At 72.8% G+C, this 57,130-nt stretch carries 46 protein-coding genes and 2 pseudogenes (1 of these 48 only partly in view); 9 read left to right on the top strand and 39 right to left on the bottom strand.

The annotated features are described in order from the left end of the window. Positions 1-29: 29 nt before the first annotated feature. The 4 genes from PS271_RS22445 to PS271_RS22430 all read right to left on the bottom strand — a co-directional run bounded on the left by PS271_RS22445 (position 30) and on the right by PS271_RS22430 (position 6,564). Positions 30-1,853 carry an ABC transporter ATP-binding protein gene (locus PS271_RS22445; RefSeq protein ID WP_398384084.1) on the bottom strand — a complete coding sequence of 608 codons (1,824 nt, stop codon included), beginning with the start codon at positions 1,851-1,853 and terminating at the stop codon, positions 30-32. A 267-nt stretch (positions 1,854-2,120) separates the two neighbouring features. After that, complete coding sequence (locus PS271_RS22440) at positions 2,121-2,882, bottom strand: NUDIX hydrolase (RefSeq protein WP_356274282.1); 762 nt, start codon at positions 2,880-2,882, stop codon at positions 2,121-2,123. 89 nt (positions 2,883-2,971) lie between these two features. Further along, the gene (locus tag PS271_RS22435) at positions 2,972-5,014 is read right to left on the bottom strand and encodes a glycogen debranching N-terminal domain-containing protein (RefSeq protein ID WP_398384082.1); all 2,043 of its coding nucleotides are present in this window, start codon (positions 5,012-5,014) and stop codon (positions 2,972-2,974) included. Positions 5,015-5,139: 125 nt separating this feature from the next. Continuing rightward, positions 5,140-6,564: a DUF4192 domain-containing protein gene (locus tag PS271_RS22430; protein WP_398384080.1), complete on the bottom strand. Its 1,425-nt coding sequence runs from the start codon at positions 6,562-6,564 to the stop codon at positions 5,140-5,142. Between the two features lie 146 nt (positions 6,565-6,710). Between PS271_RS22430 and PS271_RS22425 the strand changes: the two genes are divergently transcribed. Together PS271_RS22425 and PS271_RS22420 are read left to right on the top strand one after the other, a co-directional pair. Continuing rightward, positions 6,711-8,876, top strand: coding sequence for a RecQ family ATP-dependent DNA helicase (locus PS271_RS22425; protein WP_398384078.1), 2,166 nt, complete (start codon positions 6,711-6,713; stop codon positions 8,874-8,876). 217 nt (positions 8,877-9,093) lie between these two features. Continuing rightward, positions 9,094-9,675, top strand: a complete 582-nt coding sequence (locus PS271_RS22420) for a hypothetical protein (protein ID WP_398384076.1) — start codon at positions 9,094-9,096, stop codon at positions 9,673-9,675. A 164-nt stretch (positions 9,676-9,839) separates the two neighbouring features. Here PS271_RS22420 and PS271_RS22415 read toward each other — a convergent pair whose 3' ends face one another. From PS271_RS22415 to PS271_RS22385, 7 genes are all read right to left on the bottom strand, one after another. After that, positions 9,840-10,433 carry a hypothetical protein gene (locus PS271_RS22415; RefSeq protein ID WP_398384074.1) on the bottom strand — a complete coding sequence of 198 codons (594 nt, stop codon included), beginning with the start codon at positions 10,431-10,433 and terminating at the stop codon, positions 9,840-9,842. A 59-nt stretch (positions 10,434-10,492) separates the two neighbouring features. Then, a complete protein-coding gene (rnhB, locus tag PS271_RS22410; protein WP_398384072.1) occupies positions 10,493-11,194 on the bottom strand; it encodes a ribonuclease HII in 702 nt (233 codons plus the stop codon). 196 nt (positions 11,195-11,390) lie between these two features. Further along, a complete protein-coding gene (locus PS271_RS22405; protein WP_398384071.1) occupies positions 11,391-12,290 on the bottom strand; it encodes an ADP-ribosylglycohydrolase family protein in 900 nt (299 codons plus the stop codon). 101 nt (positions 12,291-12,391) lie between these two features. Next, complete coding sequence (locus PS271_RS22400) at positions 12,392-13,051, bottom strand: histidine phosphatase family protein (RefSeq protein WP_398384070.1); 660 nt, start codon at positions 13,049-13,051, stop codon at positions 12,392-12,394. A gap of 234 nt (positions 13,052-13,285) precedes the next feature. Beyond that, positions 13,286-13,891, bottom strand: coding sequence for a YdbC family protein (locus PS271_RS22395; RefSeq protein ID WP_398384068.1), 606 nt, complete (start codon positions 13,889-13,891; stop codon positions 13,286-13,288). A 34-nt stretch (positions 13,892-13,925) separates the two neighbouring features. Then, a complete protein-coding gene (locus tag PS271_RS22390; RefSeq protein WP_398384066.1) occupies positions 13,926-14,777 on the bottom strand; it encodes an arylamine N-acetyltransferase family protein in 852 nt (283 codons plus the stop codon). Positions 14,778-14,866: 89 nt separating this feature from the next. Then, positions 14,867-15,439 (bottom strand): TetR/AcrR family transcriptional regulator, encoded by a 573-nt coding sequence (locus PS271_RS22385; protein WP_398384065.1) that lies wholly within the window; start codon positions 15,437-15,439, stop codon positions 14,867-14,869. A gap of 100 nt (positions 15,440-15,539) precedes the next feature. Between PS271_RS22385 and PS271_RS22380 the strand changes: the two genes are divergently transcribed. After that, on the top strand, positions 15,540-15,956 hold the full coding sequence (locus tag PS271_RS22380; protein WP_398384063.1) for a nuclear transport factor 2 family protein: 417 nt from the start codon (positions 15,540-15,542) through the stop codon (positions 15,954-15,956). Between the two features lie 100 nt (positions 15,957-16,056). Here PS271_RS22380 and PS271_RS22375 read toward each other — a convergent pair whose 3' ends face one another. Beyond that, complete coding sequence (locus tag PS271_RS22375) at positions 16,057-18,927, bottom strand: vitamin B12-dependent ribonucleotide reductase (RefSeq protein WP_398384062.1); 2,871 nt, start codon at positions 18,925-18,927, stop codon at positions 16,057-16,059. Between the two features lie 113 nt (positions 18,928-19,040). Then, positions 19,041-19,565, bottom strand: coding sequence for a transcriptional regulator NrdR (gene nrdR, locus PS271_RS22370; protein WP_398384060.1), 525 nt, complete (start codon positions 19,563-19,565; stop codon positions 19,041-19,043). Positions 19,566-20,102: 537 nt separating this feature from the next. Here nrdR and lexA point away from each other — a divergent pair. Continuing rightward, entirely contained in the window at positions 20,103-20,888 is a 786-nt protein-coding gene (lexA, locus tag PS271_RS22365; protein ID WP_030368667.1) for a transcriptional repressor LexA, read from the top strand. A gap of 82 nt (positions 20,889-20,970) precedes the next feature. Here the strand turns inward: lexA and PS271_RS22360 are convergent, their stop codons facing one another. The 5 genes from PS271_RS22360 to PS271_RS22340 all read right to left on the bottom strand — a co-directional run bounded on the left by PS271_RS22360 (position 20,971) and on the right by PS271_RS22340 (position 29,678). Further along, entirely contained in the window at positions 20,971-22,950 is a 1,980-nt protein-coding gene (locus PS271_RS22360) for an ATP-dependent DNA helicase (protein WP_398384058.1), read from the bottom strand. 43 nt (positions 22,951-22,993) lie between these two features. Further along, on the bottom strand, positions 22,994-24,787 hold the full coding sequence (locus PS271_RS22355; RefSeq protein WP_398386988.1) for an IucA/IucC family protein: 1,794 nt from the start codon (positions 24,785-24,787) through the stop codon (positions 22,994-22,996). A gap of 286 nt (positions 24,788-25,073) precedes the next feature. Continuing rightward, positions 25,074-25,931, bottom strand: a complete 858-nt coding sequence (locus PS271_RS22350) for a GNAT family N-acetyltransferase (RefSeq protein ID WP_398384056.1) — start codon at positions 25,929-25,931, stop codon at positions 25,074-25,076. 108 nt (positions 25,932-26,039) lie between these two features. After that, complete coding sequence (locus PS271_RS22345; protein WP_398384054.1) at positions 26,040-28,151, bottom strand: IucA/IucC family protein; 2,112 nt, start codon at positions 28,149-28,151, stop codon at positions 26,040-26,042. 9 nt (positions 28,152-28,160) lie between these two features. Beyond that, positions 28,161-29,678 (bottom strand): diaminobutyrate--2-oxoglutarate transaminase family protein, encoded by a 1,518-nt coding sequence (locus PS271_RS22340; protein ID WP_398384053.1) that lies wholly within the window; start codon positions 29,676-29,678, stop codon positions 28,161-28,163. Between the two features lie 265 nt (positions 29,679-29,943). Between PS271_RS22340 and PS271_RS22335 the strand changes: the two genes are divergently transcribed. Further along, a complete protein-coding gene (locus tag PS271_RS22335; protein ID WP_398384052.1) occupies positions 29,944-31,131 on the top strand; it encodes a trypsin-like serine peptidase in 1,188 nt (395 codons plus the stop codon). A 107-nt stretch (positions 31,132-31,238) separates the two neighbouring features. Here the strand turns inward: PS271_RS22335 and hflX are convergent, their stop codons facing one another. The 6 genes from hflX to miaA form a co-directional block, all read right to left on the bottom strand. Beyond that, positions 31,239-32,726, bottom strand: a complete 1,488-nt coding sequence (gene hflX, locus PS271_RS22330) for a GTPase HflX (protein WP_398384050.1) — start codon at positions 32,724-32,726, stop codon at positions 31,239-31,241. A 136-nt stretch (positions 32,727-32,862) separates the two neighbouring features. Then, positions 32,863-34,383, bottom strand: a complete 1,521-nt coding sequence (locus PS271_RS22325; RefSeq protein ID WP_398384047.1) for a M1 family metallopeptidase — start codon at positions 34,381-34,383, stop codon at positions 32,863-32,865. Between the two features lie 167 nt (positions 34,384-34,550). Further along, positions 34,551-36,677 carry a RelA/SpoT family protein gene (locus tag PS271_RS22320; RefSeq protein ID WP_398384046.1) on the bottom strand — a complete coding sequence of 709 codons (2,127 nt, stop codon included), beginning with the start codon at positions 36,675-36,677 and terminating at the stop codon, positions 34,551-34,553. Between the two features lie 181 nt (positions 36,678-36,858). Continuing rightward, on the bottom strand, positions 36,859-37,749 hold the full coding sequence (dapF, locus tag PS271_RS22315; RefSeq protein WP_398384044.1) for a diaminopimelate epimerase: 891 nt from the start codon (positions 37,747-37,749) through the stop codon (positions 36,859-36,861). Positions 37,750-37,852: 103 nt separating this feature from the next. Beyond that, a complete protein-coding gene (locus PS271_RS22310) occupies positions 37,853-38,338 on the bottom strand; it encodes a hypothetical protein (protein ID WP_398386987.1) in 486 nt (161 codons plus the stop codon). A 106-nt stretch (positions 38,339-38,444) separates the two neighbouring features. Then, entirely contained in the window at positions 38,445-39,383 is a 939-nt protein-coding gene (miaA, locus tag PS271_RS22305) for a tRNA (adenosine(37)-N6)-dimethylallyltransferase MiaA (RefSeq protein WP_398384042.1), read from the bottom strand. A 205-nt stretch (positions 39,384-39,588) separates the two neighbouring features. Here miaA and PS271_RS22300 point away from each other — a divergent pair, with 205 nt between their 5' ends. Continuing rightward, on the top strand, positions 39,589-39,828 hold the full coding sequence (locus PS271_RS22300; protein ID WP_398384040.1) for a hypothetical protein: 240 nt from the start codon (positions 39,589-39,591) through the stop codon (positions 39,826-39,828). Positions 39,829-39,859: 31 nt separating this feature from the next. Beyond that, positions 39,860-40,111 (top strand): antitoxin, encoded by a 252-nt coding sequence (locus PS271_RS22295; RefSeq protein WP_398384039.1) that lies wholly within the window; start codon positions 39,860-39,862, stop codon positions 40,109-40,111. Between the two features lie 220 nt (positions 40,112-40,331). On the opposite strand, the gene PS271_RS22290 is transcribed toward PS271_RS22295, so the two are convergent. The 14 genes and pseudogenes from PS271_RS22290 to PS271_RS22225 all read right to left on the bottom strand — a co-directional run. Then, the gene (locus PS271_RS22290) at positions 40,332-41,045 is read right to left on the bottom strand and encodes a class III extradiol dioxygenase subunit B-like domain-containing protein (RefSeq protein ID WP_398384037.1); all 714 of its coding nucleotides are present in this window, start codon (positions 41,043-41,045) and stop codon (positions 40,332-40,334) included. 156 nt (positions 41,046-41,201) lie between these two features. Next, positions 41,202-42,743: a tRNA (N6-isopentenyl adenosine(37)-C2)-methylthiotransferase MiaB gene (gene miaB, locus PS271_RS22285; protein ID WP_398384036.1), complete on the bottom strand. Its 1,542-nt coding sequence runs from the start codon at positions 42,741-42,743 to the stop codon at positions 41,202-41,204. Between the two features lie 99 nt (positions 42,744-42,842). Then, positions 42,843-43,856 (bottom strand): helix-turn-helix transcriptional regulator, encoded by a 1,014-nt coding sequence (locus PS271_RS22280; protein WP_398384034.1) that lies wholly within the window; start codon positions 43,854-43,856, stop codon positions 42,843-42,845. Positions 43,857-43,954: 98 nt separating this feature from the next. Further along, positions 43,955-45,250, bottom strand: coding sequence for an MFS transporter (locus tag PS271_RS22275; RefSeq protein WP_398384032.1), 1,296 nt, complete (start codon positions 45,248-45,250; stop codon positions 43,955-43,957). After that, complete coding sequence (locus PS271_RS22270; RefSeq protein ID WP_398384031.1) at positions 45,247-47,088, bottom strand: phenylacetate--CoA ligase family protein; 1,842 nt, start codon at positions 47,086-47,088, stop codon at positions 45,247-45,249. Before PS271_RS22270 ends, PS271_RS22275 begins: the two co-directional genes overlap by 4 nt. A gap of 149 nt (positions 47,089-47,237) precedes the next feature. Next, complete coding sequence (locus tag PS271_RS22265; protein ID WP_398384030.1) at positions 47,238-48,395, bottom strand: aminotransferase-like domain-containing protein; 1,158 nt, start codon at positions 48,393-48,395, stop codon at positions 47,238-47,240. A 93-nt stretch (positions 48,396-48,488) separates the two neighbouring features. After that, positions 48,489-49,085, bottom strand: coding sequence for a hypothetical protein (locus PS271_RS22260; RefSeq protein ID WP_398384029.1), 597 nt, complete (start codon positions 49,083-49,085; stop codon positions 48,489-48,491). After that, positions 49,004-50,131 (bottom strand): NADP-dependent oxidoreductase, encoded by a 1,128-nt coding sequence (locus PS271_RS22255; protein ID WP_398384028.1) that lies wholly within the window; start codon positions 50,129-50,131, stop codon positions 49,004-49,006. Before PS271_RS22255 ends, PS271_RS22260 begins: the two co-directional genes overlap by 82 nt. Continuing rightward, complete coding sequence (locus tag PS271_RS22250; protein ID WP_398384026.1) at positions 50,128-51,351, bottom strand: ATP-grasp domain-containing protein; 1,224 nt, start codon at positions 51,349-51,351, stop codon at positions 50,128-50,130. The genes PS271_RS22255 and PS271_RS22250 overlap by 4 nt, the downstream gene beginning before the upstream one ends. Beyond that, complete coding sequence (locus PS271_RS22245) at positions 51,348-52,352, bottom strand: 3-oxoacyl-ACP synthase III family protein (RefSeq protein ID WP_398384024.1); 1,005 nt, start codon at positions 52,350-52,352, stop codon at positions 51,348-51,350. Before PS271_RS22245 ends, PS271_RS22250 begins: the two co-directional genes overlap by 4 nt. Beyond that, the gene (locus PS271_RS22240; RefSeq protein WP_398384023.1) at positions 52,340-53,194 is read right to left on the bottom strand and encodes a TauD/TfdA dioxygenase family protein; all 855 of its coding nucleotides are present in this window, start codon (positions 53,192-53,194) and stop codon (positions 52,340-52,342) included. The genes PS271_RS22245 and PS271_RS22240 overlap by 13 nt, the downstream gene beginning before the upstream one ends. Before the next feature lie 97 nt (positions 53,195-53,291). After that, positions 53,292-54,506: a 5-aminolevulinate synthase gene (gene hemA / locus PS271_RS22235; RefSeq protein WP_398384021.1), complete on the bottom strand. Its 1,215-nt coding sequence runs from the start codon at positions 54,504-54,506 to the stop codon at positions 53,292-53,294. Positions 54,507-54,565: 59 nt separating this feature from the next. Beyond that, a complete protein-coding gene (locus PS271_RS22230) occupies positions 54,566-54,733 on the bottom strand; it encodes a hypothetical protein (protein WP_398384019.1) in 168 nt (55 codons plus the stop codon). A gap of 440 nt (positions 54,734-55,173) precedes the next feature. After that, a pseudogene (locus PS271_RS22225) lies at positions 55,174-55,380 on the bottom strand (MerR family transcriptional regulator); the annotation flags it as partial. 186 nt (positions 55,381-55,566) lie between these two features. On the opposite strand from PS271_RS22225, the pseudogene PS271_RS22220 reads away from it, so the two are divergent. After that, positions 55,567-55,716, top strand: a pseudogene (locus tag PS271_RS22220) (ATP-binding protein); the annotation flags it as partial. Between the two features lie 190 nt (positions 55,717-55,906). Here PS271_RS22220 and PS271_RS22215 read toward each other — a convergent pair. Then, the gene (locus tag PS271_RS22215; RefSeq protein WP_398384018.1) at positions 55,907-56,464 is read right to left on the bottom strand and encodes a TetR/AcrR family transcriptional regulator; all 558 of its coding nucleotides are present in this window, start codon (positions 56,462-56,464) and stop codon (positions 55,907-55,909) included. Between the two features lie 73 nt (positions 56,465-56,537). On the opposite strand from PS271_RS22215, the gene PS271_RS22210 reads away from it, so the two are divergent. Continuing rightward, positions 56,538-57,130: the 5' portion of an FAD-dependent monooxygenase gene (locus PS271_RS22210; protein WP_398384016.1), read on the top strand. It continues 565 nt past the right edge of the window; the window shows 593 of its 1,158 coding nt (coding positions 1-593); its start codon is at positions 56,538-56,540; its stop codon lies beyond the right edge, outside the window.

The following is a 57,130-nucleotide window of genomic DNA, read 5'->3' as shown; positions in this document are numbered from 1 at the left end:
GGGGCCCCCGGCCGCCGCGGCGACGGCCCTCACCGCGGCCTCCCGCGGAACACGGCGAGGACGTAGGCCCCGAGGAGCGTCCCGAGCGACAACGCGAGCGCCCAGCCGACCGGCTGGGAGACCAGCCGCAGCGCCGTCGAGACACCGCGGTCCATGCCGGAGGGCCACTGCACGATCGCGGCGGAGCGCAGGCGCTCCGGCAGCCCGACGAGCGAGCGGGCCGCGGGCTCGGCGAGCACGCTGCCGAGGACGGGCACGACGAGCGTCGGCACGGCCAGGACCGCGACCACCCCCAGCGCCGTCGACCGGAACAGCCCGGCGGCCAGCAGCCCCGCCCAGGCGCAGCCCAGGGTCAGCGCCGTCCAGCCCGCCAGCAGCACGGCCCAGTCGCGCGGGAGGGAGACGACGTCGTTGCCGAAGAGCAGCCCCAGGGCGCCGGCGTCGAGGAAGAGGGAGGCGAGGGCCAGCAGCACCGCCGCCACGGCGGTGACGGTGAGCTTGGCGAAGAGCAGGCCGAGGCGGCGCGGGACGGTGCCCTGGTCCGGGGCGAGGGCGGGGTAGCGGAACTCCTGGCCGAAGGCGAGCGCGCCGATGAGGCCGGCCCCGAAGACGGCGGGGGGCAGCGGCAGCAGGTCCGGCCAGCCGGTGATCACGCGCGGCCCGGGGGTGTTCCCGGACCTGGCGAGGAGGACGGCGACGAGCAAGGAGGCGGCGAGGGAAACGGCCGTCACGATCCAGCCGGTCCGCACTCCCGTGGCGCGGCGCAGCTCGTACCGCAGCGGCCAGGCCGGGTCGGGCGCCGGGAGCCGGGGCTGGAGGCGCGGGAGCTGAACGGGGCCGGCGGCCGCGGCGTCCGGCGTGTCCGCGCGGCCGCCTTCGGGCGCCTCCGCCGGGGGCGGCGCGGAGGGAGAGGGGGCGGACGGGGCGGGCCTGCGGCCGTCGGCCCGCAGCAGCGGGGGTACGGGGCCGGTGTCGCCGATCTCCTCGGTCAGCCGGTGGAGGAGGATGCCGTGCCGGTAGGCGGTCTCGCCGACGACGGCGCAGGTGCTGCCGTAGACGGACAGCTTGCTGCCGCCTTCCTGTACGACCTCCACGGCCTGCGCGCCCTCGGTGGCTTCCGCCTCGTCGGCCTCGGTACTGAGGGCGTGGGCGAGGCGGCTCGCCAGCGGCGAGTGGACGGCGACGCGCGGCCGCAGGCGGGTGCGGGAGAACTCGGCGGCCTCCTGGTCGGCGATCAGGCGGCCCTCGTCGATGGTGACGACCCGGTCGGCGATGCGGGCCGCTTCCTTGGGGTCGTGCGAGGTGACGAGGACGGCGCCGCCGTGGTCCGCGTAGGCCCGCAGCATGCCGTGCAGCCAGGCCGTCTCGCGGGGCGAGAGCTCGTGGCTGGGCTCGTCCAGGACGAGGGTGTGGGGGTCGCCGAGGAGGGCGGCGGCGAGACCGAGGCGGCGGTCCATGCCCAGCGAGAAGTCGCCGAGGCGCTGGCCTGCCAGGCCGCTCAGGCCGACGACCTCCAGGACGTCGTCGGCGCGCTCGGCGGGGACGCCCGCGGCGGCGCTGAGCATGCGGAGGTGACCCCGGGCAGTACGGGCCGGGTGGCCGGGGACGTCCCCGAGGACGACACCGATCTCGCGGGTGGGGTGCGGGACGCGGTCCAGGGGGCGGCCGTGGAAGAGCGCGACGCCGCGCCCGGGGTCGAGGCGCAGCAGGAGGCGCAGGGCGCTGGTCTTGCCCGCACCGGGGGCGCCGAGCAGGACGGTGACCCGGCCGGAGCGGGCCTCGAAGGTGAGGTCGTCGACGGCGGGGAACCGGTTTCGCTGGGGGGCGCTGGTGAGTCCGATGGCCTGGATCATGGCTTCTCTCGCGGGGCGTGAGACGGCTCGGCGGCACCCCTCGGCCCGCTCGGTGACCGAGGCGGCCGAGGGCGCAGGGGATCGCTGGGACGTACGGCAGCACCGTAACCCGGTATGTCCGAATTGCCATGCAATGTAGGCAGTTGTAAGCGTGTCCCCTCATGGGCATGCGCTCCTGCGCATGCGCATGCGCATGCCCGGCCGGCGGGCGCCGCCGCGGCCTGCGACCCTCCGGCGTGGCGGCCGGGCGGCGCGGGCCGGTGGGGGCTAGGCCTCGGGGCGCAGCATGGGCGGGTTGAGGAGCGTGGCCCCGCCGGCCCGGAAGAGCTGGGCCGGACGGCCGCCCTGACGCGTCGTCGTCCCGCCGGTGGGCACCAGGAAGCCGGGGGTGCCCGTCACCTTCCGGTGGAAGTTGCGGGGGTCGAGGGCGACGCCCCACACCGCCTCGTAGACCCGGCGCAGCTCGCCGACGGTGAACTCCTGGGGGCAGAACGCCGTGGCCAGCGAGGAGTATTCGATCTTGGACCGGGCGCGCTCGACGCCGTCGGCGAGGATCTGCGCGTGGTCGAAGGCCAGGGGCGTCACCTGCTCGCCGTCGCGGCCGTAGCCGGCCTCCTGGTCCAGCAGTTCCTCCACCGGCGCCCAGCGCACGCTGCGCGCGTCTCCCCCGGGGCGCGGAGCGGGCAGGTCCGGCGCGAGCGCCAGATGCGCGACGCTCACCACCCGCATGCGCGGGTCGCGCTTCGGATCGCCGTACGTGGCGAGCTGCTCCAGGTGGGCGGCGTTGGGCAGTACGGGGCCCGCGGGGTCGTGGGCGTTGAGCCCGGTCTCCTCGGCCAGCTCCCGCGCGGCGGCGGTCGTCAGGTCCTCATCGCCCCGCACGAACCCGCCCGGCAGCGCCCAGCGACCCTGGTACGGCGCCTCACCGCGGCGCACGGCCAGCGCGCACAGCGCGTGCCTTCGCACGGTGAGCACGACCAGGTCGACGGTGACAGCGAAGGGCGGAAAGGCCGACGGGTCGTAGGGCATGACGCGATCATAGTCGTCTTCCTGACGATAAACAGGGTCTTGCGAAGGGCCGGGGAACGCCCCCTCCGCGAGCCTCGGCAGCACCCCGCTCACACCCCCAGTTGCAGGCCGTCGGCGGCTTCCTCGACCATGCCGAGGCCGAGCCTGCTGATCCGCATCGAGAAGGGCTGCTCGGCGATGCGCAGCCCGGTGAACCTGAGCGCCCCGAGCGGCGCGGTGTGCAGCGGCCGCACCGCGACGCAGCCCGCCGGCGCGTCGGGCCGCAGACCGGCGAGCGCGGTCAGCAAGTGCACCGCGCCCGCGGCGGCGACGGCAGCGGGACGGCAGGCGGCCGGGTGCGGCAGCGGCGCGCTCCCGGCCGTGCGCTGCTCCCCCGCGTACATCTCCGGCAGCCGGTGCCCGAAGGCGGCCGCCGCGTCCAGGGTGCCGCGCAGCAGCGCGCCGGCCTCCTTCTCGTATCCGGCGGAGGCCAGGCCCGCCACGGCCACGGCCGTCTCGTGGACCCGGACCGCGCCGCTGCGGTGACCGAAGGGGTTGTGCCCCGGCTCCTTCGCCCCGAGGCTGCGCAGGCCCCAGCCGGAGTCGAGCGCCGGGCCGCCGAGCAGCCGGGCGAGCTGTTCGGTCTGCACCTTGTCGAGCAGGCCCGGCGCAAGCATCCCTCCGCCCAGCAGGCCCGTGTCGAGGAGGTGCGCGGCGGAACCGCCCAGGTGCGGTATCCGGCGCCCTTCGGGTGTGCGGGCGGCCGCGGGGCGCCCGCCGCCCGGATCCTCCACCCAGAAGTCCTCGCGGAACCGTCCGCGCAGGCCGGCCGCCCAGCTCCGCCACTGCTCGGCCCCGGGGCGGCCGCAGGCGTCGAGGAGGTCGGCCCCGAGCAGCGCCGCGCGGTGGGCGTGCGCCTGCGTCTCGCACCGGTACGGCCCGCCGGGCACCGGGTCCGCGAGGTAGCCGTCCTCGCCCGCCGCGGCCCGCAGCCACGCGAGGCAGCGCTCGGCGGCGGGCAGCAGCACCTCCGTCTCCCGCTCCGGAAGCCCCCACCGGCGGGCCTCCGCCAGGACGACGGGGAACAGCAACGTGGCCTCGATGCCGGTGCAGCCGGGCGGCAGGTGCGCCCCGGCGTGGCGCAGGGCTCCGGGGATCCGCCCGCTGTCGGGGCCCTGTCCCGCCAGCTGCGTACGGGCCAGGGTGCGCAGTGTGCCGGCGGCCAGCCGGACGCCGAGGGGCAGCGTCATCCGCGCCGCCCAGAGGGCCTCGGCGGGGGCGAGGCCGCAGCGCCAGGGGACGCCGGCCGCCAGATGGACGTCACCGGGGCTGCCGGGGTCGCGCACGAGCAGCGCACGGAGATCGTCGAGGGCCGCGGCGAGCAGGGCACCCGCCCGCGGGTCGTCCCCCTCCGCCTGCGGGTCGCCCCAGGGCACGCTCGCCGGGCGCCCAGGAGGGACGGCCGCCTCGGGCTGCCGGACCCTGCCGGGCTGCTCGGGCAGGACGCGCAGCTCGATGCTCCGCGTGCCTCCCGGCGGCAGCTCGATCTCCCAGCACAGCAGCCCGGCCGACGCCAGGGCGTCCCCCGGCGGAGGATCGGCGGTGACCGCAGCCTGTGCTTCCGCCGTGGACCACCGCAGGCCGGAGGCGTGCACCCCGGCGGGGACCTCGGGCCCGGCCGCCCCCGCCGCGACCGCGCTCAGCTCCGCGAGGTCGGTGCCCAGGGAGACCTCGACGGGCAGCCGCAGCGCACGGGCCGCGGTACTGCGCAGGGCGATCCGCTCGACGCCCTCGGCCGAACGCAGCCGCTCGACCGTGACGGCGGGGTCGGGCCCCGAATCCGCGGCCGTCCTCACGGCGCCGACGAAGCGGGCGCGGTCGGCGCCGAGCATCCGCCCCTGCACGGGCAGCGGCTCGGCGCCGCCGACCCTCAGCCGGCAGCGGGCCAGGAGCCGGCGCCCGCCGCGGTAGAAGCCGTCGAGCCCCTGCCCGGTCATCTGCCCGTGCTCCCCGGAGATCGCCAGGGCCGGCAGGGCGACGCAGATCATGGCCGTGTGGACGGGCTGCGGAGCGGGCGGGCGCCCCGGGGCGGGGCGCTGGGGCGGACCATGCCGGGGCCGGGGCGGCTGGCCATGGGGGACGATGCCTTGCACTTGACTGCGCTCCCCTGTGGGTGTCACGGACCGGGACGGCGGACGACGATTGCGGGCCACACGGATGAACGGCGCCGGGCCCGCCGAGGTCACGGTGTGGGGGGCCGCCTGTGTGGGCCATGGGTTCACTGCGGCCGCTCCTCCCGGCTGCGGTCCCCCTTGCGGGGGCTCCTGCGCCGCGTGCGGGGCTTGCCGGCGGGCCCGGCCGGGCCCCCGGGGCCGGTGCTGCCCGCGGGACCGCCGGGCCGCGTCCGCCGGCGGGCACCCCGCGTGCTGCCGGTGCCTTGCGGCGCCGAAATCGCCGAGCCCGTCGAGGCTGCCGCGGCTTCCAGGCGCTCCACCTCGGCCCGGACGGCGTCCTGAAGCGCCCGGTCGGCCTGTTCCTGCCGCAGGCACTGGCGGAGCGGCTCGGGATCCAGCCCTTCGTTGCACGCGCGGTAGAGCAGCTGAGCGAAGACGTACTCGGGATCGGCGGTGAGCGCCCGGCTCAGCGCGACCCGGGCCTCCGGCTGGTCGTCCGCGGCCCAGGCCACCCAGCCGGCGAGGGTGACGGGAGCCGCCGCGTACTCCGCGTACGGATACACGCAGCGGCGGGCCAGGGCGCGCCACAGCCTCAGCACGGCGGCGGCTCGCGGGCCCTCCATCCACTCCGCGGCCCGGTCGCGCGCGACGCGGTCCTGCAGACCCACGATGACCGTGGCGGCTTCTTCGTCGGTGAGGAGGGAGTCGTCGCGCGCGTCGGCCGCGGGCCTGGCGGGGAGCGGCGGCGTCCCGTCGAAGCGGTCGGCCAGGGTCCGCGCGAGGGCGAGCGCCTCCTGCCGCACGGGCTCGCAGCCGGCGCCGCCGAGGATGCGGGGCACCATCGCAAAGGCCGCGGCGTCAAGCGCCTTGCGCTGTTGCTCCGCCCTCTCCCCCGTGAGGGGTTCGTACCGCTCCTCCATCTCGCGCAGGGTGCCGCGCACCTCGATGCCGGCGTAGGTGGCGGCGGCCGCCATGACCGACGTGCCGGGCAGGGAGAGGGGGGTGCCGTCAGGCGGGCAGCAGCGGGGGTCGGGGCAGCAGTACGACCAGAACCGGCCGCCGGAGATGCACAGGGCCTCGTGCACGGGCATGTCCAGGCGGCCGCAGGCGCGGCGCAGGCTCTGGGCGAGCGGGCGCAGCCGCTCCATCACCTGCTGCGCCGTCTGCCCGCCGGCGGCGTCGGGGTCCTGGCAGAAGAAGATGACCACGCCGTCGGGGCGGCTGCCGCGCCTGCTGCTGCCGGTCAGGAGGGTCTCGGCGAGCTGGTCGCAGACCTCCGGCCACTCTTCGCCGCTGCGCGGGATGCCGAGCCGGAGCCGGCCCCCGAAGCGGCCCCGGTCGCCGTGCAGCGCGACGAGGACCACGCTGTCGGTCGGGTGGAAGCCGAGGAGATACGGAAGGGCGTCGGCCAGCTCGGCCGGGGAGCGGAGGGTGACCTGCTGCTCGGGGTCCGGGCCCGGTGCGCCGGGCTCGCCGGCGGACGGGGAGGAGGGGACGGAGGGACGGGAGGATTCGTTGTGCTGCGTCATGGCCCGAGAGTCCCGCGGCCCCGCCGGAGCCCGCCAGGCCTGTGGATAACTCCGGAATATGGTCCTACTAATGCTGTGGACTGGGGTTTTCCACAGCCGGCCGGGCCCGTTCGCGCATTGTCAGTGCACTCGTGTTGCATGGGGGCATGACGAACGAAGACCTCCGCGCCTCGGCCGACGCCGTCCTGGCCCGCCTCGTCGGCGACACCACGGGCACGGCGAGACTGCGCGAGGACCAGTGGGTGGCGATCGAGGCGCTGGTCGCCCACCACCGCCGCGCCCTGGTCGTGCAGCGGACGGGCTGGGGCAAGTCGGCGGTGTACTTCGTCGCGACCGCCCTGCTGCGGGCCCGCGGCAGCGGCCCCACGGTGATCGTCTCGCCGCTGCTGGCCCTGATGCGCAACCAGGTGGACGCCGCGGCGCGGGCGGGCATCCGCGCCCGCACGATCAACTCCGCCAACGTCGAGGAGTGGGACACCGTCCAGGCCGAGGTGGCGGCCGGCGAGGTCGACGTGCTCCTCGTGTCGCCGGAGCGGCTGAACAACCCCGACTTCCGCGATCAGGTCCTGCCCAAGCTCGCCGCGGCGACCGGTCTTCTCGTCGTCGACGAGGCCCACTGCATCTCCGACTGGGGCCACGACTTCCGGCCCGACTACCGCCGGCTGCGCACCATGCTGGCCGACCTGCCGCCCGGCGTGCCCGTCCTCGCCACGACCGCCACCGCCAACGCCCGCGTCACCGCCGACGTCGCCGAGCAGCTGGGCACGGGCGAGGAGTCGACCCGGGCGCTGGTGCTGCGCGGCCCGCTGGACCGCGAGAGCCTGAGCCTCGGGGTGCTGCAGCTGCCCGACGCCGCGCACCGGCTGGCCTGGCTCGCCGACCACCTCGGCGAGCTCCCCGGCTCGGGCATCATCTACACCCTCACCGTCGCGGCCGCCGAGGAGGTCACCGCGTTCCTGCGCCGGTGCGGCCACACCGTCACCGCGTACACGGGCAAGACGGAGAACGCGGACCGCCAGCAGGCCGAGGAGGATCTGCTCGCCAACCGCGTCAAGGCGCTCGTCGCCACCTCAGCGCTGGGCATGGGCTTCGACAAGCCCGACCTGGGCTTCGTGGTCCACCTGGGCTCCCCCTCCTCCCCCATCGCCTACTACCAGCAGGTCGGCCGCGCCGGCCGCGGCGTCGAGCACGCCGAGGTCCTCCTGCTCCCGGGCAAGGAGGACGAGGCGATCTGGAAGTACTTCGCGTCCCTCGCCTTCCCTCCGGAGGACCAGGTCCGCCGCACGCTGGAGGTGCTCGCCGCCTCGGACCGGCCCGTCTCCCTGCCGGCCCTCGAGCCCCGGGTCGAGCTGCGGCGCTCCCGCCTGGAGACCATGCTCAAGGTCCTCGACGTCGACGGCGCCGTGCACCGGGTGCGGGGCGGCTGGACGGCGACGGGACGCCCGTGGACGTACGACGCCGAGCGCTACGCCTGGGTCGAGCGGCAGCGCGGCGCGGAGCAGCAGGCGATGCGCGACTACGCCACCACGACGCAGTGCCGGATGGAGTTCCTGCGCCGCCAGCTGGACGACGAGCAGGCGGCCCCGTGCGGGCGCTGTGACAACTGCGCGGGTCCGCGCTTCTCCGCGGATGTCTCGGCCGGGGCCCTCGACGCCTCGCGGGGCGAGCTGGGCCGCCCGGGCGTGGAGGTCGAGCCGCGCCGGATGTGGCCGACGGGGATGCCCGCGGTCGGTGTCGACCTCAAGGGCCGCATCCCGGCGGGCGAGCAGGCCGCGACCGGCCGTGCCCTCGGGCGGCTGTCCGACATCGGCTGGGGCAACCGGCTGCGCCCCTTGCTCGCACCGCAAACGCCGGACGGGCCTGTTCCGGATGATGCGGCGGCCGCGGTGGTGACCGTGCTGGCCGACTGGGCCCGCGGTCCCGGCGGTTGGGCCTCCGGTGCCGCGGACGCCCCCGCACGCCCCGTGGGTGTCGTCGCGCTCGCCTCGCGGACGCGGCCGCAGCTGATCCGCTCGCTCGCCGAGCGCATCGCCTCCGTCGGCCGGATGCCCCTGCTCGGCACCGTCGAGTACGGCGGCGCGGACAGCGACACCCGGGTGCCGCGCACCAACAGCGCCCAGCGGCTGCGGGCGCTGGACGGCGCGCTGACCGTCCCGCCGGAGCTCGCGGCGGCGCTGGCCTCCGCCGGCGGGCCCGTCCTGCTGGTCGACGACTTCACCGACACCGGGTGGACGCTGGCCGTGGCCGCCCGGCTGCTGCGGCGGGCCGGAGCGGCCGAGGTGTTCCCGATGGTGCTGGCGGTGCAGGGCTAGCCGCGCCCGGCCTGAGGGGCCGGCGGGGGCGGCCGGGGCGCCATGAGCCGCGCGCCGCCGGCCATTGGCGCCAATTGATCGTTGCCGCAGGCCCGCGGCACGGCGAGAATTGGACCGATCCCGCTCTCGTCCGTCCACGGCCCGCCGGGACGGCCGTCGTGGCACGCACTCCTGCCCGCCGCCGCCCGGCCCGTGGCATGCAGCCGAAGGGAGGGTCATGGCCTTCGACTTCGCACCGCCCCCGCCTGCCGAGCCCGGACACCGGCTCAGCCGGATGCTCGAGCCCTCCGAGTGGGCCGCGGCCGGAATTCCCCTGCTGCGCAATCCGCGCGAGGTGATCACCGGTCTGCACGCCCGCCATCTGCCGGCGCCGTCGACAGCCGTCGTCGCCGTCCTCGACCACGACGAACGGCTCACGGCGAGCGCTTCGTTCGTCCGCCGGCCCACCCCGCCCGACGGCTGGGAGCTGCGCAACGCACTCCTCGCCCAATTGCGCAGGGTGACCCCGCACGACCTGCGGCGGCGCACCCCGGTCCGGACGGCCGTGCTGCTCTACTGCCGTGCGGGCGAGGCCCATTGGACCGAAGAGGACGGGGCGTGGATGTGGGGCCTGCGTGACGCCTGCACGCTGCACGGGCTGCGCTGCGGGGCGTACATCACGCTGACCGCGGGCGGCTGGCAGATTCTCGGCGAAGGCCGCAGCGGACGCCGGCCGCGCTCACCGGAGCACCCTCCGGCGCCCATATCGTCGGGCGGCGGCGGTGCGCCCCAAGCACACCGCCACACAGCAGCCCGCTGACGGCCGCCGGGGGGCGGGCATCGCACGCCGGGGCACCACACACCTGCGTACAGGTCTGGGGCACCACACACCCGCGTACAGGACCGGGGCACCACACACCCGCATACAGAAACGGATCCCTACGGCCACCCCGCCGGGGGGGGGGTGACCGCAAGGATCCGTCCTCAGACGCCCGCGGAGATCAGGGCGTTGACGCGCTGGGGGTCGCCACAGACGATCATCAGCGCGCCGGCGCGGGACATTGCCACGGGCAGCGCGCGGGCGATCGCATCGTCCGCGCCGCCGTTGACGGCGACGACCACGACGGGCCGGGAGCCGGCCCGGTCCGCGTCGGCGGCCGCGTAGAAGACGTCGTCACGGGCATCGTGCTGCGCCCAGTAGGACGCCTCACCGAAGGACAGCTCGTGCGCGGCCCAGGGGTGCGGGTCGCCGGTCGTGAGCACCAGGATCTCGCCGGGCGCGCGGCCGGTGTCGAGCAGCAGGTCGACGGCCTCGTCCGCGGCGTCCAGGGCACCCTGCACGGAGGCGGGGATCAGCTGGACCTGCGGACCGGCGGCGGCCGCGGCCGGCCGCGCCGCGGCGGGCCGGGACGGAGCCGGGGCCGGCACCGGGCCGCGCTGGGCGGCGGGGCCGGGCCGCGGGGCCGGACGGGGGCCAGGAACAGGGCGGGGGGTCGGCGTCGTACGGCCGGGGGCCGGCACGGCGCTGGGACCCGGGACACTCTCGTGAATCTGAGGCTCCTCGGGGATGAGAGGCATGAGTTGATGTTTATCAAACGCCGGTGCGAGTCGCGTCGGCGGGTGGCGGTCAGGGCCGCTCAGAATTCGAAACCGAGCTGGCCACCGGCCTCCAGTGAAGCTGTGTCGGGGACGCTGCGAACCCGCTTGAGGTGCTGCCACCTGGGCAGCGCGTCCAGATAGGACCAGGACAGCCGGTGATGCGGGGTGGGGCCCAGCGCCTCCAGGGCGGCGCGGTGCACCGGCGAGGGGTATCCGGCGTTGTCACAGAAGCCGAAGTCTTCGTAGCCGGCGCCCAGTTCCGCCATCATGGCGTCGCGCCGGACCTTGGCGAGCACGGACGCCGCCGCGACGACCACGCAGGACTGGTCGCCCTTGATGACCGTGCGGACCCGCCAGGGATCGCCGAGGTAGTCGTGCTTGCCGTCGAGGATCACCATCTCCGGCCGGACGGGCAGTGCCTCCAGGGCACGGTTCGCCGCCAGCCGCAGGGCCGCCGTCATGCCCAGCTCGTCGATCTCCTGTGGGGAGGAGTGGCCGAGCGCGTGGGCGGTGACCCAGCTCTCCAGCTGCCCGGCGAGGGCCGTCCGCCGCTTGGGCGTCAGCAGCTTGGAGTCGGTGAGGCCCTCGGGAGGGCGGCGCAGCCCTGTGACGGCCGCGCACACGGTGACCGGGCCGGCCCAGGCGCCCCGGCCGACCTCGTCGAGCCCGGCGACGACCTTGGCTCCGGTCGTTGCGCGCAAGGAGCGCTCGACGGTGTGGGTAGGCGGTTCGTACGGCATGGCGCCAGCAAGCGTACGCCCCTGCGGGTGGCCCGAGTAGCCCCGCCCCCTCCCCTTTCTTCCGGCCGGTTCCATTCCGGTTTCCCGCGGGTACGCAGGCGCCTCTCCTGCTGGTACTCCCGCACCCTTCCCGCGGGTACGCCGGCACCCGCGGGCCCGGTCGCCCGGGCCGCCGCTCAGCCCCGGCCGGCGGCGCCTACCTGCGGCCCGCGCCCGTGGGAAGCCAGCCCGGGAGCTGCTCGGTGCGCCGCAGCCAGTCGCCGGGCGGCGTGCCCCGCTCGCCCGCGGCGACCACTCCGCCGACGATGGCGCAGTTGGTGTCCACGTCACCACCGACCTGCGCCGTGGTCCAGAAGGCGGACTCGTACGACGTGAGGTTGCGCGCGGCGGACCACAGGGCGAACGGCACGGTGTCGTGCGCGCTGGTGCGCCGTCCGCAGCCGAGGACGGCGGCGACGGTGGTCGGGTCGCCGTAGTCGAGCATGTCCCGCGCACGGCGCAGCCCCGCCTGGACGGCGCTGCGCGGCACGAGGGCGATGACGCCGTCCAGGAGCGCCTCGGGGGCGGGAGGCCCGGCCTGCCCCGCGGCGAGGGCCGCCGCGGCGGCCACGGCCATGGTCCCGGCGACCGCCTCGCGGTGCTGGTGCGTGGTGTACGCGGAGATCTCGGCCTGGTGCGTGGCCTGTTCCGGGTCGTCCGCGTACCAGGCGCCGAGCGGGGCGATGCGCATGGCCGCGCCGTTGCCCCAGGAGCCCTGCCCGTTGAAGAGGGCCGAGGCCAGCTCGCGCCAGTCGCCGCCCTCCCTGACCAGGCGCAGCATGCGGCCCACGGCCGGCCCGTATCCCCGGTCGAAATCGTGGTGCTCCGCGAAGGAGCGGGCGAGCGCGTCCTGGTCGATGCGCCCGTGCCCGGCGAGGACGGCCAGCACGGAGCAGGCCATCTCGGTGTCGTCGGTCCACTGCCAGGGGGAGGGGGGCAGCTCGCGGCGCTTGAGGGACGGGTAGTTGCCGGGGACGAAGAACTGGGAGCCGAGGGCATCGCCGAGGGCCAGCCCGCGCAGGCTCGCCAGTGCGCGGTGGAATCGGTCAGCGGTCATCGCAGCGAACTCTAATTCCTTTCCGGCGGCCACGGTGATGTCTGAGCGGCTTCGGCGAGGTCCAAGCCGCTTCGGCGAGGTCCAAGCCGCTTCGGCGAGGCCTAGCCGGTGAAGCCGTACGGTTCGGGGGTGCACCACCGCTCGAAGGGCCGGTCGAGGTGGTACCGGCCGTCCGGCCCGAGGATCAGCGCGCGGCTCTCGGCGTTGCCCGGGTTCGACAGGGACTCGAACTCGGCGACCGTCCAGTGGAACCAGCGCATGCAGAAGAGCCGCATGGTCAGGCCGTGGGTGACCAGCAGGACGTTCGGCGGGTGGCCGGGGTCCTCGAAGCTGCGCCACAGGCTCTCCAGGAAGGCTCCGACGCGGTCGTAGACGTCGGCTCCGGACTCGCCCTGGGCGAAGCGGTAGAAGAAGTGGCCGTAGGTGTCCCGGTACGCCTTCTGCTTGCGCACGTCGACCGGGTCCTGCCAGTTCCCCCAGTCCTGCTCGCGCAGCCGCGGCTCCTCGCGGACGCGCACGCGGCCCGGGTCGAGCCCCAGGGCGTGGAAGGTCTGGTGGGCGCGCCGGTACGGCGAGACGTACGCCGAGACCCGCTCGTCCCCGAAGAGCTCGCGGAGCGGCCCCCCGGCCTCCCTGGCCTGCTTGCGGCCCCGCTCGGTCAGGCTCAGGGCGTGGTCGGGCTCCCGTTCGTAGACGGTGTCGTCGACGTTGCCCGCCGACTCGCCGTGCCGGATGAGAACGATGCGTCGGGGCCTTGCCATGCCGCCACCCTAGATCGAGCGCCGGCAGCCCGCCCGGCCGGCCTGTGATCAGTTCCCGGCCGGCGGCCCCGCGGACCAGCAGCCGCTCCCCCGCACGGATCCTTGTACGGGCGGACGCCGGCGCGTACTCCGTCCAGGGCACGGGAGCGGCCGGCGCCGGCCCGGCGGCGGCCCGCGCGGGGCCTTCCTGCTATCCGCCGGCCGTCGGGAGGACTCCGCAGCGCCTCACGAGGCTCATACGGTCCAGGACGGCTCCAAGGCGACGATGTCGCCGCCGATCGACGCCACATCGGCTTCGAGCTGCGTCCGCAGGGCGAGCCGCTCGACCCGCTCCGCGCGGTACTTCCCGTGCTCGGCCTCGGAGTTCCACACGGAGAGGACGAGGAACTCCTGGCCGGGGGCCTCCCCGAAGATGCCGCGCAGCATGCCGGGAGACCCGGCCATGGCCGGGTTCCACACCTTCTCCTGCATCAGGGTGAAGTGCTCCACGCGGTCCTCCCGGACCCGGCAGTGGGCGATGCGCACCACGTCCGCATCGGCGAACTGCGGGCTGAAGCCCACCTTCACGTCAAACCGGTGCTCGAACAGCCGCACTTGGACGTTCTTGCACGTCCCCGCCTGGGCGGCCGCCAGCCTGTCGTGGGACCGCGCCATGAAGGAGTCGTAGAACGCCCGGCTCTCCCAGAAGCCGAACAGGTGCACCACCTGCGGGCGCCCTCTGCTCCAGCCCCCGCCCTGCCCCCGGAAACCGGGCTCGCCGAGCAGTCCCGCCCATTTGCGTTGCCCGCGTTCGAAGCCGCGGCGGTCGACCACGGTGCAGCGAGTCCACTTGACCAGCACCGCGCCATCGTACGGCCCGGGCAGCGGCCCGCAGTCACGTACCGGAGGACTGCACCCGTCCGAGGGCCGCCGCGTCCGCCTCGCCGAGCTCGATCCGGAACTCTCGCGCCAGCAACCGCACCAACTCCGCCGCGCGCACCTCCCGTTGCTCCTCCACTCCGTCCGGCCCGGCGGTAACGAGCATGGAGCCCACCAGACTCCGTCGTATACCGGGCTCCGTCTGCTGTACCACCACGCGCGAGACGAACGGTGAGTGCGGATGCGTGGAGATGTAGTGGTTCATGACGGCGTAGTCGACCGGAACGCGCTCCTCCGGGCCGAAGGCGTACAGGTCGAACCAGCCCTCCGGATGGAGCGAACGGAGCACCTGCACATCCCCCCGCTCCCGCTCGATGCCGAACGTCCAGCCGCCCTGCCGCACCTGCGTCCGCGTCTGCCCCTGCGCCCCGTCCCGGAACGGCAAGGGCTCCAGCAGCCCCTCTCCGCCGAAGCCGACGTCGCACAGCCACTGCTCGCCGCCGGCCTCAACCTTCAGTGCCATATGGGTGACCGGGCGCACCTTTTCGCTGCCCATTCTGATCCGCGCGCCGATTCCCGTGAAGGAGAACCCGATGCGCTCCAGAACCGCGGCGAAGAGCAGGTTCTGCTCGTAGCAATAGCCTCCGCGGCGCTGCGCCACCATCTTGTCCTGAAGCGACTTGACGTCCAGGAGGATCGGTCGGCCCAGCAGGATTTCCAGGTTCTCGAAGGGGAAGGCGGCCACGTGGCCGCGGTGCACTGCCCTGAGCGTCTCCACGTCGGGCCGCACCGGTCCCTCCACGCCGATGCGCGCCAGATACGCGTCCAGGTCCAGATCCGCGCCGCCCCATGTGAAATCGCCCGTCATTACTGCTGCCCTCTCCCCTTCACTGCTGCCCTCTCCCCTTCGGCCGGTCACCCGACAGTATTCCCTCCGGGCGCTGGCCCGCCCGCCGGCTACCGCTGCGCAACACCGGCCGCCTTCAGCACTGCCGAGGCGGCTTCCCGTGCGCTGCGCGCGGGGGCCGGAGTGCCGGTGATCGCCGCCGTGGTGATCGCGCCGTCGGCCAGGACGGCCAGTTGTTCCGCTACGGGCCCGGGGTCCGCGGCTCCCGCGTCGCGTACGAGTCCGTGCAGATAGCGCAGCACTTCGGCTTTGTGGTCCCTTACGGCCTCAGCCACGGCCGGGGAGGCCGTACCGAGTTCACCGTAGGCATTGATGAACGCGCAGCCGTGGAAGTCCGGTTCGGCGAACCATTCCTCCAGCCAGTCGAATACGGCGAGGGGGCGTTCCGCCGCCGTCGGGCGCGTGGCGACGTACGCGGCGAGCGCGCCCCGCCAGCGCCCGTCGCGGCGCCGCAGATAGGCCTCCACCAGCACTTCCTTCGACGGGAAGCGCTGATAGAGACGCTTGAGCGAGACCCCGGACGCCGTACGGATCCGGTCCATCCCGACCGACTGGACGCCGTGCTCGTAGAAGAGGGTCTCCGCGGCGTCGAGCAGGCGTCCGTCGGCTTCGGTGATGTCCATGGCCCCTCCCGGGCTGGCGCGGAGAACGATCGTTCTCTAGGCTACACACGAAACGAGAGAACGACCGTTCTCCACCTTTTCCCGTGCGGAAGGGCATGCCATGACCCAGCGCCCACCCCTGCCCCCCTTCGACGAATCCTCCGCCCGCGCCAAAGTGCAGGCTGCCGAGGACGCCTGGAACAGCCGCGATCCCGAACGGGTCGCCCTCGCCTACACCGAGGACAGCGTCTGGCGGAACCGGGACGAATTCCTCACCGGCCGCGACGCGATACGGGCCTTCCTGCGACGCAAATGGGAGAGGGAGCTGGACTACCGCCTGCGCAAGGAGCTCTGGTCGTGGTCCGGCAACCGGATCTCGGTGTGCTTCCGGTACGAGTGGCACGACGCCGGCGGGCAGTGGTGGCGCAGCTACGGCAACGAGCAGTGGGAATTCGCCCCGGACGGCCTGATGCGGCGTCGCGAGGCCAGCATCAATGACGTGCCGATCACCGAGGCGGAAAGGGAGTTGACCCCCTGAACGTAAGGGACAGGAAAGCCCGGGCAGAGAAACCCGGGCACGAAAAAGGGCGGCGCCCCGGAGGAATGCATCCTCCGGGGCGCCGCCCTCGTCACATCGATCAGCTGCAACCGCTGGTCGAGCCGCAGCCCTCGCACAGGTAGCAGCTGCCCGCGCGGCGCATCTTCGTGCCGCAGGAGAAGCACAGCGGTGCGTCGGCGTTCAGCCCCAGCTGCATCTCCACCAGCTCGGTGGAGTTGTGGGCCTGCTTCGGGGCCGGGACCGCGGCGGGCTGGGCCGGGGCCTCGGGCTTCGAGGGCTGGACGTGACGGGGCGCGGACTGGGCGAGGCCCTCCACGTCGACGTCCTCGTCGGTCGGCTCGTACGAGCCGGTGTCCAGGTGGCGCTGGCGCTCCTCGGCGGAGTGGATGCCGAGGGCCGAGCGGGTCTCGAAGGGCAGGAAGTCCAGCGCCAGGCGGCGGAAGATGTAGTCGACGATCGACTGCGCCATCCGCACGTCCGGGTCGTCCGTCATGCCGGCCGGCTCGAAGCGCATGTTGGTGAACTTCGAGACGTACGTCTCCAGGGGCACGCCGTACTGGAGACCCACCGAGACGGCGATGGAGAAGGCGTCCATCATGCCCGCGAGGGTCGAGCCCTGCTTGGACATCTTCAGGAAGACCTCGCCGAGACCGTCGTCCGGGTAGGAGTTGGCGGTCATGTAGCCCTCGGCGCCGCCCACCGTGAAGGAGGTGGTGATGCCCGGGCGGCCCTTGGGAAGGCGCTTGCGGACGGGGCGGTACTCGACGACCTTCTCCGCGGCGGGGGCGGCGGCCTCGGGGGCCTTGGCCTCCTCCTTCTTCTTGGCGGAGAGCGGCTGGCCGACCTTGCAGTTGTCGCGGTAGATCGCGAGGGCCTTCAGGCCGAGCTTCCAGCCCTCGTAGTAGACCTCCTCGACCTCCTCGACGGTGGCCGACTCGGGCAGGTTGACCGTCTTGGAGATGGCGCCGGAGAGGAACGGCTGGGCGGCGGCCATCATGCGCACGTGGCCCATGGCGGAGATCGCGCGCTCGCCCATGGCGCAGTCGAAGACCTCGTAGTGCTCGGGCTTGAGGCCCGGGGCGTCGATCACGTTGCCGTGCTCGGCGATGTGGGCGACGACCGCCTCGATCTGCTCCGGCTGGTAGCCCAGGCGCTTGAGCGCCTTCGGCACCGTGTTGTTGACGATCTGCATCGAGCCGCCGCCGACGAGCTTCTTGAACTTGACCAGGGCCAGGTCCGGCTCGACGCCCGTGGTGTCGCAGTCCATCATCAGGCCGATGGTGCCGGTGGGCGCCAGCACGGAGGCCTGGGCGTTGCGGAAGCCGTCCTTCTCACCGAGGCGGAGCACGTCCTGCCAGGCCTCGGTCGCGGCGGCCCAGACCGGGGTGTCCAGGTCGTCCACGCGCTTGGCGGTGGCGTTGGCGTCGGAGTGCTGCTTCATGACGCGCTTGTGGGCGTCGGCGTTGCGGGCGTAGCCGTCGTACGGGCCGACGACGGCGGCCAGCTCGGCGGAGCGCTTGTACGAGGTGCCGGTCATCAGGGAGGTGATGGCACCGGCGAGGGCACGGCCGCCGTCGCTGTCGTACGCGTGGCCGGTGGCCATCAGCAGGGCGCCGAGGTTGGCGTAGCCGATGCCCAGCTGGCGGAAGGCGCGGGTGGTCTCGCCGATCTTCTCGGTCGGGAAGTCGGCGAAGCAGATGGAGATGTCCATCGCCGTGATGACCAGCTCGACGACCTTGGCGAAGCGCTCGGCGTCGAACGACTGGTTGCCCTGGTCGTCGTCGCGGAGGAACTTCATGAGGTTGAGGGAGGCGAGGTTGCACGAGGAGTTGTCCAGGTGCATGTACTCGCTGCACGGGTTGGACGCGGTGATCCGGCCCGACTCCGGCGAGGTGTGCCAGTGGTTGATCGTGTCGTCGTACTGGATGCCCGGGTCGGCGCAGGCCCACGCGGCCTCGGCCATCTTGCGGAAGAGGCCCTTGGCGTCGATCTCCTCGATGACCTCACCGGTCATCCGGCCGCGCAGCCCGAACTTCGAGCCGGTCTCGACGGCCTTCATGAACTCGTCGTTGACGCGGACGGAGTTGTTCGCGTTCTGGTACTGGACGGAGGTGATGTCATCGCCGCCCAGGTCCATGTCGAAGCCGGCGTCGCGCAGGGCGCGGACCTTCTCCTCCTCCTTCACCTTGGTCTCGATGAAGGCCTCGACGTCGGGGTGGTCGACGTCGAGGACGACCATCTTGGCCGCACGGCGCGTGGCGCCGCCGGACTTGATCGTTCCTGCGGAGGCGTCGGCGCCGCGCATGAAGGAGACCGGGCCGGAGGCGTTGCCGCCGGAGGAGAGCAGCTCCTTGGAGGAGCGGATGCGGGAGAGGTTCAGGCCGGCGCCGGAGCCGCCCTTGAAGATCATCCCCTCTTCCTTGTACCAGTCGAGGATCGACTCCATGGAGTCGTCGACGGAGAGGATGAAGCAGGCGGAGACCTGCTGCGGCTGCTTGGTGCCGACGTTGAACCAGACCGGGGAGTTGAAGCTGAAGACCTGGTGCAGCAGGGCGTAGGTCAGCTCGTGCTCGAAGATCTCGGCGTCCGCCGGGGAGGCGAAGTAGCCGTGCTGCTCGCCCGCCTTGCGGTAGGTCAGCACGACGCGGTCGATGAGCTGGCGGAGGCTGGACTCGCGCTCGGGCGAACCCGTGGCGCCGCGGAAGTACTTGCTCGTGACGATGTTGACCGCGTTCACCGACCAGAAGTCGGGGAACTCCACGCCGCGCTGCTCGAAGTTGATCGAGCCGTCGCGCCAGTTGGTCATGACGACGTCACGGCGTTCCCAGACGACCTCGTCGTACGGGTGGACACCGGGGGTGGTGTGGATGCGTTCGATGCGCAGACCCTTGCCGCCCTTGTTCCCCTTGGAACGGGAACCTCGTGCCGGGCCGCTCGTCGTCTCGGTCATGCCGCCTCCCTCTACGGGCAAAACGCCCTAATGCGCCTATTTCTTCCGTGGCGCGCTATGTCTGTTCTTCGCCCGGGCGCGCGGCGCACCGGGCAGGTCTGTGGTGGCCGCGGCTACTCGGCGGCCGTGGCGGGCGCGGGAACCCGGAGGTCCTCGTCGCCTTCGCCGTCGTCATCGCCGGCGGTCGCGGCGGAGCGGTGCTCGCGGAGCTCCGCGACGGCGGCCTCGAAGTCCTCGAGCGAGTCGAACGCCTGGTACACGGACGCGAACCGCAGATACGCGACGAGGTCGAGATCCCGGAGGGGGCCGAGTATGGCGAGACCGACGTCATGGGTGGAGAGCTCGGCGCTGCCGGTGGCGCGCACCGCCTCCTCGACCCGCTGGCCGAGCTGGGCCAGCGCGTCCTCGGTGACCGGGCGGCCCTGGCACGCCTTGCGCACGCCGGAGATGACCTTGGTGCGGCTGAAGGGCTCGGTGACCCCGCTCCGCTTGATCACCATCAGCGACGCGGTCTCCACGGTCGTGAAACGACGGGAGCAGTCGGGGCACTGGCGCCGGCGCCGGATCGAGCAGCCGTCATCGGTGGTCCGGCTGTCGACGACGCGGCTGTCGGGGTGCCTGCAGAAGGGGCAGTGCATGGCTCTCCACCCTCCTCACCCTCGTAGGACTGTGCACGATCTTCAGCCTCGGCGGACCCTCGATCGGGGCCCTTGCGAAGCAGCCCCCAGCATAGGCGATGGCGGCACCCGCAAATGACCGGCAACGCCTCTCGACCACAACCTGTGGGCGGCTGCCGCCAATCAAACCACTAGATCTGGTGCCGTGCGGTGAACCGTGCCGGACGCGTGTCGCGGCCGCGAAGACCGCTCACGAGCCTACGCGAGCCGCCCCGGCCGCAGGGGCACGGGGGCTTTGATGACACACTGGAGCCGTCCCGCGGAGGGCTCCGGTCCGGTCCGGCCGGGCCCGAGCGGGGCCCGCGGGGTCCCGGCACCCGCCCGGTGCACTACGCACCAAAGGGTACCGTAATAGGCCGAATTGATCTTCAGCCGTACACCCTCAAGCTTGATCACGTCAGGCAAACTTCGATATTTCACTCGAACGTGTGTTTGGCGCAACCTTTCGAAAGCAACTACCGTTGTCCAGCTAGGGAGAACATCTCGAGAGGGGCCGACGTGACCACCACCGCAGACAGCGCCACAATCACCGCCCAGGACCGCTCCCAGAACCGACTCGACCAGGCACACCCGATGAATGACGCAGCCATGAGCTCCGAGGGGCAGAAGCCCGCTCGGGCCCTCCCGGGGCGACCTCCGGGCATCCGGGCCGACAGCTCGGGCCTCACCGACCGCCAGCGGCGGGTCATCGAAGTGATCCGGGATTCCGTCCAGCGCCGGGGCTACCCACCCTCCATGCGGGAGATCGGCCAGGCGGTCGGGCTGTCGAGCACGTCCTCGGTGGCGCACCAGCTCATGGCGCTGGAGCGCAAGGGCTTCCTGCGCCGGGATCCGCACCGCCCCCGCGCCTACGAGGTCCGCGGCTCGGACCAGCCCAGCTCGCAGCCCACGGACACCACCGGCAAGCCCGCCGCGTCCTATGTGCCGCTGGTCGGCCGGATCGCCGCGGGCGGTCCGATCCTGGCCGAGGAGTCCGTCGAGGACGTCTTCCCGCTCCCCCGCCAACTGGTGGGTGACGGCGAGCTGTTCGTCCTGAAGGTCGTCGGCGACTCCATGATCGAGGCCGCCATCTGCGACGGCGACTGGGTGACGGTCCGCCGCCAGCCCGTTGCGGAGAACGGCGACATCGTGGCCGCGATGCTCGACGGAGAGGCCACGGTCAAGCGCTTCAAGCGCGAGGACGGCCATGTGTGGCTGCTGCCGCACAATGCCGCCTACCAGCCGATCCCGGGCGATGAGGCCACCATCCTCGGCAAGGTCGTGGCGGTGCTGCGCCGCGTCTGAAGGTGCGGGCCGCAAGGCCGGGCCCCGGAACCACCTGCGCCGGTTCCGGGGCTCTTTTACGTCCAGCTTTACGTCTCTACGTCTAGCGGCCGTCCGCCTTCGCCGCCTCGTCGATCGCGGCCAGCGAGCGCCGCACCTGGTTACGGTCCGTGGTGTACCAGAAGTCCGGCAGTGACGAGCGCAGGAAGCCGCCGTAGCGGGCCGTCGCCAGCCGGGGGTCGAGCACGGCGACCACGCCGCGGTCCCCCGAGGCCCGGACGAGCCGACCGGCGCCCTGGGCCATCAGCAGCGCGGCATGCGTCGCCGCCACGGCCATGAAGCCATTGCCGCCCGCCTCCTCCACGGCCTTCTGCCGGGCGCTCATCAGCGGATCGTCCGGGCGCGGGAACGGCACCCGGTCCATGATCACGAGCTGGCAGCTCGGCCCCGGCACATCGACGCCCTGCCACAGCGACAGCGTGCCGAACAGGCACGTGCGGGCGTCGGCCGCGAAGTTCCGGATCAGCTCGCCCAGCGTCTCCTCGCCCTGGAGGAGGATCGGCACGTCGAGCCTGCCGCGCAGCGCCTCGGCCGCGGCCTGGGCGGCGCGCATCGAGGAGAACAGGCCCAGGGTCCGGCCGCCGGCGGCCTCCACCAGCTCGGCCAGCTCGTCGAGCATGTCCGTACGGCTGCCCTCCCGGCCGGGCTGGGACAGATGCCGGGCGACGTAGAGGATGCCCTGCTTGGGATAGTCGAACGGCGAGCCGACGTCGACGCCCTTCCACTCCGGGCTGTCCGCGCCGCCGGTGCCCTCGGGGGCCAGGCCCAGGGACGCGGCGACGCCGTTGAAGTCCCCGCCGAGCTTGAGCGTGGCCGAGGTGAGCACCACGGACCGCTCGCTGAAGAGCTTCTCGCGCAGCAGCCCGGAGACCGAGAGCGGGGCCACCCGGAGCGAGGCCCCGAAGCGGTCGTGCCGCTCGTACCAGACGACGTCGTACTCGGAGCCCTCCACGATGCGCTCGGCGACCCCGTGGATGTTCTCCACGGCGGCCAGGGCCTGCTTGCGGACGGCGTCCTCGTCCTGGACGGACTTGTCGCGGGTGTTGCCGATGGAGGAGATGACCGTACGGGCGGCGTCGCGCAGCGCCATCAGGGCGTACTCGAGATCGTCGGGAATCTCCTCCAGGCGGCCCGGGAGCGCGAGCTCCATCAGGCGCTCGAAGCTCTCCGCGGCGGTCTGGAGGGAATCCGCGGCCTTCTCGTCGACCAGCTTGGCGGCGCGCCGCACGGCGCGGTTGACCTGGCCGGGGGTGAGCTCGCCCGTGGCGACGCCGGTGACCCGGGAGACCAGCTCATGGGCCTCGTCGACGATCAGGACCTCGTGGCCCGGCAGGACCGGGGCGCCCTCGATGGCGTCGATGGCCAGCAGGGCGTGATTGGTGACCACCACGTCGGCGAGCTTGGCCCGCTCCCGGGCCGCCTCGGCGAAGCACTCCGCGCCGTACGCGCACTTCGAGGCGCCGAGGCACTCGCGGGACGTGACCGACACCTGGGACCAGGCGCGATCGGAGACGCCGGGCGTGAGGTCGTCGCGATCACCGGTCTCCGTCTCGTCGGACCAGTCGCGCAGGCGGAGCAGGTCCTTGCCGAGCTTGCTGGAGGGCGCCGCCGCCTCGAAGGGGTCGAAGAGCCCCTCCTCCTCGTCCTGGGGCACCCCCTCGTGCAGCCGGTGCAGGCACAGGTAATTGGACCGGCCCTTGAGCATGGCGAACTGGGGGCGGCGGCGCAGCAGCGGCTGCAGGGCGTCCACCGTCCGCGGAAGATCACGCTCCACGAGCTGGCGCTGGAGCGCCAGCGTCGCGGTGGCCACCACCACGCGCTCGCCGTGGGCCAGGGCCGGCACCAGATAGCCGAGGGACTTGCCGGTGCCGGTGCCGGCCTGGACGAGCAGGTGGGAATTGCCGTCGACGGCTTCGGCGACGGATTCGGCCATGGTGACCTGGCCGGGCCGCTCGGTGCCGCCGACGGCGGTGACGGCGGCGTGCAGCAGGTCGGCGAGGGAGGGCGAGGAGGAGGCAGTCATAGCTCTTCCAGCCTAAAGGGCGGCACTGACATCGTCGGCGGCGTCACGGAATGTGCAGCGGATTGGGCACGGTGCCGTGGACGGCCGCGTGGGGGCGCTCCGGGCGGTCGCGGTAGCCGTCGAGGTGCAGCCGGTTGCGGTTGAGGCAGAGGCGCTCGATCCGCGGGGTGAGCAGGTCGAAGGCCTCGTAGCGGTCCTTCATCCGCGGGAAGCGCTCGTGGTGCCGGACGATCTCCGCCCGGACGAGCGACCAGAAGACCGCCTCGGGCACGCCGAGTTGTTCCTCGCACAGCGGCGCGAGGTAGCGGAAGACACCGACGAAGAGGCCGGAGTGGATGAACTGGGTGAGGAATCCGGGCGGTTCGGTGAGCAGCACGTCCCGTACGTCGCCGGGCATGGAGGCGTGCTCGGGCAGCGGCACGGCGCTGACGTTGATGTCGTCGACGAAGTCCTTGACGGCGAGCCGGGTGGGGACGTCGTTGTCGTCGAAGACGACGATGGCGTTCTCGCCGTGCGGGGAGAAGACGGTGCCGTAGCGGTAGAGGAAGCGCAGCAGCGGCGGGAGCAGCGCGGCGAAGAGCCGGCGCAGCCAGTCGGCCGGGGCCAGGCCGGAGCGGTGGACGAGCTCGGCGGTGAACGAGCGGCCGGCGGGGTCGGTGTGCAGGAGGGCCGCGAGGGTGCGGGCGCGCTCGCCGGGGGCGAGGGCGGGGCCGAGGGGTTCGCGCCAGATGCAGCCGAGGAGTTCCTTGTACTGGTACGGGACGCCGGGCAGCCGGTCGTAGAGGGGGTGCTCGACGGTGATCGAGGCGGTCTCGCCGAGGAGGATCACCCGGGTCTCGTCCCGGAGGAAGTCGTCCTCGTCCCGGAGGGCCTGGAGCCAGGCGGTGACGGCGGGGGCGGCGAGGGTGCGCTCGGTGGGCAGGCCGCGCCAGACGAGGGTGTTGAGGACCGACAGCGGGAGCTTCACGGTGCGGGCGTCCGGCCGGCTGGTGTTGAGGAAGGTGCGGACGGACTGCTGCGGGAGCCGGAGGTCGTTGTCAGTGGGCAGGAGGATGATGGATCCGTCGGCGAGGCAGGGCGCGAAGAGGGGGGCCACGGTCTCGTCCCACTGCCAGGGGTGGACGGGGAGCCAGAGGTATCCGGCGGGGTCGCGTCCGTGGTCGGCGACGGTGCGGGCGAAGGCGGCCCGGGTGCCGGGGGCGAGCTCTTCGGCGTAGAGGCGATCGGGGGTGGCCAGTGCGGGGACGGCCCGGTAGTGCGCGAGGTCGCGGTGGACGGCGATCCAGGGCAGGCGGCGCGGGATGCGGGCCTCCGGGGCCCACAGGGCGGCGTCGGAGGCGGAGAAGCCGAGCCGGCCCTTGTTGGCGATGAGCCAGGGGTGGCCGGTCTGGTGGCCTTCGAGCGCGGCGTAGTCGAGGTCGGCGAGGTCGGCCGCGCTGAGGGCGCTCGCCCGCAGGCGGGTGTCGGCGGCGAGGGTGGCGAGGAGTTCTCTGGCCAGGTGGCCGGTGGTGTCGCCGGACAGACCGAGCACGGTGTCGTGGGCGAGGGCGAGGAAGCGGAGGGGGTCCTGGATGGGGGTGACGGATCCGGGGTCGACGCGCCAGTGACCGTAGGCGCTCCGGCGGGCCCGGAAGCGGCAGGTCACGTCATCCGTTAAGGGCAGGCGGTAGGCAGCGGGGGGCTCCGGGGTGACCGTCCCGGTGCCGTCAGGCCGGGGCGGCGTGCCGGACGGCTCGGGCAGCGTGCCGGACGGCTCAGGCGGCATGCCGGACTGTTCGGGCTGCGTGTCGTCCGGCTCGGGGGAGAGCACGCCCTCGTAGCTGAGCTCGCCGAGCATCTTGGCGAGCAGGCGGGCGCCCGCTTGCTCCCAGTCCGAGCCGTCGGGGCCGGCGGGGTGGGAGGGGCGCGTGGGGCGGTCGGTGGAGTCCGCGGGGCGGGAGTGGCCGGGGTTGTCCGCGCTGCCGGCGCGGGCGGAGCTGTCCTGTGCGGGGAGGCTGCCGGGGTGTTCGGGCCGGGATGAACCGGATCGGGGCGAAGGAGACATGGGGCTCCTCGAATAGGCCGGTGGGATCGGATGGGCTGGGCTGAGGGGGAGATGGGGGTGCATGAGGGGGGAACAGGCGTCAGAGGAGCGTGCGCAGAGCGCGGTCACGGACCATGAGTGCCGCCCGCTTGTCCGGAAGGTCGACTTCCGCCATCAGCCGGAAGCCCGCGCTCAGGAAGGCGGACACGCACGGGGTGTTGCGCAGGTCGGGTTCGGCGACGACGCGGCCGCAGGAGGGCCGGTGCTCCAGGACGAGGTCGGCGACGGTGCGCAGCAGGCGGGTGCCGAGGCCGCGGCCCCGGTCGGCGACCTTGCCGATCAGGAGGTGGATGCCGGTGTCGTGCGGCCGGGCCGGATAGTGGCGGGCGAGGGGGTCGAGGTCGGCGCGGTAGACCTCCCAGTAGCTCATCGGCACGCCTTCGAGCACTCCGAGGCAGGGGATGCTGCGCCCGTCGCCGCCGGTCTGGGCACGCAGGTGGGCTTCGGTGACGCTCTCGGGCCCGCCCAGCTTCCAGAAGGCGGCGACGGCCGGGTCGTTCATCCAGCGGGTGATGAGCCGCAGGTCGCGCTCCACCCGGACCGGGACGAGCTGGAAGGTGCCGGCGCCGGTGTCGGCGGGGCCCCAGTCGGGGAGCGAGTCGAGGAGGTCGGAGCCGGGGCCGATGGCCGCGGCGGGCCCGCGGCCCGCGGTGATCGCGGCGGGCTCCGGCGGGCCGTGGTCGAGGAGTTCGATGAACTCTTCGGACAGCTTCAGTTCGAGGGTGGTCTCGTTGTCGGTCGGGGGGCCGGCGCCGTCGCCGGCGCTCGTGCAGGCTCTGTCGCCGAGCCTGCCGCCGGTGCCCGGTCCGGCGAGGCTGTCGGAGCTCGGGCCGGGGGCCGGGACGGCGCCGAGCTCGGGGCCGGCGCCCGGGCTGGTGCTGGGGTCGGTGGGCGGCACGGAGACGCACTCCTCTCGGAGGATCCCCTCGGTGTCAGGGATCCCGTGGGCCCTGCCGGGCCCGTGTCCTCAAGGGCCCCGTTCGCCCGGGGCCGGGGCTCGCGCCGGTCATCGGGCCGGCGTGACCAGGGGGTTGGCGATGGTGACGTAGACGGACTGGGTGTCGACCGGGCCGACGAGCTCGTCGAGCCCCCGCAGCCTGGTCAGCATGTTGGCCTTGCAGCGCAGGGCGGGCGCTTCGAGGAGGCGGGCGGGCAGGGACGAGCGGGTGGCGGCCGGGCCGGCGGCGGCTTCGCCGAGGAAGCGGCGCAGTGCTGCCAGCAGGAGCTGTTCGTCGGCCAGGCGCTGCGCGCCGAACGCCCCGATCAGGCCGAGGATGTTGTTGATGCCGAGGTAATAGGTGAACCTCTCGTCGGTGACTTCGTCGGAGACGAAGGTGTCGCTCCCGGCGCCGATCCCGGGCAGCCGCCGGTCGAGGGCGTCCCGGTGGGAGGCGCGGAAGTAGTAGCCCTGGTTGTCGCGGTAGCGGCCGCCGACGGGCCAGCCGTCCCGGTCGAGGAGGACGAGGGTGTTCTGCTGGTGCGCCTCCAGGGCGATGCCGGCCTCCCCGTCCAGCCAGAGCACGGGGCGGACGACGGCTTCCAGATAGCGCAGGAACCACTCCGCGGAGACGGCGCCCGCGGGGCGGCCGGTCAGGTGGGCGAGGCGGGCCACGATGTGCGCGAGGCGGGAGCGCATGGGGAGGGCCTCGGCGGGCTCGCCAGGGTGTTCGTGCGCGGCGGGCCAGGGACGGGGGGAGACGAGCCCCGCCAGGCAGACGGCGTCGTCACCAGGGCCGAAGGGGTTGTGCCGGATGACGGTGTCGAGGCCGCTGAGCGGCGTGCCGTCGGGGGCGTCAGCCGCGATCCAGGCGGGGTCGCGGACGACGTCGAAGCCGAGGCCGCCGGGGCAGGCCGCGCGCCACTGCTCGGCGAGGCCGCTGCGGAGCAGGCGGTGCACTTCGACGCCGCGGTGCAGTTCCTTGCGGAGGTTCTCCCGGCGGGAGTTGGTGATGCGCAGGCCGAGGGAGAGCTTGAGCATCGCGGGCGATCCGGGGCGGTGCACGGTCCGTACGGAGGAGGTGGCGTACCAGGGCGTGCCGAGGGGGCCCAGGTCGTGGAGCAGGCCGGCGTCCAGGAGCGCCCGGACGTCGGGGCGGCTGTGGACGTCGTGGGCCTGCCAGGGGTGCAGCGGCAGCGCCACGGTGTCCTGGGGCAGGCGCAGCTCCGGGCCGGCGAGCCGGGCGGCGAGGGTGGGGGCGTCGACGGGCCGGCCCCGTTCGGTCCACGCCGAGTCCGTGGCGAGGAGGGAGCGGTGGACGGCCAGCCAGTGGAGCGGGAAGGCGCCACGTAGCTCCGGGGAGTAGGCGCGGGCCTCGGTGTCGGTGAGGCCTTCGCGGCTCTTGGGGGTGGGGTGGAGGGGGTGGCCGAGGAGCAGGGACTGCTCGGCGTAGAGGAAGAGCTCTCCTGCGCCGGGGTCGGCGGGGCGGGCGCGCCGGTCGGTGAGGAAGACCGTGGTGCGGCGTACGGAGTCCGCCACGCGGGAGACGAGGTCGGCGGTCTCGCCCATGGCGGAGCAGCCGCCGCGGGCGGCGCGGTGGGCCGCTTCCCGGCCGAGGAGTGCGGCCAGGGTGACGGCGTCGACGGCGGGGGCGTCTTCGGGGCCGTCGGCGAGGGCGGGGCGGCCGAGACGGTGCCAGCCGGTGGCCGACCAGTAGGTCACGGGCACGCGCAGGGCCGTTCCGCTCGCGGTGAGCGGCAGGTGCAGCGTGGGCCCGGCCGGGCGCGGGACGCCGGTCTCACGGATCCAGCAGCGCAGCAGGTTCTCCGCGGCGGCGGCGTCCGCGGCGAGGCCCGGGTCGGGGTGCTCCAGCGGGTCGGCGGCGCACGGGGGGCCGGGGTCGGGGATCTCTCCGCGCGGGGCGCCGCCCTGACGGGGGACGGCGGAGACCACCGCGGGCGCGTGGGGTGAGGGTGCACGCCCTTGAGGGGCCTCATGCGCCTGGGCGGACTCACGCGCCCGGGCGGGCTGGCGCTCCTGGGCCGGCTCATGGCCCTGGGGGGACGGTGGGCGCTCCTGGGACGCGGACGGGGCGAAGCCCGGAGCGGATGGTTCGCGTTCCTGGCCGGCGGTGGAGGCACCGGTTCCGGTGGATGCGTTCATACGGTGTACGGCGTGCATGTCACGGCGTCAGGCCGGGGCTGCGGCGCCTGCCTCCTTCGGCGTGCTCGGGGCGGGGATTCCGGCGGTACCAGGGATGCGCGAGCCGGGGCGGCAGGCCGCGGCGACGGCGTCGGAGAGCCGGTCGAGGACCGCCTCGGCCTGCTCGTCGGTGATGGTCAGCGGGGGCAGGAGGCGGACGACGCAGGAGTGGCGGCCGCCCAGTTCGACGATGAGGCCGCGGTGGAGGCACTCCTGCTGGACGGCCACGGCCCGCGCGGGCGAGGCGGGCAGCGGGCCTTCAGCGCCGGGCCCGTGCCCCGTACCGGGCTGTGGGCCGGCCGGCGGGCCGATCTGCGTACCGTAAGCCGGTCCGCCGTGCTCCTCCGGGCCGGCCGCTTCCCCTGCTCCCCGCTCCGGGTCGACGAACTCGATGCCGATCATCAGACCGGCCCCGCGCACCTCACCGATGCAGTCGTACTCCCCCGCCAGCCGCCTCAGCCGGTCCAGCATGCGCTCCCCGAGCGTGGCGGCCCGCGCGGCCAGGCCGTTCTCCCTCACGAACCGCAGCGTCGCCGCGCCGGCGGCCATCGCGAGCTGATTGCCGCGGAACGTGCCCGCGTGGTCGCCGGGCTGCCAGACGTCGAGCTCCTCGCGATAGACGATGACGGCGAGCGGGAGGCTGCCGCCGATCGCCTTGGACAGGACCATCACGTCGGGCTCGATGCCGCTGTGCCCGACGGCCCAGAACGCCCCCGTGCGGCCCACTCCGGTCTGCACTTCGTCGGCGATGAGGGGGATGGAGCGGGCCTCGGTCAGCTCGCGCATCCGGCGCAGCCAGCCGTCCGGCGCGGGGAGCACGCCGCCTTCGCCCTGCACGGGCTCGACGATCATCCCGGCCGGCCGGCGCACACCGCTCTTGGGGTCGTCCAGGAGGCTCTCGGTCCAGCGGGCGGCCAGCCGCGCGCCGTTCTCCCCGCCGATGCCGTACGGGCAGCGGTAGTCCTGCGGGTAGGGCAGCCGGGTCACCCGGACGCCGGACGCCCCGCCCGAGGCGGCGAGCGCCCCTTCCGTCATGCCGTGGTAGGCGCCGGTGAAGGCCAGCAGGCCGTCACGGCCCGTGGCGGTGCGGACGAGCTTGAAGGCGGCCTCCACGGCGTCGGTGCCGGCCGGGCTGCAGAACTGGATCCGGCCCGACGCGGCCAGCCCCCGGGGCAGCGTGGCGAACAGCTCGTCCGTGAAGGCGTCCTTGACCGGCGTGGCCAGGTCGAGCACGTGGAGGGGGGCGCCGGAGTCAAGGACGGAACGGATGGCCTCCAGCACGACCGGGTGGTTGTGGCCCAGGGCCAGCGAGCCGGCCCCCGAGAGGCAGTCGAGATAGCGGCGGCCGTCGGCGCCCTCAATCGTCAGCCCCCGGGCGCGCACCGGCACGATGGGCAGCGACCGGGCGTACGTGCGCGCGGCGGATTCGCGGGACGACTGCCGCCGCAGAATGCCTTCGTACGCTGCGGCCGGCGACGCCGCCGGCGGTAGCTGGGTCAGGGCCACGGGCTCCGGCTCCTCCTGCTGCTGAACTCCGGGTGAACGCTGGTCGGCACTCCCCCGTACGTACCAACGACGCCGCGGGCCACGGATCACGGCCCACCGTCAAGATCCTTACGGCGCGGAACCGAGGACCCGCCCGAACCCGTCTCCCACCTCACCGGCATAGTGGGGCCCTGCCTCCCCCGCTGGGGCGGTGCATGACAACTTCACAGCGTGGTTCGCACATTGCGGACACGTCCGAACAGATCGATCAGGGGGAACCCACTCCATGCCATCCATCCGCAGGCCGGCGCTGGCCGCGGCCGCTCTGACGGCCGCGCTGGCGCTGACCGCCACCGCGTGCGGCCCGTCCGACGACGAGGCGGCGGGGAACAAGCCCGGTGCGACCGCCTCGCAGAAGGGCGACGAGGGCCTCGAGCTGCCCAAGAACCTTCCCAGTTCCCTGAAGGACCTGGAGAAGTGGAAGAACGGCGCCTGGAAGAACTGGGACAAGGAGCAGTGGCTGCGCGAGGCCCGCGACTTCGTCAACCCGATCATCAAGGACCACTGGAAGCCGGACTCCATGAAGGAGGCCAAGCCCAGCGACAAGACGCTCGCCACGCAGGGCGCTCCGGGCACGGCGCCGGGCGCCTCCGGTGACCAGGGCGTGACCGACCCCGAGCCGCGGCCGGTGCAGGCGAAGTCGGTCAACGTGCCGTACCACAACAACGCGGCCCCGGTCGGCAAGGTGTTCTTCGACAGCCCCGAGGGCCACATGGTCTGCTCGGCGACGGTCGTCAAGGACCCGGCGCACCCGGGCAAGTCCAACATGGTGTGGACCGCGGGCCACTGCGTGCACGCCGGCAAGAAGGGCGGCTGGTACCGCAACATCGCCTTCGTGCCGTCGTACAACGACAAGGGCCTCCCGGGCGCCCAGGTCAACAGCGCGCCGGTGCAGGACGTCGCCCCGTACGGCGTGTGGTGGGCGGACTGGGCGCAGACCTCCGCCCAGTGGATCCAGCAGGGTGCCGAGACCGGTGGCGCGGGCGCCCCGTACGACTTCTCCGTGCTGCACGTGAAGCCCGAGGCGGGCTCCGGCAAGTCACTGGAGGAGACGGTCGGCAACGCCCTCACGGTCGACTTCAACGCCCCGCAGGTGAAGTCCATCCCGTCCATGGGCGCCTGGGGCTACCCGGCGGCCGCGCCCTTCGACGGCCAGAAGATGTACGACTGCGTCGACCGGCCGAGCCGGCTGACGATCGAGCCGTCGCAGCCGACGATGTACCGCATCGGCTGCACGATGACCGGCGGTTCGTCCGGTGGCGGCTGGTTCGCCAAGGGCGCCGACGGCAAGGTGGTGCTGGTCTCCAACACCTCGATCGGCCCGGCCAACAGCACCTGGCTGGCCGGACCGCACCTGGGCCCGGAGGCGCAGGGCGTCTACAACGCCATCAGCCAGAAGTTCGCCAAGCGGTGACGTCGCCGTAGCGACACCGGTGGTGTCCGACGGCCGAAGGCCCCGTTCCCGGAATTCCGGGAACGGGGCCTTCGCACTGCACACGTACGTGCGCGCTGCCCCCGGCTTCAGGCCGCGGGCACGTACCGCTGGAGCTCCGCGGCGAGCTCCTCGTGCACCCGCGCCTTCAGCAGCGTGCCCTCCGGGGTGTGCTCCTCGGAGATCACCTCGCCGTCGGCGTGCGCCCGCGCGACGAGCGAGCCGTGGGTGTACGGCACGAGCGCCTCGATCTCCACGGCGGGGCGCGGCAGCTCGCGGTCGATCAGGGCCAGGAGCTCGTCGATGCCCTCGCCGCTGCGCGCCGACACCGCGATCGCGTGCTTCTCGATCCGCAGCAGCCGCTGGAGGACCAGGGGGTCCGCGGCGTCCGCCTTGTTGATCACGACGATCTCGGGCACGTCCGTGGCGCCGACGTCGCGGATCACCTCGCGCACGGCGGCCAGCTGCTCCTCCGGCGTCGGGTGCGCGCCGTCCACCACGTGCAGGATGAGGTCGGAGTCGCCGACCTCCTCCATGGTGGAGCGGAAGGCCTCGACGAGGTGGTGCGGCAGGTGCCGGACGAAGCCGACGGTGTCGGCGAGGGTGTAGACGCGGCCGGAGGGCGTCTCGGCCCGGCGGACGGTCGGGTCCAGGGTGGCGAACAGGGCGTTCTCCACCAGGACGCCCGCGCCGGTGAGCCGGTTGAGCAGGGAGGACTTGCCGGCGTTGGTGTAGCCCGCGATGGCGACCGACGGGACCTTGTTCCGCCGGCGCTCCTGGCGCTTGATGTCGCGGCCGGTCTTCATCTCCGCGATCTCCCGGCGCATCTTCGCCATCTTCTCGCGGATCCGCCGGCGGTCGGTCTCGATCTTGGTCTCACCGGGGCCGCGGGTGGCCATGCCGCCTCCGGACGAGCCGGAGCCACCGCCACCCATCTGCCGGGACAGCGACTGGCCCCAGCCGCGCAGCCGCGGCAGCATGTACTGCATCTGGGCGAGCGAGACCTGCGCCTTGCCCTCCCGGGACTTGGCGTGCTGGGCGAAGATGTCGAGGATCAGGGCGGTGCGGTCGACCACCTTGACCTTGACGACGTCCTCCAGCTGGATGAGCTGGCCGGGGCTGAGCTCACCGTCGCAGACGACGGTGTCGGCGCCGGACTCCAGGACGATGTCCCGCAGCTCCTGGGCCTTGCCGGAGCCGATGTACGTGGCCGGGTCCGGCTTGTCGCGGCGCTGGATGACGCCGTCGAGCACCAGGGCGCCCGCGGTCTCGGCGAGGGCGGCGAGCTCCGCGAGGGAGTTGTCCGCGTCCTGCACCGTGCCGGACGTCCAGACGCCGACCAGCACCACGCGCTCCAGGCGCAGCTGCCGGTACTCGACCTCGGTGACGTCCTCCAGCTCGGTGGAGAGGCCGGCGACGCGCCGCAGGGCGGCCCGCTCGGAGCGGTCGTACTGCTCGCCGTCGCGCTCCCCGTCGATCTCGTGGCTCCAGGCGACGTCCTCTTCCATCAGGGCGTCGGCCCGAAGGCTCTCCGGGAGGCTCTGCCGGTCCTGGGGAAGGGAAGAAGAGGAGGTCATTTGATCCTTTGCATCGTTGGGAGGTGGCGGCCCCCGTGCAGCGGCCGCACCGTCGACAACGCGCGAGCGGCCCCGGGGATTCCCACGGCCGGCGGCCCCGCCGACCCGTCGATGGTCCCACGGCGCCGCCGGAGCGTCACGCGGGTTTCGGCGCGGTCTTCGGCCCCGCCTTCGGTGTGGTCTTCGGCGCCGCCTTCGCCGCGGCCTTCCAGTCGGGGTGGCCGGGCATCGGCGGGGTCTTCGGGCCGTACAGCCAGTCCTGGAGGAATTCCCGCAGGTCCTGGCCGGAGACCTGGGAGGCGAGGGCGGTGAAGTCGGCCGTCGTGGCGCTCTCGTCCCGGTGGAGGTTGACCCACTCGCGCTGGAGGCGGTCGAAGGCCGCTGTCCCGATCTTCTGCCGCAGCGCGTAGAGGACGAGCGCGCCGCCGTCGTAGACACCGGGCCGGAAGATGCTGATCCGCCGGCCGGGCTCGGGCGGCTTCGGCTGGGCGGGCGGCCCGCCGTCGGTGCGCCAGGCGCCGGACTGCTCGTAGGCGGTGCGCATCCGGGCGTCGAGCGTGCGGCCGCCCTTCTCTTCGGCGTACAGGGCCTCGTACCAGGTGGCGTGCCCCTCGTTGAGCCAGAGGTCGGACCAGCTGGCCGGGCTGACGCTGTCGCCGAACCACTGGTGGGCGAGCTCGTGGACCATGATCGACTCCAGGTACCAGGCGGGGATGTCGTCCCGGATGAACAGGCCGCGCTCGAAGAGGGACAGGGTCTGCGTCTCCAGCTCGAAGCCGGTGGACGCGTCGGCGATCAGCACCCCGTAGTTCTCGAAGGGGTAGGCGCCGGTCTTCTTTTCCATCCAGGCGATCTGCTCGGGCGTCTTGGACGTCCACTTCTCCACGCGCTGCCGGTCGGCCGCCGGCACGACGTCCCGTACCGCCAGGCCGTGCGGCCCCGTGCGGCGCACGACGGCGGAGCGGCCGATGGAGACCTGGGCGAGCTCGGTGGCCATGGGGTGTTCGCTGCGGTACGTCCAGGCGGTGTTCGCGCCCCGCACCGTGCGTCCCTCCGGGCGGCCGTTGGCGACGACCGTCAGGTCGCTGGGTGCGGTGACGTGGAAGGTGAAGCGGGCCTTGTCGGAGGGGTGGTCGTTGCAGGGGAAGACCCGGTGCCCCGCGTCGGCCTGGTTGGCCATGACCAGCCCGTCCTTCGTACGGATCCAGCCGCCGTCCTTGGGGTCGCGCGGCTCGCTGCTGTGCCGGACGACGACGGTGAAGAGGCCTTCGGCCGGCAGGGCGACGGACGGGGTGACGACGAGGTCCTCCTTGGCGGAGGCGAACTGGGCGGGCAGGCCGTTGACGGTCACCGAGCGGACCGTGCCGCCGGAGAAGTCGAGGTTGAAGTGGTCCAGTCCGGTGGTGGCCCGGGCCGCGATGGTGGTGACGGCGTCGAGCGGCTTGCTGTTGCCGTGGTAGTCAAACTTGATGTCGTAAGCGGCCACGTCGTAGCCGGGGTTGCCGAGGTCCGGGAAGAGCTGGTCGCCGACACCCTGGGGGTTCGCGGCGGGCGGGGCGGCCGCGCCGACGAGGAGGGCCGTGGCGGCGGCGAGGGCGGCGCGGCGGCGCACGGAACGCCAGGGGATCAGGGCGGGTTTCCCGGGTGAGTGCGGCATGCGTCCATCGCTATCAGCGCGGGGGGCCCGGGGAGCGGCGGCACGCGCCGCCCCACCCGTACGAGCGTGCCCGGAAGGCTGTACGAGCAGCTCCCCGCTCGGGGGAGGAAAAACTCGTCACTCCTGCCCGGACGGCCTCCGCTGCGGGCACCGGAAGGCCCGCCGGGCTAGAGGCGCGCCGTGGCCACCGGCCGCCCGGCCCGTGCCACGTCATAGACGCCCGGCACGCGCCGCATGGCGCGCATCAGCTCCGGCAGCCGGTCGGCGTCCGGCAGCTGGAGGGTGTAGGTGTGGCGCACGCGCTGCTCGTGGGGCGGCTCGACGGCCGCCGAGATGACCGCCGCTCCTTCGGCCGCGATGGCCTCCGTGAGGTCGGCCAGGAGGTGCGGCCTGCTGAAGGATTCGGCGCGCAGGGTGACGCGGTAGTCGCAGGGGCCGCCCTCTTCGGGGCTGCTCCACCGGACGCTGACGGGCGCGCGGCCGGAGGTGACCATGCGGTGCACCGCCGGGCACTGCGCCCGGTGCACCGTGACGGCGCCGCCCCGTACGGCGAAGCCGGTGACTTCGTCGGGCGGCACGGGCGTACAGCAGCCCGCCAGCCGGACGCTCGCGGCCGCCAGGTCCGCCCCGTCGGCCGTAACGGCGACGGGCCACCGCGCGGCAGGAGCGGTGGCCCGGGGCGGCGGGCAGGGACGGCCCGCGGCGAGCGGGACGGGCGGGGCGGCCTCGGCTGCCGGGTGGGTCGCCAGCCATCGCTCGATGGCGATCCGTGCGGCGGGCGTACGGGCGTGCTCCAGCCAGTCCGGGGAGGGGCCTGAGGCGCTGTCGCGGGACATCAGCAGCTGCAGGGTGTCGCCGTCGCGCAGCACGGTGCTGAGGGTGGCGAGGCGGCCGTTGACGCGGGCGCCGATGCAGCTGTGCCCGCCGTCCCCGTGCTGGGCATAGGCAGCGTCGACGCAGCTCGACCCGGCGGGCAGGCCGATGGTGCCGCCGTCGGCGCGGAAGACGGTGATCTCGCGGTCCAGGGCGAGCTCGTCGCGGAGCGAGGTCCAGAAGGTGTCGGGGTCGGGCGTGGCCTGCTGCCATTGCAGGAGCCGGGAGAGCCATCCGGGCCGGGTGGGGTCGACGCGCTCGCCGTCCGCGGCGTCGGGCGTCTCCGGGGCCGCGTACGGGTTGCCCAGGGCGACGACGCCGGCCTCGGCGACCCTGTGCATCTGATGGGTGCGGATGAGGACTTGCGCGGCTTCCCCGCCGGGGCACGCCACCGCCGTGTGGAGCGACTGGTAGAGGTTGAACTTCGGGGTGGCGATGAAGTCCTTGAACTCGGAGATGAACGGCGTGAAGCAGGTGTGCAGCTCGCCGAGGACGCCGTAGCAGTCGGCGTCCTCGGCGACCAGGACGAGCAGTCTGCCGAGGTCCGAGCCCGTCATCTCGGCGCGCTTGAGGCGCACCCGGTGCACGGAGACGAAGTGGCGCTGTTTGACGAGGACCTCGGCCGCGATGTCCGCCTCGCGCAGGACCGCCCGCACGCGCTCCGCCGTGGCCTCCAGGGTCGCGAGGCCCTCGGCGTGCCCGCGGACGAACTCGCGGGTGCGGGCGTACTCCTCGGGGTGGAGGATCGCGAAGACGAGGTCCTCCAGCTCCGTCTTGAGCGCCTGGACGCCGAGCCGTTCGGCGAGCGGGATCAGGACGTCACGGGTGACCTTGGCGATGCGGACCTGTTTGTCGGGGCGCATCACGCCGAGCGTGCGCATGTTGTGCAGGCGGTCGGCGAGCTTGATGGACATGACGCGGACGTCGTTGCCGGTGGCCACGAGCATCTTGCGGAAGGTCTCCGGCTCGGCGGCGGCGCCGTAGTCGACCTTCTCCAGCTTGGTGACGCCGTCGACGAGGAAGCGGACCTCCTCGCCGAACTGCCCGCGGACCTGATCCAGGGTCACCTCGGTGTCCTCGACGGTGTCGTGGAGGAGGGAGGCGGTCAGGGTGGTCGTCTCGGCGCCCAGCTCGGCCAGGATGAGCGTGACGGCGAGCGGGTGGGTGATGTACGGCTCGCCGCTCTTGCGGGTCTGGCCGCGGTGGGAGGACTCCGCGAGCAGATAGGCGCGCCGCAGGATGTCGAGGTCCGCGCCCGGGTGGTGGGCGCGGTGCACCTTGGCGACGTGGTCGATGGCGTCCGGCAGCCTGCCGCGCGAGCCCGATCCGCCGAGGGCCGCCCGCCCCAGCCGTCTCAGGTCGAGGCGGGCGCGGCCGCGCCAGCGACCGGGAACGCCTGCGGGCGTGGCGTCTGTGCTCATGGGGGCACCTCCGGCAGCGTCGACCGGCGGTCGGCTGCGCGCCTCCGTACCGGTGCTTGATGCTACCGAGCCCATCACGCGCTGCTCACCCGCTCTCGCCCAGAGTGAAACGGATCACCCATTCGAGCGAGCCACGCCGCAGGGAGTCCTGCGGACGGGGCGGAAAGGAGGTAGTGGCGCCTCAGGCGAGCGCTGCGGCCAGCCAGGACGGGTCGAAGACGCCCTCGGCGACGATCACGGCGGGGCCGGTCATCTCGACCGTGCCGTCGGGCGCCTCGCTGATCACCAGGCGCCCGCCGGGGACGTCCACGGTGTAGGCGACGGGGAGGCCGGTGACGGCGGGGTCGAGGCCGTCCCGGCGGGCGGTCGCCACCATCACGGCGCAGGCGCCCGTGCCGCAGGAGCGGGTCTCGCCGGAGCCGCGCTCGTGGACGCGCATGGCGACGTGCCGCGGGCCGCGGTCGGCCACGAACTCGACGTTGGTGCCGTGGGGGTAGGCCTCGGCGGGGGCGACGCCGGGGGCGGTGTACAGGGTTCCGGCGTCGTCGAGGTGGTCGACGAAGGTGACGGCGTGCGGGTTGCCCATGTTCACGTTGCGGGCGGGGCGGGTGCGGCCGCCGACGGTGACGGTCACCTCGCCCTCAGGGAGCGTGGCCCGCCCCATGCCGACGGTGATCTCGCCGGGCGTGCCGTCGGGCCCGTCCTTGGCGATGTGGGCCTGGCGGATGCCCGCGCGGGTCGCGACGGCCAGGCTGCCGGCCTCGACGAGGCCCGCATGGCGGAGGTAGCGGGCGAAGACGCGGACGCCGTTGCCGCACATCTCGGCGATGCTGCCGTCGCTGTTGCGGTAGTCCATGAACCACTCGGCCTCGCCGGCCATGGCGCGCGCCTCGGGGTGAGCCGCGGACCGGACGATCCGGAGCACCCCGTCGGCGCCGAGGCCCGCGCGGCGGTCGCACAGGCGGGCGACGGCGGCCGGGGACAGCTCGATGCGGCCGTCGTAGTCCGGGATGATCACGAAGTCGTTCTCGGTGCCGTGGCCCTTGAGGAAGGCGATCTGTGTGGTGCTCACGGTTCGATGGTACGGGGACGGGCCCGCTGTCTCCCCGGCGAGGCCCCCGGCTCCCCCGGCGCCCTCGGTGGGGCCCCCGGGCGTGCTCACCGCTGCGGTCCGCTCAGCGCAGGCGCGCCACGCGCCAGACGGCGAGGACGACGGCGAGGGCGACGACGAGGGCGTACGTGGCGGCGTACCGCCAGTCCGGGCGGCCGCCGGAGCCGGGCGCGGGCATGCCGGGCCAGGTGTAGCCGACCCGGCGGGCGGCCATCACTCCCCAGCCTGCGGCGCAGCAGCTGATGAGCAGGCCGAGCATGGCGACGACCGGTCCTCCGTCGCCGAACTCGAAGGCGAGCGGGAAGGCGAACATCAGGGAGCCGACGGCGGCGAGCCCGACGATGGGGGCCAGTTGCCAGATGCGGAGCTTGCGCTGCGGGCGCAGTTCCCGGAACGAGGCGGGCGCGGTGCTGCCGGCGCCTGCCTCGGCCGCCTCGTCAGTGTCCTCGGGGCCGTCCGGCGTCAGCGCCTCCGGCTCGCTCCCGGGCACCGCCGGGAGGTGATCCCTCCGCGGCGGCTGTTGTGGTCTGTCACGAGGGCCGGCCTCCATCGCCACGCGCCCTCCCAACCGGACTTCACGGCTCGATCGAAGCTTGATGATGGCACGCCCGCGCAGGCCGGAATGGCGTGCGTAGCGTCCCGATGCCATCACGTGATCAGGCTGTGACCGCCCGTTCGAGCAACGCCAGCGCGAGCCCGGGCAGTTCCGCCCTGCGGCCGGCCGCTCCGCTCAGCCAGTGGACGCGGCTGTCCTTGCGGAACCACGAGTCCTGGCGGCGCGCGAACCGCTTGGTGGCCCGTACGGTCTCGGCGCGCGCCTCGTCCTCGGTGCACTCCCCGGCGAGGAAGGCGAGCACCTGCTGGTAGCCCAGGGCGCGGGAGGCGGTCAGGCCGTCCCGCAGGCCCTGCCGCTCCAGGTCGCGCACCTCGTCGACGAGCCCGGCCTCCCACATGCGGTCCACGCGCAGGGTGATGCGCTCGTCCAGCTCGGGGCGTTCGACGTCGACGCCGATCTGGAGGGCGTCGTAGACGGGCTCCTCGCCCGGCAGGTTCGCGGTGAAGGGCCGGCCGGTGATCTCGATGACTTCCAGGGCGCGCACGATGCGGCGGCCGTTGCCGGGGAGGATGGCGCGGGCGGCGGCCGGGTCGGCGGCGGCGAGGCGGGCGTGCAGGGCGCCGGGACCGTGCTCCGCGAGCTCCTCCTCCAGGCGGGCGCGGACGGCCGGGTCGGTGCCGGGGAACTCCAGGGCGTCGATGGTGCCCTTGATGTAGAGCCCGGAGCCGCCGACGAGCACGGGGGTGCGGCCCTCGGCCAGGAGCCGGTCGATCTCCGCGCGGGCCAGCCGCTGGTACTCGGCGACGCTCGCGGTCTCGGTCACGTCCCAGATGTCGAGGAGGCGGTGCGGCACGCCCTGCTGTTCCTCCCGGGTCAGCTTGGCGGTGCCGATGTCCATGCCCCGGTACAGCTGCATGGAGTCGGCGTTGACGACCTCCCCGCCCAGATGCTGGGCGAGGGCGACGCCGAGGTCGGACTTGCCGGCCGCCGTGGGACCCACGACGGCGATGACCCGCGGGGCGGGAACTGCGTTTTTCACCGGGTTTTTCACTGCATCAGTCTCGCAAACCCCGGCCGCACCCCACGAACGAGCGACGTGACGCGGCGCTGCCGGGTTCGTTGCCTGTTGCGAGGTCCCGGCCGCCGGTTTCACGGGCCGGAGGCGGCTGGTCCACGGACCGGCACCTCGGCACGCACCGGGCGGCGCGGGGTTTCGCTCACACCAGTAAGGTAATGGAGTAGATATGGGCGTGTTTTCAAGGTTTCGCCGCAAGTCGTCCGAGGCGTCAACCGAAGAGGCGGCAGCGACCACTCTGACGGCGGAATCGGCCGGCGCCGACGCGGAGGAGGCCGAGGCGGCTGCGGCGGAGGAGTCCGGCGAGGCCGGTGCCGAGGCTCAGGCCGCGGAGGGGGTCGAGATCCCCAAGCAGCAGTCGGCGGAGAAGGCCGTGGACAGCGAGGCCGGTGAGGGCGCCCGTAAGTAGCTCTTGAACCAGAAAGACGAGGGAAGGCGCCATGGGCCTGTTGGACACTCTCAAGGCCAAGATCGCCCCTGCGAAGGACAAGATCGGCGGCCTCGCGCAGCAGCACGGGGACAAGATCGAGCAGGGGCTGGAGAAGGCCGCCAAGGTGGTCGACGAGAAGACCAAGGGCAAGTACAGCAGCCAGATCCGGACGGGCACCGGCAAGGCCAAGGACGCCATCGAGCGGCTCGCCGAGAAGGAGCACGGCAAGGAAGGCGGCTCCTCCGGCGGCCAGGCCTCCTGAGGGGCGCCGGGCGGGACCCGGCCCACCGACCTCGTCGGCGACGGGGCGCGGAGCATCGGCTCCGCGCCCCGTCGCTGTGTCCGCGGTCGCCGGCCCGGCACTCCGGAGGGGCTGTACGGGCCCCTGGCGGCCGTTCGGCCGCCCGGGGAGACCGGGGGGCCTGTTCTGGCAGCAGGCCCGTCAGAGGTGACCTGAGGCCTTCAGAAGAGCGGCGCCGGGCCTACGACCACGTCGCCACGAAGTACCCGACCCCGTAGGGCGCCTCGTCGTACAGCAGCTGCCCCTTGAGCCCCGCGCCTTCACCGGCCCCGGCGAGCACCTGCCACGGGGCGCGACCGGCGGCCTTCAGCTCCTGGGCGAGTGCGGTGTCGAGGGCGGCCAGGGCCGCGGTGTCGGCGGCGCCCAGCGCCCGTGCCGCCTCCGCGTCGAAGTCCGCGGCGCGCTCGTCGAGGTAGCCCGGCGCTTTGAGGGTCCGGCAGGCGCTGCCGTCGCCCATCACCAGCAGGGCGGTCCGCCCGCCGGCTCCGGCCAGGTCGCGGCCCGTCGCGAGGCAGCGCTCGGCCTCCAGCGGCTCTCCGACGCCCAGGCCCTCGACGGGTGCGACCGCCCAGCGCGTACGGTCCAGCAGCCAGGCGGCGACCGCCAGGGACTGCGGGAGCTCCCGGTCGTCCGCGGCGGGCTCGCCCTGCCCCAGGCGGACGTCGAGGTCCACGCCGAGGCCGCGGAACGAACCGCGCGCGCCCTGCGGGTGCGGGCCGCGGCCGGCCAGGGGCGCGGGGCCGAGGACGACGAGGCGGTCGGGGCGGGCGGCGGCGAGGACGCCCACCGCGTCGAGGCACGCGGCCCGCAGGCCGTCCAGCTCGGGTGCGGCCCCGGCGGCGACCTCCGGGACGAGCAGCGGCGGGCAGGGGCATACGGCAGCGGCGACGAGCATGGCGGGAACGATACGCCCGCCGTGCCGCGGTGCGCAGTCACGGCCCGGGGTGGTGGCCCCGGGCCGCGGTTGTGCGGTTCTGTCGTTGTGCGGTTCTGCGGTTCTGCGATCGAGGGGGTCAGCCGCAGGCGCCTGGGGCGGCCGCGGGTGTCCGGGTCAGCCGCAGGTGTCGCCGCACCCGGTGGCGGCCGGGGCCGGGCTCGGCGCCGGGGCACCGATGGTCGGGATGCCCAGCATCACGCCGGCCGGCTTGGCGGCGGCAGCGGCGTTGCGCTTCTCCCACGCATCGCCCGCGCGCGTGCGGCGCACGGCCTTGGCGGCGCCCTCGGCGAGCAGGTGGTGCGGGGCGGCGTAGGTGATCTCGACGGTCACGACGTCGCCCGGGCGGACGTCCTCGTCCGGCTTGGTGAAGTGCACCAGGCGGTTGTCGGGGGCGCGGCCCGAGAGGCGCTGCGTGGTGCCGTCCTTGCGGCCCTCGCCCTCAGCGACCATGACGTCCAGGACGCGGCCGACCTGCTTCTTGTTCTCCTCCCAGGAGATCTCCTCCTGGAGGGCGACCAGGCGCTCGTAGCGCGCCTGCACGACCTCCTTGGGGATCTGCCCGTCCATGGTCGCCGCCGGGGTGCCGGGGCGCTTGGAGTACTGGAAGGTGAAGGCGTTCGCGAAGCGGGCCTCGCGCACCACGTGCATCGTCTGCTCGAAGTCCTCCTCCGTCTCGCCGGGGAAGCCCACGATGATGTCGGTGGAGATGGCGGCGTCCGGCATGGCGGCGCGCACCTTCTCGATGATGCCCAGGAAGCGCTCCTGGCGGTACGAGCGGCGCATCGCCTTCAGGACGGTGTCCGAGCCGGACTGGAGCGGCATGTGGAGCTGGTGCATCACGTTCGGCGTCTCGGCCATGGCGGCGATCACGTCGTCGGTGAAGTCGCGCGGGTGCGGCGAGGTGAAGCGGACCCGCTCCAGGCCCTCGATCTTCCCGCAGGCGCGCAGCAGCTTGGAGAACGCCTCGCGGTCGCCGATGTCGGAGCCGTACGCGTTGACGTTCTGGCCGAGCAGGGTGATCTCGCTGACGCCCTCGGCGACGAGCGCCTCGATCTCGGCGAGGATGTCGCCCGTGCGGCGGTCCTTCTCCTTGCCGCGCAGCGCCGGGACGATGCAGAACGTGCAGGTGTTGTTGCAGCCGACGGAGATCGACACCCACGCCGCGTAGGCGCTCTCGCGCCGCGTCGGCAGCGTCGAGGGGAAGGCCTCCAGGGACTCGGCGATCTCGACCTGGGCCTCTTCCTGGACGCGGGCGCGCTCCAGGAGCACCGGCAGCTTGCCGATGTTGTGCGTGCCGAAGACGACGTCGACCCAGGGGGCCCGCTTGACGATGGTGTCGCGGTCCTTCTGGGCGAGGCAGCCGCCGACGGCGATCTGCATGCCCGGCCGCTTCGTCTTCATGGGAGCCAGCCGGCCGAGGTTGCCGTAGAGCTTGTTGTCGGCGTTCTCCCGCACCGCGCAGGTGTTGAAGACGACGACGTCGGCGTCGCCCTCCGCGGCGTCCTCGGGGGCGCGGACGTAGCCCGCGTCCTCCAGCAGGCCGGACAGCCGCTCGGAGTCATGGACGTTCATCTGGCACCCGTAGGTGCGGACCTCGTAGCTTCGAGTAACGCCCACTTCGTCCACTGCTCCGGTCCGGTCACTGCTGCTGGTCATTCCTCCAGGGTAAGGGGGAACGGAGGAAGGGCCTGCCCAGGCCTCGGGCCGGTGCCCGGGGCAGCTGCGGCGGTCGCCGTCGCAGTCGCATGGGGCGGCCTATCGGAGCTGCATGGGGTCGGGGAGGCCGTCACCGGGAAGATCGTCGTCGAGGATGCCGGTCTTCGCGATGAGGTAGGCGAGCTGCGCCCGGCTGCGGCTGCCGAGGAGTTCCGAGGCCTTGCGGACGTGGGTCGCGACGGTCCTCGTGCTCATGCCGAGGCGGCCGGCGATGGTCTCGTCGGTGTAGCCGTTCACCATCAGCTGGAGGATCGCCCTGCGGTTCTCGTCGGTGAGCAAGGGCGGGCGGTGCTCCCCGGGGTTGTGCCGGAGGGGGGTGGCGCGTTCCCAGGAGTACTCGAAGAGACCGACGAGGTAGCGGATCAGGCCGGGGTGCTCGATGACCAGCGCGACCTGGCGCCGCTCCTCCCCCGGGTCCGGCACGAAGGCGATCTTCCGGTCACACACGATGAGCCGGTCGAACACCTCGTCCAGCGTGCTCACCTCCGCACCGGCCGCGCAGACCTGCTCCACGTAGGCGAGCGTGGGGCCGTGGGAGCGGACGGTGTGCTGGTAGATCGTGCGCTGGCGCACACCCCGCCGGAGGGCCTCCAAGTCGCTGGCGAGGGCCTTCTGCAGGAGTTCCTGCGGCCGGCCGCCCCCGGGCTGGGCCGTCAGCAGTTCCTGCTGGCAGGAGAGGACGGCCGAGGAGAGAGTGGAGCTGATGACGTCCATCCCGCTGATGGCGCGGACGGCGGTGCCGCCGTTGCTCTTGTGGCCGGCCCGGTAGATCTCCTCCACTTTCTGGAGGGAGGCGCGGGCCGTGGCGAGGGCGCGCTGCTTGCCTTCGATGGCTCTTTCGAGCGGGCGCATCAGGGCGTTCGCGGCCAGCCCCGGAGGGGTGGGGACCGGGCGTCCGCCCTCGGTGAACTGCACGACGCCCAGAGCGAGGAGACATGCGGGGCAATCCTCGGTCGAGGAGGCCGCCCCGAGGAGGTCCGCGTAGAAGTTCAGCCCTTTCTCGCAGATCTCTGGTACCGACTCAGCATCCCCCGTGCCCGGTTTTCTGCACATCATTCATCCTTTTGTCCCCCCGGTGGCGCCTCATAATCCACGATTTCCCTGTCGCGGACCATGGACGGCGGGGGTGATCACCGTCACGGCCGGGAAGGTCAGCCGGACGCGGCCTGCGCAGCCGGCCGGGCCTCCTCGCCGGCTGCCGCGGCCGGGGCAGTGGCAGTGGCAGTGGCAGTGGCAGTGGACCGGAGCACATAGGTCCGCGCCACCCAGGTGCTGATGAGCGCGAAGGCCGCCATGACGATCGCGAGGCTGCCGAACCCCGTGTCCAGCGAGACCTCGGCGGAGCGCCCCACCACCGGCAGCAGCACCGCCGTGCCCAGCCCGATGGAGAGCAGGCGCAGCGAGGCCATCTTGCCCTTGTCTCCCTCGCCGGCCCGCTGCTGGAGCGAAGACAAAAGCCAGGTGAGGCTGTTGAGGTTGGCGAAGCCCGAGAGGAAGAAGGCGGCGAAGTGCACCGCGCTCGACGTGCCCAGCGCGAGGAGCCCCGCGCCGGCCGCCTGGCCGAGCAGCCACAGGGGAAGCAGCCGCTGGGTGACGAACCGGCTGGTGAAGAAGGACGCACTGATCATGCCGACGGCGAAGGTGGCTTCCAGGGCGGCGATGTACCAGCCCTGGCCGCCCGCGGTCACTCCGGCGAGCGGGACGACCAGGGTGCTCAGCCCTTGGGCGAAGACGAAGTCCCCCGCGCACAGGGCGATCATGACGAAGACCACCTTGTCGTCCCTGTACCGGGCCGCCATGCGCCGCCACTCGCCGACCGTCGCCGCGACCGCCGTGCCCAGCACACGGGCGGAGAAGGCCGGGTTGTTCTCGCGGGCGGTGAGCCGCATCCGGCTCACCGTGAGCGCACAGCACAGCGCCATCGCGACATCGACCAGCAGTGCCTGCTCGGGGGTGCCCCAGGTCAGGATCAGCCCGAGCAGAGCCATGCCGCTGAGCGCTCCGGCCTGGAACGCCACGCCGATCAGGCTGTTGAACCGGGCGACGTGCGCCTCGTTCACGTGATGGGCGGTCAGCTTGAACAGGGCCGATCTCTCCGCGTTGTCGAAGACGGCGAGCAGTGCGGCCGCCGCCATGATGGACGGCACGGTGCCCGGGCCGGAGCCGGCCGCGATCACGACGATCCCCAGGACGGTGACGGCACGCCCCAGACCGCACAGCGCGTACACCCCCTTGGAACTGAGGGCATCCACCAGCGGTCCGCACACCGGCAGCACGCAGAAGGCGGCGATTCCTTGGAGGGTGAGGACAAGGGCGAAGGCCGCGGGGGAACCCGTCAGCCCGTACAGCAGCTGTCCCATCGCCAGGGTGTGGATGCCGACGCCGACGCTGGACACGGCGATCGCCCCCAGCATGGTGCGTGCGACGCGGTCGTCCCGGAGCTTCACGCCGCCACCTCCAGCCGGCGGTCGATGACCGTCCTGACCTTGCCGCTGACCTGGTTGCGGGGCAGCGCGCCCTCCGCGAGGGACTCGATCCGGAGCTCGAACACATCGAGCGCGGAGTCGAAGTCCTGGTAGTCGCCGAGAACGTCGAACTCCGAGACCAGCAGCTCGCGCACGCGGGCGGGGTCCGGCGGGACGGGCGCCTCCGTGCGGATGACCAGGATCTCCTTGCTGCCCTCGCTGAAGACCTCGATCTGGAGCCGGGAGACCTGGAGGCCGGCGAGGGCGCCGAGGACGTCACCGTAGAGGACCGTCTCGCCCTTGAAGCGGACCAGCCCGTCCGAGCGCCCCAGGTACTCCAGCACCCTGCCGGACAGCCCGCACGGGCAGGTGTGTTCGAAGACCCGGCCCATGTCGCCGATGCGGTAGCGGATCAGCGCGCCCTCGAACTTCTGCATGGTGGTGACGAGAAGCTCGCCGGTGCTGCCGTCGGGGACCGGCGCGCCGTTCTCGTCCACCACTTCGATGAAGGTGTAGTCGTCGTTGACGTGGTGGAGGGTGCCGCCGAGGGAGTGGCACTGGTAGCCGAGCTGTGCTCCGTCATTGGCGGCGAGGACGCTGGAGACCACGCGGGCGCCCAGTTCCTCCCGCAGCCACTGCTTGTCGTTCTCGGTCATCGGGGTGCCGCCGTAGAGGACCTTTTCGACGCGCAGCCCGGGGAAGCGCTTCTTGGCGTCGCGGAGTAGCGGGAGGATCAGGGCGGGCATCCCGAGGATCACGTTGGCGCGGAAGCTCCGCGTGAGCATCAGCAGGTCGTCGACGGTCACGAACTGGCCGGTCGAATAGCACTCCACGGGCATCCGGGAGAACTCGCTGAAGGTCGTCGTCAGGCCTCCGTACATGCCGCCGCCGAACAGGGTGTTGACGATGCGGTCGCCGGGGGCGACGCCGAGGGCGTACAGCATGGGTACGGCCTCGCGGACCATGTTCTCCCAGTCCGTGCGCGAATAGACGATGTAGCGCGGATCGCCGCTGCTCGCGCCGGAGCGCAGCACCTCGCCACTGGGTGCGGCACCGCTGCACAGGTTGCGGCTGGCCGGAAGGGAGTTCGCCTCCAGTGCCGGCTTGTCCAGGACGGGCAGAGCGGTGAGGTCGGCCGCCGTCGTGACCTGCGGAAGGTCCGCGTAGTGAGGGGCCCGGCGGGCGCGGGCGACGAGGTAGCGGAGCCGGGCGGCCAGCCGGCCCTCCCGCAGCGCGGTGTCCTCGCTGCGCACCCGGGCGAGCGACCTGCCCGGCAGGTGACGGCGGTCGAGCAGCCGGTGGACCCAGGGGGCCTGGCAGTCCACTGCCACCGCCGCGTCCATGGGCAGCGGGGGGACGTCCACCGCGAGGCCGGGCGCGTCGGCCCCCGGGGCGACGACGTGGCCGTCCGGCAGCGGGACGCCGGCGGCGCGCAGCGCTTCCATGACCGCGGCCCACAGCCGCGGCCGGGCCGAGCGTACGGTCACGGCGTTGCCCAGGGCCCAGGCGAGCAGCAGTCCGCGCAGGGTCGCTTCGGCGTGTGCGTCGTCTTCGGCATCTTCGTCATTGAGGACGACAGTTCCTGCCGGCCGTATCTCCAGGACGTCGTCCGTGTCCGTCAGGGGCTGCCACGGGTACTGGCTGACGCCGCCCAGAAGGCGGTCCAGGCCCTCGAAGAGCTGCTCGCTGTCGAAGCGTCGCAGGGGGTCTGTGACCCCCTCTTCGGCCAAGGCGTCGCGCAGTGAGGCGAGGTCACCGTTCCGCAGGGCGCGCTCAACGTGCTCGACCGCCAGCAGCAGGTCGGTGGGGTAGGTCCTCATCAGCGTGTCCTCCGCTGTCGTTCGGTGCGATGCGTTCGGGGTCGGTGTGCTGGGGGTCGAGTCGCTTCGGTTCGGTGCGCTCGGTTGCGATGCGCTTCGGTTCGATGCGATGCCGCTGGGGTGCGCTTCGGTCGTCGCTGCGGCCCGGTTCACTGCTGTTCTCCGAGTACGGAGGCGAGGCGGCGCACTCCCTCCTCGACATCGGCCGGCGAGGGGTAGGAGAAGGAGAGCCGTGCGTGGCGGGCGCCCCGGCCGTCCGCGTAGAAGGCGGTACCGGGGACGAAGGCGACCCCGGCGGCCAGGGCACGGGGCAGCAGTTCCCTCGAGTCGGTGCCCTCCGGGAGCGTCACCCAGATGAAGAAACCGCCGTCGGGGATGGTCCACGACGTCCCTGCGGGCATGGAGGCGGTCAGCGCGCGCAGCATGGCGTCGCGCCGGGCCCGGTAGCGCGCGCGGAACGTGCCGAGCCGCTCCTGCCACGGCTCGGTGCGCAAGTAACGGTCCACCGTCAGCTGGGTGAGGGCGGAATGGGAGAGCATGGCGGCCTCGGCGGCGAGCACCAGCTTCCGGGTGAGCTCGGTGGGCGCGTGGACCCAGCCGACCCGGAGCCCGGGCGCGAGCGTCTTGGAGAAGGACCCCAGGTACACGACCCGGTCCGGGTCGTCGGCGCACAGGGCGCGGGATGGGGTCTCGTCGTAGTGGAGCAGGCCGTAGGGGTTGTCCTCCACCACGAGGACACCGGCCGCCCGGCAGACGTCGAGGATGCGCCGCCGCCGGCCTGCCGCGAGCCGGACGCCCGTCGGGTTCTGGAAGGTGGGGACGGTGTAGTAGAGCTTCGCAGGGCGGCCTTCCGCCGCGAGCCGGGCGAACACCGCGGCCAGCTCGTCCGGGACGGTCCCGGCCCGGTCCATGCCGATCTGGACGACGTCGGCACGGGCCGCCGCGAAGGTGCCGAGCGCGGTGACGTAGGTCGGGCCTTCGGCGACGACGGTGTCGCCCGGATCGAGGAGAACACGCGCCACCAGGTCCAGCGCCTGCTGCGAGCCGACGGTCACCATGACGTCGTCCGGCCGCGCGTCGATGCCTTCGAGCGCCATGACCTCGCAGATGCGTTGCCGCAGGCCGGGGTCGCCCTGTGCGCCTCCGTACTGGAGAGCCGTCGTCCCGCTCTCGCGCACCACGCCGGCCACGATCGCGGCCATCGTGTCCATGGGGAGGGCGCTTACGTCGGGCATGCCGCCTGCCAGTGACACGATTCCCGGGTCGGCGGCGACGCTGAAGAGGGAGCGGACCTCGGAGGGCACCATGCACCGCGCGCTGCCGGAGAAACGCGCGTCCCACGGGCTCGGTCCAGGCTGCTGAAGCTCTTGCAACTCCGCGGGGAAGCGCATCGGGGTCTCCTAAGGTGTGTCGGACGGGGGTCTTTCGGCCCCGGGCTCCGCGGTGAGGGCCTCTGTACGGGCGAGGCCCGTCGTGTAGCGGACGAGGCCTGCCGTGTAGTCGCGCAGGACCTTGTCCTGCCGCGCGTGCACGACGGGTAAGCGGCCGGGCCTGCCGTCCGGGCCCCGGGTGGCCAGCAGCGCGGCCTGCTTGCGCAGCGCGTACGCACCGGCGGCCCCGGCCCGGAAGGCGGCCGGGTCCTCCTGGGAGAGCCGGGCCCAGTCCCCGTGGCTCTCGCCGAGGGCGGTACGGGAGAGCTCCCGCAGCTCGGGGCTGCAGAGCCCGTGGCGCAGTGCCGCGACCCGGATGCCGTCAGCGGTGGTGGTGAGGTCCGTGCAGGCGGGTCCCTCGCCGATTCCGTGCTCGTCCAGTGCGGCGAGTGTCTCTTCCACCGCCCAGTCCTGCTCTGCTCCGCGGCGGGGCAGCAGCAGCGCGCCGGGGAACTCGCAGGGCCGCTGCGGGTCGGGGGGCCCGCTCACCCGCCAGATGGCGCAGATGCGCCGGGAGGCGCCGAGCCCGACGGAGCTGATGTGGAGTCCGGCGTGAAGGGACGGCATGGCGCTTCTCCTGCTTCCTCGGCGGCATCCCCCCGAGCAGCTCCGCTCAGCCGCACGATCGTCTTCCCGGTGTTCTCACCGCGCAGCATCCCCAGGAACGCGTCGACGGTCCGCTCGAAGCCTTCGGAGACGCTGAGCCGGTCGGTGATCCGGCCGGCACGCAGGTGCGGTACGGCGAAGGCCTCCCACTCCTCCTGTGCGTCGCGGTGATTGGCGACGAGGAAGCCCTCCAGACGGATGCTCTTCTCCACCAGGTCGAACAGGTTGCGCGGCGCGGCGGGTGCGGAGCCCGTGTTGTACTGCGCGATCGCGCCGCACCAGGCGATGCGCCCGGACTCGCGCATCGCGCCGATCGCCGCCTCCAGGTGGGTGCCGCCGACGTTGTCGAGATACACGTCGATGCCGTCCGGTGCCGCGGCCGCCAGTTGCGCGCCGACGGAGGGCCCCGCGCGGTAGTCGAAGGCGCCGTCGAAGCCGAGCTCCTCGGTGAGCCACCGGGCCTTCTCCGGCGATCCGGTGCTGCCGATGACGCGCCCGGCCCCCAGCAGCCGGGCCAGTTGCCCGGCGGCCGTGCCCACTCCCCCGGCCGCCGCGGAGACGAAGACCGTCTCGCCCTCGCGCAGCCGGGCGACGCGGGTCAGGGCCACGTACGCGGTGAGGCCCGTGCCGCCGAGCAGGCCGAGGAAGGATTCGGTCGCGACGCCCTCGTACCGCGGCAGCACCCTGGCGTCCGCCGCGGTCAGCACCGTGTGGGTCCGCCAGCCGTCCCGGTGGAACACCAGGGAGCCTTCGGGGAGTTCCGCGCTGCGGGAGTCGATGACGCGGCCGATGGACCGCCCCTCCAGAGGGGTGTTCAGCTCCCACTCGGTGTCCATGCACTCGCGCATGTACGGGTCGACCGACAGCCACAGGTTCTCGACGAGCGCGCTGCCCTCCGCCAGTGGTGGCAGGGCGAGTTCGACCTCGGCGAAGTCGCCGGGCACCGGCATGCCCCGTGGCCGTCGCGTCTGCTGGACGGCCCGTGCGGTGCGGGTGCGGCTGCTCATGCGGCCTCCTCGGTGCATGTGCCCGTGTCCGTGCCGGCTGCGGGCAGTGCCGTCACGGACACCACCCGGGCGCACGTCTCCAGGAAGCGGCGCAGTGCCGCCGGGTCGGTGTGGGACGCCTCGATGAAGACCGGCACCTCCCATTCCTGGTAGGTGACGTGCCGGGGCGGCTCCTGGCCGGGTGCCAGGACGTGGATGCGGTCGACGCAGGGGTGCGAGCTGACCCATTCCGGCAGTTCGGTGCGCCGCGCGCTGCCGGGCGGCAGGTGGTGGCCGGGGACGGCGAGCCAGCCGTGATAGCGCCCGCTGGGCTGCTGTACCGGGGGGCGTTCCAGGCCGAGGCGTACGGCGATCTCGTGCGAGGGCAGGTGCACGCCGGTGTGCCGCTCGTGCAGGGGGACGACGGCTGCGCCCCCGACCCGGTTGGCCACCTCCAGGAAGACGAGCTCACCCTCGGCCGTTTCGAAGAACTCCAGGTGGATGCTGCCTTCGGCGATGCCCAGCACCTCCACCACCCGCTCGGCGAGGGTCCGCTGGGCCGGGGTCACGGCCTCCTGGTGCGAACCGAGCGGGAGCCCGCTTGCGTACGCGACCGGCTTGTTGACGTACCGGCTGACCGCGAGGTTGACGATCCGGCCGGCCGCCACCAGCCCGTCAGCGTGCAGGATGTCGCCGTCGATGTGCTCTTCCAGCTGGTAGTCCGAGGCGTCCGCGAGGTTGCGGTAGGCACGCAGCGCGTCGTCGGCCGTCTCGTGGACGGTGACGTCCTCGCTGGAGGCGCCCTGCCGCGGTTTGAGGACCGTGCGGCCCGGCCACGGGAGCGGGCGGCCGGCCACCGGCTCGGGGACGAACCTGGGGTGGCGGAGCCCGGAGCCGGCCAGGGCCTCCTTCATCCTCACCTTGTCCCGCACCCGCTCGGCCTGAGCGAGCGAGGGCCCGTCGACCCCGAGGTGGCGGCGTACGTGGCAGGCCTCCACGATGCCGAACTCGGAGAGTGCGAGCACCTTCTCGTAACCGTCGTCCGGAGACGTGCGGGCGCAGATGCCGGCGACCAGGTCGTCGTCCGCGCCGAGCACGATCCGCTCGCACCGCAGGCCGGGAGGCAGGTCGGCCATGCGGTGCGGCAGGCCTGTGTACGTCACCTCGTGCCGCTCGTGGTCGATGGCCTGTTCGTAGGCGATCTTCCGGTACGGCACCTGGTGAATGACGAGGATCTTCATCCGAGGTACTCCAAGGTCGTGATGCCCCAGCTGAAGCCCATGGCGCTGGTGGCGAGCATGATCAGGTCACCGCGGCGCAGCCGGCCGGCGCGCTCCAGGTCGCGCAGCGCGATGAGGGTGTCCGCGCCGCCCATGTGAGCCAGCCGGTCGTAGTTGAAGACGCTGCGGTCGGCGGGAATGCCGAGCGTGCGGAGCAGCCGGAGGTGCATGTCCCGGTCGCCGTGGTTGATCAGGAAGTGATCGATGTCGTCGCGCTCGCGGCCGAGGTTCTCCAGCGTTTCGCCGACCAGCGAGGTGAAGTGGCGTACGTAGGCGTCCGCGAGTCCCTTGCGGTGCGCTGCGCGCCGGATGCGGACCCGGCCGGCCGGCCGCTCTCCCGCGCCGGGCTCATCCGCGTCGTGCTCGCCCCTGTCGTACTCGCCCGTGTAGTAGTCGGACCAGCCGGGGTCGGTGCGCATGGCCGAGTGGAGGATCCGGAAGCGGCCCTCACGGCCTGCCAGCAGTACCGCCGCAGCCGCATCACCGAAGTTGAACAGGGCCTTGGAATCCGGGTCACTGTAGTCCACCATCCGGCTCAGTCGGTCGCCGACGAGGACCAGCGCGTACGCGTCGTCCTCCAGCGCTCCGGCCGCGGACAGCAACCGGAGCGCGGTCATTCCGGCGTTGCAGAAGTTCGCCACCTCGAAGCAGTGGGCCCCTGAGATGCCGAGTCCGTCCGCCACCTTCGCGGCGGGGGACCAGAAGGGGCGGTCCCACTCGCCGGAACCGGCGTAGACGACCTGCCGGATGCGGGAGGGGTCCACGCCCGTTCTGCTCAGGACGGTGCGGGCCGCGGCGAGCGTCAGCTCCCAGGCCTGTTCGTCCTCGGCCAGGACCGGAAAGCCGTCGCAGTGGGTGATGCGGGCCAGCTCCGCGACGGCCACCCCCGAGGACCGGTGCATGGCCCGGAGGTCGGCCGTCGCGGAGGGGAAGCGGATGTCGAAGTCGACTATGCCGGCCACTGGCCGTCCTCTTCGATGCTCACACGGTGCACGGTGCGCGTGGCGCCGGGCTCGATCGCCGTCGCCGCGTGGTAGGTCGTCGCCGTCTTCCACACCACCAGGTCGTTGGTCGTCCAGCGGTGGGTGTAGACGTGGTCCGGGTCCTGGATCAGGCGGTCGATGAGCGCGAAGAACTCGGCGTTCTCGTTGGCGTCGAAGCCCACCACCGAGTCCATGTACTCCGGCGCGCCGTACAGGTAGGGCCGGCCGCTGGTGGGGTCCTGCCGCACGAGCGGGTGCTCGGTCACCGGGTACTCGAGCTCGACCAGGGCCTTGAGCTCGGCGATGGACAGGCCGACGTGCTCGGGTGAGATGCGCTGGCGCTTGCTGACGGTGTGCAGGGCCGTCCGGCCGGCGATCTTGTCCTTCCACTCCTGCGGCAGCCGGTCGTACACGTCGAGCGCGCTGGCGTAGAGGGTGTGGCCGCTGGTGCCCGGCACGTCGACGCCGTGCAGCATCGTGTACGGCGCCGGGTCCTTCACGTACGAGGAGTCCTGGTGCCAGAAGTTGCCGACGCGGGCGACTCCGACCGGGCGGTTCGCCTTCATGGCGTTGGAGGAGATCATGATCTCCTCGTGCTCGGGGTGGCGGTATTTGGCCATCAGGAACGGGACGGGTCTGCCGAGGCGGGAGGCCAGCTCGATCTGCTGCTTCGGGGTGATGTCCAGGCCCCGCACCACGGCCAGTTCGCGCTGGTGCACCAGCTCGACCAGCTGCTGGAAGACCTCGGGGCGCTGGAGGTCCTCGTAGCCGACCCCGGTCATCTCGGCACCGATGAAGGGGGTGATTTCCTTGATCTGCACGGAAGTGTCTCCTTGAGGCGATGGTTTTCGGGCGATGAGTCGCAGGCGACGGGTTTCAGGCGACGGGTTTGAGCCGAGGGGTTTGTGCTGAGGGGTTTCAGGCGTCGTCGAGGCAGGTGCGCAGGGCGCTGACGAAGGCGTCGATCTGCTCCTGGGTGCGGAACGGCGCGACGGTCACGCGGAACCGCTCGCCGCCCTTGGCGACGGACGGGAAGTTGATGGGCTGTACGTAGATGCCGAACTCGTCGAGCAGGCGCCGCGAGACGCGCTTGACCCGTTCGCCTCCGGGGACCAGCACGGGGACGAGGTGGCTCTCGGCGTCGATGAAGTCGATGCCGGCGGCACGCAGGGCCACGCGCATGCGGACCGCGTTCTCCCGCAGCTTCCGGCGGAGCGCGTCGCCCGTCTCGCCCTGGACGACGTCGAGGCTCTGCCGGGTGGCGTCCAGGCTGGAGCGCGGGATCGTCGTCGTGAAGATGAACCCGGGGGCGTGTGAGCGCACGTAGTCAAGGGCTTCGTCGGGCCCCGCGACGTACCCGCCGGTCGTGCCGACCGCTTTTCCGAAGACTCCTTGCACAAATGTGGGCCGCTCTTCGCCGAGCTGCTCGCATATTCCCGCGCCGGTGGGGCCGTTGACTCCGATCGCGTGCGTCTCGTCCAGGTACGTCATGGCGTTGTAGCGCTCGGCCAGATCGCAGATCGCGCCGATCGGTGCGATGTCCCCGTCCATGGAGTAGACGGACTCGAAGACAATGAGCTTGGGCCGGTCCGTGTCGTACTGGGAGAGCAATTCCTCCAGCGCGACCACGTCGCTGTGCGGGAATATATGCTTCCGGTTTTTCGTCGCCCGGATGCCCTCGATCAGCGAACGGTGGTTGAGGGCATCGGAGAAGACCACCATGTCGGGCACGGCCTGGAGCAGCGTGGTCAGCGTCTCGAAGTTGGCGACGTATCCGCTGGTGAAGACCAGGGCGCGCTGTTTACGGTGCCAGGCGGCCAGCCGGGTCTCCAGCGCGACGTGCGCCTCGCTCGTTCCCGCGATGTTGCGGGACCCTCCGTTACCCGTGCCGTGGCGCAGCGTGGAAGCGATCTGCGCCTCCATGACCTGCGGGTTCTGACTCATCCCGAGGTAGTCGTTGGTGCACCACACCTGGATGCGCCGCCCTTGGTGGAGCGCCGTCCCGGGCTCCCCCGCCAGATACGAACACGGGGTGAATTCCCGGTACAGCCCCGCTTCCTTAAGCTCTGCCAGCTTCGACCGCATCCCGCCGAAGGCGGACAGCGGAGCGGGGGAAAGCGGAAGGACGGACATGCTTCTCATCTCCTGTTGCCGAAATGCGGTTCGCGGGGAATCTGTCGAGCGGAGGGGGGTCATCCCCACTGCGAGTCGCCGGGCAGGGTGGTGATGCGGACAGTGGTGGTCGCGCCGGCCTTTTCCTGCGGCGACTGAGATCCGCCGCTCACGGAAACGGCGAGCGCCACCAGCACCGTCGCAGCGAGCGCGCCGAAAAATTTGCGGAATGCGGTCTTCTTCTTCATGTCCCTGTCTCCCCGTTCGGTGACCCGCCGGCTTGTGGCGCGGCCTCTGACAGAAATCATGCGGCGCGCATTTCCGCCGAGAAAGACGGAACGGGAAGCATGAACACGCAACACAGAGACTTGAAGCATGGACAGAGGCCACCGAATACGGACAAAGACCTACGAGTGCGGGCGGGGTGCGGCGGAAACTCCCGCCGTCCGGTGCGGCAGCGGGGAGGGACTGGTCCGGCTCACGACAGTCACGCCCGCTCAGCGCGCGCCCTGCACAGCGCCCGGGCCGGGCGGTTCGCCCGTGGGCGGTCGGCCGTCAACCGGGCTTGAGCTGCGGCGGCCGGTCCGCGGGCGCCGGAGGACGCCGCCGGCCGAGCCGGAGGAGGTAGATCCGCAGGTGCGGAGCTGCTGCCGGCACAGGACACGCGCCGCGGCTGTCCGCGCTTGCCTCAGGCCGTCGGGTCCCAGAGCCCGCCGGCTTCGCCGCGGGCGAGATGCTCGGCGTAGATCCCGACCTTCCAGGCGATGACGGACCGGCACTCCTCCAGCGCCTTGATCTGCGCGTCCACGCGCCGCCGGTGAGCGTCGAGCAGATCCAGGCGTTCCGCCTCGTTGCCCGGTCCTCGGCGTACCAGTTCGGCGAAGTGCTTGCCGTCGACCCCGAGGAGGCCGCCCGGCTCTGGGACCTGTCTCTCGCCGCGACCGGTGCCACACCGATCACGGCAGCCCCGGGCCACCCCGCCCGGCCTTCTGCCGCCGGAGTCAGAGGGGCAGGGCTCTAGGGACGCCGCGCCATGCGCCGATATCGAGGTCCTTATCGAGGTCCTTGACAGTTGAACTGGGGGACTGGTCACGGCAGCGCTGCGGAAAGCGGGTACGGCCTGGCCGGATTGCGTGAACGGGTCACCCTGCTGCACGGGGAGTTCACAGCCGAACTGCGTACCGAAGGCGGCTTCCGCGTGGCGGCCCGTCTGCCGGAACCGGCGGGAGCCCGTCTGCCCGTAGCGGCAGGAGCTCGTCTCCCCGTACCGGCCATCAGCGTCGTCACCGCCAAGGCGTACGTGACGCGGCTGCTGTCCACACTCGACGCTCGCGACCGGGTCCGGCTCGGCGGGGGCCAGCGGGCCCCCTGAGTTCAGCGAACCGGCCTGCCGTCACAACGGGACCGCCCGCGCCCGGGCCCTAACGCAGGGCGGCGGCCACCAGGCCTTCGAGGGCGTCACGCGGTACGTCGCCACCATTCACCAGCCGGTCGAAGACCAATCCGTCGATGCAAGTCAGCAGGGTGTGCGTGCGGTTCTCGACGTCCGTCACGCCGTGCGCGGCGAGGAACAGCCGGACGGCCTCGCGGCCGGCGTTCTCCCGGGGTACAAGGATCTCGCGCAGCTCAGGGTCGCGCACGCTCTCGACAGTGCAGGCGTAGCGGGCGAGGGAGCGGCGGCGGCCCTCGCCGGTGAGCCGTTGCCGGGTGAGCAGCACCATGCCGTCCACCAGTTCCTCGGCGGTGCGCAGGGGTGGGAGCTCTTCGGCCGTCGTGTGCAGTTCCGCCTGGTCGAGCTGGACCAGGCGTGTGACGAGTCCGGTGAGCAACGCGGCTCGGGTGCGGAAGTACGCCGACGTGGTGCCGGGCGGCATGGCCGCCCTGCGGTCGACCGCACGGTGGGTCAGGCCGCGGACCCCTTCGTCGGCGAGTACGTCCAGAGCCGCGTCCGCGAGGAGGGTGCGCCGATCAGAAGCCATGACCCCTTTCTACACCTGTAGAGCCTCAGGTAGGGTCATCTTCTACAGATGTAGAAGGTACGGGGGTGTCGGCATGGGCAACACGGCAGTAGTGGTCGGAGGGGGCATCGGCGGGCTGGCCGCAGCGATCGGACTGCGCCGCATCGGATGGGAACCATGCGTCGTCGAGCGCGCGTCCACGCTCGACGACGCGGGGGCGGGCATCTCGCTGGCGGCCAACGGCCTACGGGCACTGGACGAACTCGGCGTCGGCGAGGCGGTACGGGATGCCTCGCGCGGCCAGTACAACGGCGGCACTCGCACGCCCCAGGGCGGTTGGCTGGCCAGGATGGACGGCTCGGCGCTGGAGAAGGCGGTGGGCGCACCGATCATGGGCATCCCCCGCTCCGTCTTGCACCGGGTGCTGCGCGACTCCCTGCCCGCCGAGGCACTGCTGACCGGCTCCGAGGCGGGCTCGGTCGAGCAGACCGGCCCCGGGACGGTCCGAGTCGACTGCGGCGACACGGTCCTGGACGCCGATCTGGTGGTCGCTGCCGACGGCATCGGCAGCAAACTGCGCAGCCGGCTCTTCCCGGCCCACCCCGGCCCGGTCTACAGCGGCTCCACGGTGCTGCGCGCCATCACCGAGCGGGCCGTCGACCTGCGCACCGACTTCGAGCTGACGTG

The organism is Streptomyces sp. SCA2-17, assembly GCF_044336695.1.
The sequence above is the reverse complement of the archived record's forward strand: the minus strand, read 5'-3'. Positions and strand labels throughout refer to the sequence as shown.

What these genes read in the sequence shown, in the direction of transcription:
- PS271_RS22230 (WP_398384019.1), bottom strand. Translation starts at nt 54,733, where the DNA reads ATGAAGAAGAAGACCGCATTCCGCAAATTTTTCGGCGCGCTCGCTGCG.
- PS271_RS22400 (WP_398384070.1), bottom strand. Translation starts at nt 13,051, where the DNA reads ATGGCAAGGCCCCGACGCATCGTTCTCATCCGGCACGGCGAGTCGGCG.
- PS271_RS22425 (WP_398384078.1), top strand. Translation starts at nt 6,711, where the DNA reads ATGACGAACGAAGACCTCCGCGCCTCGGCCGACGCCGTCCTGGCCCGC.
- PS271_RS22405 (WP_398384071.1), bottom strand. Translation starts at nt 12,290, where the DNA reads ATGACCGCTGACCGATTCCACCGCGCACTGGCGAGCCTGCGCGGGCTG.
- PS271_RS22215 (WP_398384018.1), bottom strand. Translation starts at nt 56,464, where the DNA reads ATGGCTTCTGATCGGCGCACCCTCCTCGCGGACGCGGCTCTGGACGTA.
- PS271_RS22360 (WP_398384058.1), bottom strand. Translation starts at nt 22,950, where the DNA reads ATGACTGCCTCCTCCTCGCCCTCCCTCGCCGACCTGCTGCACGCCGCC.
- PS271_RS22335 (WP_398384052.1), top strand. Translation starts at nt 29,944, where the DNA reads ATGCCATCCATCCGCAGGCCGGCGCTGGCCGCGGCCGCTCTGACGGCC.
- PS271_RS22300 (WP_398384040.1), top strand. Translation starts at nt 39,589, where the DNA reads ATGGGCGTGTTTTCAAGGTTTCGCCGCAAGTCGTCCGAGGCGTCAACC.
- PS271_RS22355 (WP_398386988.1), bottom strand. Translation starts at nt 24,787, where the DNA reads ATGCTCGGCGAGCTCAGCTACGAGGGCGTGCTCTCCCCCGAGCCGGAC.
- PS271_RS22290 (WP_398384037.1), bottom strand. Translation starts at nt 41,045, where the DNA reads ATGCTCGTCGCCGCTGCCGTATGCCCCTGCCCGCCGCTGCTCGTCCCG.
- PS271_RS22265 (WP_398384030.1), bottom strand. Translation starts at nt 48,395, where the DNA reads ATGGTGCCCTCCGAGGTCCGCTCCCTCTTCAGCGTCGCCGCCGACCCG.
- PS271_RS22420 (WP_398384076.1), top strand. Translation starts at nt 9,094, where the DNA reads ATGGCCTTCGACTTCGCACCGCCCCCGCCTGCCGAGCCCGGACACCGG.
- PS271_RS22380 (WP_398384063.1), top strand. Translation starts at nt 15,540, where the DNA reads ATGACCCAGCGCCCACCCCTGCCCCCCTTCGACGAATCCTCCGCCCGC.
- hemA (WP_398384021.1), bottom strand. Translation starts at nt 54,506, where the DNA reads ATGTCCGTCCTTCCGCTTTCCCCCGCTCCGCTGTCCGCCTTCGGCGGG.
- PS271_RS22390 (WP_398384066.1), bottom strand. Translation starts at nt 14,777, where the DNA reads ATGACGGGCGATTTCACATGGGGCGGCGCGGATCTGGACCTGGACGCG.
- PS271_RS22310 (WP_398386987.1), bottom strand. Translation starts at nt 38,338, where the DNA reads ATGGAGGCCGGCCCTCGTGACAGACCACAACAGCCGCCGCGGAGGGAT.
- nrdR (WP_398384060.1), bottom strand. Translation starts at nt 19,565, where the DNA reads ATGCACTGCCCCTTCTGCAGGCACCCCGACAGCCGCGTCGTCGACAGC.
- PS271_RS22270 (WP_398384031.1), bottom strand. Translation starts at nt 47,088, where the DNA reads ATGAGGACCTACCCCACCGACCTGCTGCTGGCGGTCGAGCACGTTGAG.
- PS271_RS22345 (WP_398384054.1), bottom strand. Translation starts at nt 28,151, where the DNA reads ATGCACGCCGTACACCGTATGAACGCATCCACCGGAACCGGTGCCTCC.
- PS271_RS22295 (WP_398384039.1), top strand. Translation starts at nt 39,860, where the DNA reads ATGGGCCTGTTGGACACTCTCAAGGCCAAGATCGCCCCTGCGAAGGAC.
- PS271_RS22440 (WP_356274282.1), bottom strand. Translation starts at nt 2,882, where the DNA reads ATGCCCTACGACCCGTCGGCCTTTCCGCCCTTCGCTGTCACCGTCGAC.
- PS271_RS22260 (WP_398384029.1), bottom strand. Translation starts at nt 49,085, where the DNA reads ATGCCGTCCCTTCACGCCGGACTCCACATCAGCTCCGTCGGGCTCGGC.
- rnhB (WP_398384072.1), bottom strand. Translation starts at nt 11,194, where the DNA reads ATGCCGTACGAACCGCCTACCCACACCGTCGAGCGCTCCTTGCGCGCA.
- hflX (WP_398384050.1), bottom strand. Translation starts at nt 32,726, where the DNA reads ATGACCTCCTCTTCTTCCCTTCCCCAGGACCGGCAGAGCCTCCCGGAG.
- PS271_RS22375 (WP_398384062.1), bottom strand. Translation starts at nt 18,927, where the DNA reads ATGACCGAGACGACGAGCGGCCCGGCACGAGGTTCCCGTTCCAAGGGG.
- PS271_RS22250 (WP_398384026.1), bottom strand. Translation starts at nt 51,351, where the DNA reads ATGAAGATCCTCGTCATTCACCAGGTGCCGTACCGGAAGATCGCCTAC.
- PS271_RS22255 (WP_398384028.1), bottom strand. Translation starts at nt 50,131, where the DNA reads ATGAGCAGCCGCACCCGCACCGCACGGGCCGTCCAGCAGACGCGACGG.
- PS271_RS22430 (WP_398384080.1), bottom strand. Translation starts at nt 6,564, where the DNA reads ATGACGCAGCACAACGAATCCTCCCGTCCCTCCGTCCCCTCCTCCCCG.
- PS271_RS22320 (WP_398384046.1), bottom strand. Translation starts at nt 36,677, where the DNA reads ATGAGCACAGACGCCACGCCCGCAGGCGTTCCCGGTCGCTGGCGCGGC.
- PS271_RS22280 (WP_398384034.1), bottom strand. Translation starts at nt 43,856, where the DNA reads ATGTGCAGAAAACCGGGCACGGGGGATGCTGAGTCGGTACCAGAGATC.
- PS271_RS22385 (WP_398384065.1), bottom strand. Translation starts at nt 15,439, where the DNA reads ATGGACATCACCGAAGCCGACGGACGCCTGCTCGACGCCGCGGAGACC.
- PS271_RS22445 (WP_398384084.1), bottom strand. Translation starts at nt 1,853, where the DNA reads ATGATCCAGGCCATCGGACTCACCAGCGCCCCCCAGCGAAACCGGTTC.
- PS271_RS22415 (WP_398384074.1), bottom strand. Translation starts at nt 10,433, where the DNA reads ATGCCTCTCATCCCCGAGGAGCCTCAGATTCACGAGAGTGTCCCGGGT.
- miaB (WP_398384036.1), bottom strand. Translation starts at nt 42,743, where the DNA reads ATGACCAGCAGCAGTGACCGGACCGGAGCAGTGGACGAAGTGGGCGTT.
- PS271_RS22325 (WP_398384047.1), bottom strand. Translation starts at nt 34,383, where the DNA reads ATGCCGCACTCACCCGGGAAACCCGCCCTGATCCCCTGGCGTTCCGTG.